The following is a 57,409-nucleotide window of genomic DNA, read 5'->3' on the forward strand; positions in this document are numbered from 1 at the left end:
GAAACAAATAGTATTAGGTAATATTAATAATGAGAAATCTACATTAAAGGATTGGGTAAAATGGAATCCACCAGAAGTAAATTAATTAAGCTATTATCATTACAAGATGATAATTATATATCTGGTCAAGAAATATCAGATAAACTAAAAATTTCACGAAGCGCCATTTGGAAGCATATGAAAGAGCTAGAAAAGGATGGTTATGAAATTGAAGCTAAGCGAAACAAGGGGTATCGTATTCTTGGTTCACCAAATAAAGTGAGCGAGAACACCATCCAATGGGGATTAGAAACCAACTGGCTAGGGAAAAAGGTTATCCATAAAGCTTCTACCCCCTCTACCCAGATTGTTGCTCATCAGCTTGCACAAGAAGGTGCAGGTCATGGCACAGTTGTTATAGCTGATGAACAAACAGCCGGAAAGGGTAGATTAAGTCGAGATTGGTATAGTGCTAAAAATAAGGGAATATGGATGAGCATTATTTTAAGACCAAATATTTTGCCGTATTTAGCTCCGCAACTTACATTACTGACTGCTACTGTATTAGCAGACGTCTTTCAAAAGAAATTACAGTTAGCTCCAAAGATTAAATGGCCAAATGATATTATTTTAAATGACAAGAAAGTATCTGGTATCTTAACCGAGATGCAAGCAGAGCAAGATAAAATAAATTATGTCATAATAGGATTTGGTATTAATGTAAATCATGAACAAAAGGAATTACCGAATACCATTATTAACCGAGCTACCTCTCTAAAAATTGAAACTGGTCAAGCATGGGAAATTATTGATCTAATTCAACGTATTCTTGCCACTTTTGAAGAGAAATATGAAGAATATATGTCTAAAGGCTTTCCTATCGTAAAACAAAACTGGGAACAAAATGGCTATCGAATAGGTGAGAAGACCAAAATTAAATCCTTTCAATCGGTTGATGAAGCGGTTATTATGGGAATTGCTGATGACGGAGCATTACTTGCAAAATATCAAGATGGCGAAGTAAAGAAGATTTATTCTGCAGAGATTGATTGGTTTAAGACTGAAAAGTTCTAACGATAGATAGAAACAAGGTGGTGATAGGATTGGATCGTTTTGTCGTAATAGATCTCGAAACAACGGGAAATGTCGCAGCAAAACAAGATAAAATCATAGAAGTAGGAATCGTTGTAGTTGAGGATGATCAAATTACAGAGGAATTCTCGACGATGGTCAATCCTGGGATAAATATACCACCCTTTATAACAAGATTAACTGGAATAACAGATGAAGATGTTAAGGATGCACCAACATTCTCTGATATAGCAGATACAATTACAGCAATGTTTGAAAATAGCTATCTCGTAGCCCATAACGTACCTTTTGATTTAGGGTTTTTGAATGCGGAGCTTGCTGCAATCGGTAAAAGAAGCTTAGGGAATCCAGTATTGGACACAGTAGAATTAACGAGGATATTATTCCCTCAGGCACCTGGTTTTAAACTGGGAATATTAGCCGATTATTTAGGCATAGAACACGATAATCCCCACCGTGCTCTGTCTGATGCGTATGTGACTGCAAAGCTTTTAATTAAATTAAAACATAAAGTATCCACATTGCCTTATGAAACATTAGAGCATCTATTAAAATTGGAGAAAGTGTTAAAGTCTGATTTATTTCAGCTATTTTCCAATCGTATGGAAGAATTAGCATATCAGGCTGTGGATGAAGGTGAGATAATTATACATAAGGGGCTCGCTTTTCGTAATGTTCTAGTTGATAAGAGGGAGGCCATTACGGTTTCTTCATCCTATGGGGATTATTTAGATTCCGTGTACGAAGAAGATGGTACAATGGCTCAAAACATGAAGAAATATGAGAAGCGAGTAGGACAGCGAGTAATGTCTGAACATATTTATGATGCCTTTCAAACGAAGAAGCATGCATTAATTGAAGCGGAAACGGGGACAGGTAAATCTTTAGCGTATTTATTGCCCACTGTTTATGAAGCTGTTAGAACCAATAAGCGAATTGTTATCAGTACCTATACAACGCAATTACAATCACAATTATTGGAGCATGAAATTCCATTAATTAAGAGGTTGGTCGATTTTCCTTTTAAAGTCACACTTCTAAAGGGTAAGCAACATTATATAAGTGTTGAAAAATTTGCTAATGAACTCCACAATCACCAGCAGGATAATTATGATATTGCATTAACAAAAGCAATGATTCTGGTGTGGTTATTAGAAACAGAAACAGGAGATATAGATGAACTACATCTACCATCTCATGGTAAGTTATTTTATAAGCGTATTTCAGCCGACTCTGAAGGAAGACCTGACCCAACTTCACCATGGTATAAGTATTCATTTTATCAGAAGGCACGGAGAAGAGCTCAAGCTGCTGACATTATAATTACCAACCATGCTTTATTATGCACGGATATGTTTAATGATTATCAATTTCTTCCTTCGTATGATAAGGCGATTATTGATGAAGCACATCATTTGGAGGAAACAGTATCAAAACATTATGGGCTAAAATTAGACTATGTTAATATGCAACATGCACTTAATCAAATAGGTAGTATCGGAGATGGAAATTGGCTTGATCAAATTCTTTTTAACAATCCTTCGATTGAGGAAAAATTGCCAAAGGATCGCTGGAATGACCTGTTGTCTTTAGCAAAGTATGAAATGGATGATTTCTTTCGGACCATTTTTCAATATGTACTTGACCAACCTGGAAATCAAAAGGTGTTAAGTGATGTTGGTCGTATACAGTATCGATTCGAAGAAGGAAAAGAGAAGGAAAGATATTGGAATATCATTAAAGAAATGGCGACTAGAATAATTTTCTATCTCCGTGATCTTATTCATTTTTTGACCATTACATCAAAAGCATTAACGGATAAAAATGCAATCGAGGAAACACAGCTTCGAATTGATATACTACAATCGTTTATTGATGGGCTGGAACATTTATTCCTAATGGATAATGATACTAAAGATGTTAGGTGGATTGAAATTGAGGCATATGGAGCGAAAAATGCTGTATATCTCTATAGTGAGCCTATACATGTGGCAACGATTTTAGCGGAGTGTTTTTTTGATGTGAAGGAAAGTGTTATTTTAACTAGTGCGACTTTAACAATGAAAAATTCGTTTCAATATATACAAAAGAGATTAGGTCTCTCCAGTGATCGTCTTGAGACTCAAAAAATTCCATCTCCTTTCTCTTATGTTGATCAGGTCAGAGTAATGGTTCCAAATGACTTTCCAGATGTAACCTACGGTAATACAGATGATTTCATTCATGCAACTTGTGAAACAATTCTATCCCTTGCAGAAATAACAGGTGGGAGGATGCTTGTCTTATTTACCTCTTATGATATGCTTAAGAAATCGTATTATTTGTTAAAAGAATCAATGGAGAGCGAGAAATATGTCTTAATTGCACAAGGTATTTCTAGTGGTAGTAGGGAGAGGCTTAAGAAGAACTTCCAAACCTTCGATCAATCCATATTACTTGGAACAAGCTCTTTTTGGGAAGGTGTAGATATTCCTGGAGATGATTTGTCATGTTTAATGATTGTTCGGTTACCATTCCAGCCACCGAATCACCCAGTTTATGAAGCAAAATCCATAGCAATGAAAAATATTGGAGAGAATGCTTTTTATGATCTTTCTTTACCGAATGCAGTAATTCGATTTAAGCAAGGATTTGGACGACTTATTCGATCGAATAATGATAGAGGAATCGTATTTATTTGTGACGCAAGAATAATAAAATCTCGCTATGGGAAGTATTTCACTGAATCTATACCACAAGTACCTATTGCTTTCAATTCAACTTCAGAGCTAATGAAAAAAGCGCTCGATTGGTTCTAAAAAAAATACTGATGCAAAGAGCATCAGTAAGCAGGATGGTATGGTGTTTAGAAATTTTTGGTTGAAATAAATAAAAACAAAACAAAAATCAAGAATTGCTTGGTATAATGTATGTGTTTCATCTTATTTAAGTTCAACTTTACTTATAGTATAGACGTATAGCTGGTATCTATGTTTAGTAATAATTGATAATTATAACAGTAAATTAAATGTATAGCTGAATTCGGAGGGTTTATGATGATGCTACAAGCAAAATTAAAACTATATAAATGGATATGGAGAGAATAGAAGTTGGCTCGAAAACAACTTTTTATGAATAAACGATCGTTTGAGTTACCCTCGGTAGTTAAATGGATATTACTTATTTTACTGATATTGTTTCTTGCTGTTATAATTTTTTTAATCGTCTTATATAACCAAATACAGGACGGCAAAACTGCAGGCTTCCAAGTGGCTGAACAGAGAGTCATTCAAGAAAGCTCTATTATTGATATTTTAAAAACGTCTAGGTTCTTTGGTGAGAGTGGTTATCATGTAATTTACGGTAAGACAGACGATAAGGTAACACAAATTGCATTTGTACCTGATGACAAGGAACAAAAAATTACGATAGTGAACGAAGATGAAACCATTTCGTCTGATGAGGTAATGCAAAACTGGCAGCAGGGCTGTAAAAACTGTAGTCTCATCAAAATAGTTCCTGCAATATTAAAGGATACCCCATTATGGGAAATAAGTTATCAGGATGAAGCAAATCGCTATGTATTAGAATATGTTTCCATTTATGATGGTTCTCAGTATGAGGAATTTCGTTTTAAGAAAATGTTCCAATAAGAGGTGATTTCGTAATGGATATTGCAAAACGAGTACAAACATTAACACCTTCAACTACTTTAGCTATAACAGCGAAAGCCAATGAGCTAAAGCAAAATGGTTTTGACGTAATCGGGCTAGGAGCGGGTGAACCAGATTTCAATACTCCCGATTACATCATAGATGCTGCTATAAAAGCAATGGAGGCGGGAAAAACAAAATACACTCCAACCGGCGGTATACAGGAGTTAAAGCTAGCTATTATTGAAAAACTAAAACGTGATAATAATCTTTCATATAAATCGGATGAAATTATAGTAACTTCCGGTGCAAAACATGCACTATATACACTATTTCAAGCGTTATTAAATGAAGGTGATGAGGTAATCGTTCCTGTCCCATATTGGGTTAGCTACCCAGAACAAATTAAGCTGGCAGGAGGTACGCCAATTTATGTGCCAGCTCTTGAAGAGAATGAATTTAAAATCTCTCCAAAACAATTAGAAGATGTTATCACACATAAAACAAAGGCTATTATTATTAATTCGCCAAGCAATCCAACAGGGATGATGTACACGAAGGACGAGTTAGAGGCATTGGGTGAAATCTGTATAAAGCACAATATCTTAATTGTTTCAGATGAAATATATGAAAAACTTATTTATTCAGAGGATAGACATATTTCAATCGCAGGATTATCATCGGATTTAAAGGAGATAACCATTGTTATTAATGGGGTCTCTAAGTCACATGCAATGACAGGGTGGAGAATAGGGTATGCAGCTGGTCCTTCGGCTATAATTAAGGCAATGACCAACCTAGCATCTCATTCAACTTCTAACCCTACCTCTATTGCTCAATACGCCGCATTAGCTGCATATCAAGCAGAAGTTGATCCAACCATGGAAATGAGGAAAGTATTTGCAGAAAGACTGGATGCGTTATATGATTTAATCATTAAGGTTCCAGGTATAACCTGTCAAAAGCCTAAAGGAGCATTTTATTTATTTCCGAACGTAGCTAATGCAGCAAAGATGAATGGATTTAAGAATGTGGATGATTGGGCGAGTGCTCTATTAGATGAGGAACGAGTTGCAGTTGTACCAGGATCAGGATTCGGAGCTCCAGATTTTATCCGACTTTCCTATGCTATTTCTAAGGAACAACTCGAAGAAGCGGCATCACGTATTCATCGTTTTGTTGAAAAACATCTTAAATAAACTGAGCAAATAATACCCTTAATACTAGCAAATTTTTGTCTATTGGAGGTAATTTTTTTGAAAACAACTATCGCACAAGTACCTGAATTTCAGGGGAAGGAAGTCACCATTGGTGCTTGGTTATCAAACAAGCGTTCTAGTGGTAAAATTGCATTTTTACAATTACGTGATGGGACTGGTTTTATTCAAGCAGTTGTTGCGAAAAATGATGTAAGTGAGGAGATATTCCAGCTTGCTAAGAACATGACGCAAGAATCTTCTATGTACATAACAGGAACAATTGTAGAAGATACTCGTTCAAAATTTGGCTATGAAATGCAAGTATCCAATATAGAACTAATTCACGAGTCAGTCGATTATCCAATTACACCTAAAGAACATGGTACAGAATTCTTAATGGATCATCGTCATTTATGGTTACGTTCCAAAAAACAGCATGCCATAATGAAAATTCGTAATGAAATTATTCGTTCCACTTATGAGTTCTTTAATGAAAATGGCTATGTAAAGATTGACCCACCAATTTTAACCGGTGCTTCGGCTGAAGGAACAACTGAGCTATTCCATACGAAATACTTTGATGAAGATGCTTATCTATCTCAAAGTGGACAGCTATATATGGAAGCGGCAGCGATGGCCTTTGGGAAAGTATTTTCTTTTGGTCCAACATTCCGTGCTGAAAAATCAAAAACACGCCGACATTTAATTGAATTCTGGATGATTGAACCGGAAATGGCATTTGTAGAACATGAAGAGAGCTTACAAATTCAAGAGAATTATGTTAGTTATGTTGTTCAATCTGTCCTTAAGAATTGCCAATTAGAGCTTGGCATTTTAGAGAGAGACATTACAAAGCTTGAAAAGGTAAAAGCGCCATTCCCACGTATCTCTTATGATGACGCCATTCAATTATTAAAAGATAAAGGATTCACAGATATTGAATGGGGAGAAGATTTCGGTGCCCCACATGAAACTGCAATAGCTGAGAGCTTTGATAAACCAGTATTTATTACGAATTATCCGGCAAAAATTAAAGCATTTTATATGAAGCCGGATCCTAATCGTGAAGAGGTTGTACTCTGTGCAGATTTAATTGCACCTGAGGGTTATGGAGAAATTATTGGTGGCTCCGAGAGAATTAATGATTTAGATCTTATGAAACAGCGATATGAGGAGCATGGTTTAACTGGTCCAGCATATGAATGGTATCTAGAATTAAGGAAATATGGAAGTGTTCCTCATTCTGGATTTGGTTTAGGACTAGAACGAACAGTTGCATGGATTTCTGGTGTTGAACATGTTCGTGAAACTATTCCATTCCCAAGATTATTAAATCGCTTATATCCTTAATAACTTTTCTAAAAACTGGCTGTCTCAGTAGTAACGAGACAGCCTTCTTTTTAAGCCAAGAATCCATTGGACATGCTATACTAGTATTGAGGTGCAATTACATGACAAATTCATTACCATTTCAACATATATTAACCAATCAGGTTGTCATTCCTAATTTATTACTACAAAAGTATAATAAATTAGGATTGGATGAGAAAGAATTAGTACTACTCATTCAGATACATCGATCTATCTCTAATGGGAATTATTTCCCAACTTTGCAAGAATTGACGAGCATGTTAACAATAGATGAACAAACGTGTTCGCGATTACTAAGAAAATTAATTCAGAAGGGCTTCTTAAAAATAGAGCGGCAGGAAAATAGTCAAGAACAATGGAGTGAGGCATATTCACTTGAACCATTATGGGAGAAGTTATTTGAACCTATGAAGGAAGAGAGGATTCAAAACGAAGACGGTTCTTTATTTATTCTGTTTGAACAGGAATTCGGAAGACCGTTATCACCCTTTGAGATCGAGACCGTTAACCTATGGCTAGATGAAGACAAACTTTCACCTGCATTAATAAAAGCAGCATTACGTGAATCTGTACTAATGGGAAAGCTGAATTTCAAATATATGGATCGAATTCTTAGGGAATGGAAAAAGAAGGGGATACATACAGTTGAACAGGCTAGAGAAGCCACGAAAAAGTTTCATGATCATCAAGCAACGAAATATACAAATACGACAACGAAGAAAAGGGACACTTCCTTTTATTACAATTGGCTAGAGGGAGAGGAATAATGTTAAACAAGAAGCAAATTAGATATTGTTTAGATGAAATAGCTAAGATGTTTCCTAACGCAGAATGTGAATTAGAGCATGCTAATCCATTTGAATTAGTGATAGCGGTAGTATTATCGGCACAATGCACCGATGCACTAGTCAATAAGGTAACTAAGGATTTGTTTAAAAAATATCAAACACCAGAAGATTACCTCAAAGTACCGCTAGAAGAATTACAAAATGATATTAAGTCAATCGGTTTATTTCGCAATAAAGCTAAAAACATTCAAAAGCTTTGTAAGTCTCTCATAGAGGAATACGGAGGCGAGGTTCCGCACTCAAAAGAAGAACTGATCAAATTAGCTGGGGTAGGAAGGAAGACTGCAAATGTAGTTGCTTCAGTTGCCTTTGGAGAACCAGCAATTGCAGTTGATACGCATGTCGAAAGAGTCTCAAAACGACTAGGTATATGTAAATGGAAAGACTCTGTATTAGAAGTGGAAGAGACCCTCATGAAGAAAGTACCTATGGAAGAGTGGAGTGTTACACATCACCGCTTAATTTTCTTCGGACGCTACCATTGTAAAGCAAAAAATCCCAACTGTCCAGAGTGTCCATTACTTGATATTTGTCGAGAAGGGCAAAAGAGAATGAAAGAAAGATAGATAAGAAAAAAGCTATCAACATTAGGAAAAACCTAATGTTGATAGCTTTTATTTATGATTCTTCATTTTCATCATCACTAGGAGGACTTGTATCAGTTTCATCTCCAGGATCTGGTTCGGTATTTTGGTTACCTGGTATTTGAAGTGTTACCTGACGTGTTTCACTACGACTACCTTGGTTTGCACCATTCTTACCTATAGCGGTAACATAGATCGTATAGCTTTGACCAGGTTCAAAGTTACCACTTATTTCAATACCCTTTGAATAAACCATCTGTGTACCACCTTGTGGGCCCTCTACTCTTACTTCATAGGAAGCAGGAGGTCCATTATAGCCCCATGATACATCAATGATGGACTTATTAGGATCGTATACAGCAGATAAATTATCTACTGGTTTAATTGGAGTTTCTGGTTCTTCCTCTTTAATATTAACGGTAACTGTTTGTGGTTCACTACGAACTTTATCATCATCCTTTAAGAATGCTATAACCTGAATCGTATAGTTTGAATCACCGCTTACCTCTGTGATATCAATCTTTTTATCATCGGTTGTGGATAGGACTTTCATCGCACCACCATCTACACTAGCAGCAACTTCGAACGAGACATCTTTATCAGAGTCATATTTCCATTCAACTTTTATTGCATTTTTTTCTTTTTGGTAATCTGCCTTCAAACCGGATACAGGGTCTAGCTTATCGTATTTCTCAGATGATTTTTTAGGTTCTGTTCCTTTTACAAACAGTTCTGTTACTATTTGAGAATCAGGCGTATATTCACTAGGTAAAGCAGCAGGATTAGATCCTTTTTCTACTTTAACCTTTACTACAGAATCTGGCATCTTATAGTCTGCAGTCTCAACACCCTTGGATAGTTCACTCATTGTTTGTTTGAATAGGGCATGTGCCACATATTTTTCACTATTCATAGTTCGTTTGTCTTTATCATATCCTACCCAAACGGCCATGGTGTAGTTGGTTGTATAACCGGCAATCCAAGAGTCTTTAACACCTTCGACATCCTTTAAGTTAGTTGTACCTGTTTTAGCTGCTACAGGTAGACCAGGTATTCTTGCAGGGCCACCTGATGAACCTTGAGATAAAGCGGTTTTTAACATATCCGTTATCATAAACGCAGTATAATCTGACATGGCAACCTTAGGCTCTGGTGTTAAATCCACCGTCTGATCGTTAGGGAAGACAACCTTAGAGACTGCATATGGCTCATTACGTATACCTTCATTGGCAAATGCTTGATATGCCCCCGCTAATTGAAGTGGGTTTACAGTAGTGTCTGCACCACCAATAGCATCAGTTAATTTTGGTTTCCCATCAACAAATTCAATACCAAGATTATTCGCGAATTGCTGTGATTTATCATAACCAACATCCACTAAGGTCTTTACAGCAGGTACGTTTAGTGATTCTTGAAGCGCATATCGCGCAGTCATCCAACCTTGGTAAGTACGGTTCCAGTTTCGAATTACTTGCCCATTACTTCCAGCAATTTCGTACGGCTTATCATCATTTATTTGCTGATAGGTGGACATTTTATTGTATTCAATAGCAGGACCATAAGCAACAATTGGTTTAAAGGTTGAACCTGCCTGGTTTCCACCTTGTATTGCGTAATTAAAGCCATTCTTATAATTCCTATCTCCACCAATAGCAAGAATTGCTCCTGTTTTTGAATCTAGGACTACCATACCAGCATGTAGGTCATCATTCGGGTATGCAACAGGATTATTAGCGTCATCAGAAAGTAAAAATTCTACATGATCTTGTGCATCCTTATCTAACGTAGTATAGATTTGCAGACCATCAGTATAAATATCGGCACCTTCAAGCTTTTGTTCAACCTCTCTCTGAACCTGTTGAATGAAGGCATCATACGGCTTAGGATCAGGTTTTTCTTTTACCAGAAGGGAAGGGATATCAGTCTTAAGTGCTTCATCCGCTTCAGCCTGTGTTATTTTGTTATGACGTACCATTAAAGTTAATACTGTTTTCATTCTTTCCTTTGTTAAATCAGGATTTTTAAATGGATCGTATGCCGATGGACGCTGTGGTAATCCAGCTAGGATAGCAGCCTCTGCTAATGTTAAATCATGTAAATCAGTTTTACCAAAATACGTTTCTGCAGCTTTAGCTACACCGTATGCACCAGCTCCGTAATAAATTTTATTAAGATACATTTCAAGGATTTGTTCTTTCGAATATTTCTTTTCTAATTTCAATGCGAGCCATTGTTCCTGTACTTTTAATTTGATTTTCTTTTCATTCGAAAGGAAGTATCCTTCTACCACCTGTTGTGTAATCGTACTAGCACCTTCTGATCCAAATCCATTTCGAACATTACCTATAATTGCTCCACCAATACGTCTGATATCAATACCAGGATGTTTAAAAAATCTCGCATCCTCTGTAGCAGTAACGGCATTAATTAATTTCTCAGGTAAGTCATCAAAGGTAATTTTTGTTCGTTTAATGTCTCCTAAGTCAGCAATCAATTCACCATCTTGATCATAAACTTTAGAAGAAAGTGGATCTGTTAATTTCGACGTATCAAGATCAGGAGCTGTGGCAATATAATAAGTAAATAACCCAGCTACTCCAAGTCCAATAATTAAACATATGATAAAGAATATTTTTATTATTTTTTTCCAAGTAGGTTTCTTTTTGGCCTTTTTTTGTTTTCGTCGTGCAGTGCGACTTTGGCTGTTTTCTGCCATTTCTCACTACCTCCAATCTAGAAATAAAGCTGATCAATTATTGTTAAGTAATCAACTCTTGTTTGATATTTAAAAGGTATTTCATGGCCTTTAAGCTTGATATCAATGTATGGTATTGATTTTCTACCATCTGCCTCTTTTTCATACCAATAGGGCAGTAATTCTTTTGCTTCTAGAAGATATGTTTCACTATAAAATGAAAACCGTATAATCATAAAGCAGATTCCACCATGCTTTACTACAGATTCCATATGGTTTATTTGATGGTCGTGAATATTAGCTAGTGGAAAAGATGTTTTGTTTTTTGTTTCTTTTGCTTCAAAATCGACGTATCGATTTCGATATATGCCATTATAATCCGTAGTTGATGCCTGTTTAAAATAAGCTTCAGTTATAACAGCAGCACTTCTTTTTGGATAATTTACTTTTACAATTTGTACAGGTGTTGGCTTTTTGTGTATCACTGCTAGATCCATATCTAAATAATACTGGTTGGTGCTATTAATATCCTCTTCCAGTGTCATTCCTCGATTTGAAAATGAGTGATTCATTGGGCTGCTTTTAACTGCTCGTTTTCCATTCGGATAATTCATGGTTATGCCTCCTAGCATAATACAGTATCATAACAGAAAAATGCCTGCATGGTAACTATAATCTCATAAATTCATAGAATAGGCAGGATTTATCAATGAATATGATTAGGAATACTGAGGATTACATCTATTATATAATAAATAAAACAAGGAAGCATAATATAGACAACATTTCTAGGACAAAAGCTTATCAGCGTTTTTATTTTAAGTACCCAGAAATAAAATGGGCACTTCTTGCAAGTATTGTCTCAAGAAATGCAGGTTGGAATATGACTGATTTATATTTAACCCCATACAAAGAGATACTGGGAGAACACCAGCGAATGCGTCTATTTATGACCTACGAGCGAGCAAATTGGCTTATATTTTCAGATGCATACCCACAGCTCATACTATATGAAATATCTCTTCGCCAGAACAGGCCATTATTTCATCTCCTAAGTGAAATACAGGTATCTAATTTTATGATTCAGGAATGGAATTATTTTTGGAAAAATAAAGATAGGAATCGATTAATGACTTCGCTGATTATTAATGAACAAAATGTTATTCAAAAGCCTGTTATCGCGCAACCCTTTTTTAAAAAGAAGGTCTTTTTATCGGTACCGTATCAATTACAAAATTATATCATGTTAAATGCAGTTCTTCTCCCTACTTTAAATGGGAAAATCTATGGTGGGTATGTTCGTGGATTTACCAATCTTACAAATCGTATCACATTAGGTAAAAGACTAGCATCCCAATTATTTCATCCGGGCATACATAAAGAAATCCTGGATTTTATCCGTTTTGTTGAACACACAGGAAGTAGATACGATTATGAAAAATACACCTATTATCATTTCCCTAAAAGCCCATTATTAAGGACAATTTATCCTATTATCGACCACCAAGATATTATACGTAACGACTGGCTGGAATTAAGGGGGATAAGAAATAAATGGCCTCTTTCCCTTACCGAAGAGCCTATTGAAATTGGAAAGTCATATTATCGGAAAAGGAATATGGTATTTGCTTATTATCACATGAAAAAGTTATTTTAATGAAAATAGGATTTGCTGAAAATGCAAATCCTTTAAGTAATACGTAACTTCTGAAACGGTAAGCTTTTGTATAAATACTTAAATTTTAGTTACAAGTGTTCTTGCTTTCTAACTTAAGTAGAAGGACGGTTAGGGCCATTGAGCTTTTTATCTCCAGATTTTAATGGTTTTCCATTAAGTACTTCTTTTTGTTTGTTTTTCTGTTTGTCTTTCATAATAAAACCTCCTTTTTTGCTTAGTTTGTCTTAAAAGTAAAAAAAAATGAGTTTATCCACTACTTTTGTATATTAGCAACTACTTTTGTCGAAGGGGCAGGAGATGGTGAGATAGCTATAGAATTAAGCTATTAAATGATAGTAGGAGTGATGATATGGGTCTTGCTTTGAGAAAAGATAATATTCAAAACGGAGTGGCGCGAAAGGATTTTGAAGCCGCATTACATGTTATTGGAGACAGAGCACGTTTGGCAGAACAAAAACTTACTTTAAAAATTGATGAGGAAGTGCAGCTTTCCTTTCTTAATCAGAAGAAAGCAATTGAACAAGCAACAGTATTCGTACGCGAGCTTCATGTTAAATGAAGCTTTTTTTATTTTTTCCTCAAGTTCATATTGATGCAAATATTAGAAAAGAAATGGTACATTATTACTATAGAATGAAAGAATTGAGGAATCATGATGGAATTAACCGAATATACCATACAGCTTAAAAAGTATCTTCAAGATTTAAAGCAGGTATTTGAAGAAAATAATCCACCAGAAGACCGTAGAGACAAAGAATTCTTTGTTATGGTAAAGAAAAAGACATCACCCATTTATGATTTGTTGGAGATTTGGCAAGAACTTGCTTTAAAATTCATAAAAGAGAATAAGATCAGTGTACATCCAAATCAAATTGTATCGACTAAAGAAAATATGGAGCTTTTATTAATGCATAGCTACTACATTGATGTTAGAAGAAGAAGATACATGGAATTAAATCAATCTGTTCTTTATGTTTTGGATCAACTTTTACGTGCAATAGAGTCTTAATACTCATCTATCTTTACATTTTTTGCAACTTTTACTATAATTAGCTTCCACACTTAATGAAGGGGATGAGGTTTTGTCTAAAAAAGTTCTTATAGATAAAGCTATAGAAATGAGAGAACAGGCTTACGTACCTTATTCAAATTTTCCTGTTGGAGCGGCTTTATTAACTAAATCTGGGAAAATTTATACAGGATGTAATATTGAAAATGCAGCTTTTCCTGTTTCTTTATGTGCTGAACGTGTAGCAATCTTTAAAGCTATATCAGAAGGGGAAACTGATTTTGTAGAGATGGCCGTTGTGGCAGATACAGAACGACCAGTACCACCTTGTGGTTCATGTCGACAAGTAATGAGTGAGTTTTTTGATCCTGATATGGTAATTCATCTGACAAATTTACGAATAAACACATTGTCGACTACAATGGATGAATTACTTCCATTCTCATTTAAAAAATCTGATATGGAAAAGTAATACATAGCAAACGAAAGAAAAGTAAGAGGACTGAGTGTTCAGCTTCTTACTTTTTTGCTATAATAAAAAAGGAGACTCGTACATATAGTTAAATAACATGAAATAATAATAACTAATGACATCAAGTACAGATGAAATAAATGAGGTGAAACTGAGTGAATGGAAATCAAATTAAACTTAGTGGCAAGGATATTTTAGAAAAAGATTTTAAAACCGCTATGAGAGGTTATAACCAAGAGGAAGTTGATGAATTTCTAGACATCGTTATTCAAGATTACGAAGCTTTTACACAAGAGATTGATCGATTGAAACAGGAAATTATTCGTTTGAAAAAATCGAGTGAAAATCAAGTGAAAACTAGATCAGCAAGTGGAGCACCACAGGTTAACTATGATGTTTTAAAGCGACTTTCAAATTTAGAAAAGGCAGTTTTTGGCAGTAAATATGCCAATGCAGATTCCTAGTTTCTAACTTTTTTTACCAATGAAAAACAAATAAGTTTATGTTAGAATATAGGATAGTTAATAATTAAATACTCATGTAATCGCTGCATGATTCATGTAGAGGAAAGTCCATGCTCACACAAACTGAGATGTTTGTAGTGTTCGTGCTTGATGAATTCATAAGTCAAGGTAACCTATTTTGGTTAACGGCAGGTGAAGTTCCTAAGTCATACGATATGGAATTATATCCTTGAAAGTGCCACAGTGACGTAGCTAAAGTGGAAACACTTTAGGTGGAACGCGGTAAACCCCACGAGTGAGCAACCCAAATAATGGTAGGGGCATCCTTTAGTAGGGAAATGAACCGAACGAGGGACAGGTTACTGCCTGTAGATAGATGATTACACCCTGTGTACGAGGCCGACCACCGTTAGTAGTACAAATGGGACAGAACATGGCTTATCGAGTATTTAATGGTCTTACAAGGATTGGAACATAACCTTTCTGTATTATATAATGCAGAAAGGTTATTTTATTTTTCTTGGTGTGGTAAACTATTGTTGTTTAAAAACCATTTGAAGGGAATTTATCGATGGCTCAGAAAATCAAATTGATTGCTACAGCTGCTATGGGGTTAGAGGCAGTTGTTGCAAACGAAGTACGTAATTTAGGTTATGAAGTACAAGTAGATAATGGTAAAGTAATTTTTGATGCCCCAATTTCAGCAATCCCTAGATGTAATCTTTGGCTAAGGACTGCAGATCGGATAAAATTGGTCGTAGGGGAATTTAAAGCAACAACATTTGATGAATTATTCGAAGGTACAAAAGCATTACCGTGGGAAAATTACATAAGTGAGGATGGACAGTTTCCTGTTTCCGGGAAATCAGTTAAATCAACTTTACATAGTGTTCCAGATTGCCAAAAGATTGTGAAGAAGTCTATCGCCGAACGTTTAAAAATTAAGTATGGAATGGCTTCAAAAATGCCAGAGACAGGTGACATGTATAAAGTAGAAGTATCTATACTTAAAGATATGGCATTGTTGACTATTGATACGTCAGGTGTTGGTTTACATAAAAGAGGTTATCGAGTTGGTCAAGGGGAGGCTCCACTTAAGGAAACCATGGCTGCAGCTTTAGTACTATTAACCAATTGGCAACCAGAATATACATTAATAGATCCATTTTGTGGTTCTGGAACCATTGCAATTGAAGCGGCATTAATCGGGCAAAATATTGCACCTGGATTTAACCGCGAATTCGATTCTGAAAATTGGAAGTTTATTCGCCCAAAATATTGGGAAGAGGCTTTCCTAGAAGCGGAGGATTTAGCGAAATACGATGAAAAGCTAGAGATTATTGGCAGCGATATCGACCATAAAATGATTACCGTCGCTAAAGAGAATAGTTTAGAAGCAGGACTAGGAGAGCTAATCACTTGGAAACAGATGCAAATTAGCGATTTGTCCATTAGAAATGACAATGGATATATTATCGGAAATCCACCATATGGACAACGATTGGGTGATCAAGAAACAGTTATACAGATCTATCAAGAATTCGGAAACATTATGAAGAAACATCCTTCATGGAGTGTTTATATACTAACAGCGTTTGAAGAGTTTGAAAAATATTATGGTCAAAAAGCAACTAAGAAGCGTAAGTTATTTAATGGTTTTATCAAGACTGATTATTATCAGTATTTCGGCAAGAAAATAGGGGAGTGAATAAGATGGCAACTATCAAAGAAACAGAAAAGGATTTTATGGATTTTTTAAAAGAACAAAATGCCTTACGTGAAGCTATTTCCTTAATTCAATGGGACTTACGGACAAAAATTCCCAAAAAAGGTGTAGAGCAACGATCTGAAGTAGTAGGATATCTTGCTCAAAAACTACATCAAATGCAAGTATCAGATAAAATGAAGAATTTCATTGATGAACTAAAGGAGCAAACAGCGGATCAATTAATTCAGAAATCTGTTCAGGAGTGCCTTGAAATTTATGAAAAGAACCAAAAAATACCTGAAAACGAATTTAAAGAATATGTGATGCTACAATCTAAACCAGAAGCTGTTTGGCAAGATGCAAGGGAGAATGCGAATTTTTCTGATTTCCAGCCTTACTTAGAAAAACTAGTAGATTTCAATAAAAAGTTTGCAAATTACTGGGGTTATGAGGAGAATATTTATGATGCATTACTTCAGAATTTCGAGCCAGGTGTAACGGTTAAAACATTAGATGAAGTCTTTCCTAAAGTTAGAAAGTCACTTACTGAGCTATTACAAAAAATTCAAGATAGTTCTGTAAAACCAGATACTTCTATTTTAACAACACATTTTCCAAAGAAGGACCAGAAGAATTTTTCAATTGAGATTTTAAATCGTATGGGCTATGATTTTGATGCTGGACGCTTGGATGATACGATTCATCCATTTGAAATTACACTTAATCTTAATGATGTCAGAATAACAACTCGTTATGATGAACAAGATTTTCGAATGGCAGTATTTGGTATCATTCATGAGGCAGGTCACGCCTTATATGAACAAAATATTGATAAGAAGTTAGAGGGAACTCCTTTAGCATCTGGTACTTCCATGGGAATTCATGAGTCCCAGTCTTTATTCTGGGAGAATTTCCTTGGCAGAAATAAAGTCTTCTGGGAATCCCATTATGATTTATTTAAGAACTATGCTCCAAGTGAATTTGATAAAGTTTCAGTAGTAGATTTTTATCAGGCTGTCAATGAGGTGAAACCTTCCTTTATTCGAATTGAAGCTGATGAATTAACGTATCCGCTTCATATCATGGTTCGCTATGAACTGGAAAAAGCATTGATCAATGGTGACATAGAAGTGAAAGAATTGCCACATCTATGGAATGAGAAGATGGTTGAATATCTTGGTATTAAGCCACCAACTGATCGAGAAGGAGTCTTGCAAGATATACACTGGGCTGGTGGAGATTTTGGTTATTTTCCATCCTATGCACTCGGGTATATGTATGCTGCTCAATTTCAGCATAAAATGAGTGAGACCTTGGATGTTGATGGTATCATTCGGTCAGGGGATTTTTCAAAGATACGCAACTGGTTAACAGAAAATATTCATCAGTATGGAAAGCTTAAAAAACCATTGGATATATTAAAAGATGTAACGGGTGAAGGCTTAAATCCGGATTATTTAGTGGATTATTTAACGACGAAATATCGTAATATTTATCAGTTTTAAGAACTATTAATAACCCTAAAAAGAAACTGCAATAAAGCAGTCCTTTTTAGGGTTAATTTTTACCTTCCGATTGGCCAATCGAATGGAGCAGATCCTACAGGAGAATGTTGGATAATGTCCATTACGGGAACTGAGTAAGCAGCTAAAATTAATACAAGAGTAATACCAATCCAGAGCTTCCAGTTCTCAAACCAAGCTGGGGTTGGTTCTGCATCTTCTTCCTCTGCTGCGATTGGGAATTCTTCTTCACCCTTTGGTGCAAAGAATGTTAGTTTAATAAAGATGTAAACCATTAAGATGATACCAATAAATAATATCGTTCCTCCAACAGCTTGAGCCATTTGATAGCCAATCCATGCATGAACCTGCTCTCCTCCACCATATTCAGAGAATGAAGAACGTCTAGGTCCACCTAATAGACCTTCAATATGCATTGCTCCAGACATTATTGTCATACCAACTGTCCAAATGATTGCTTGGATAATACCAAGGCGATTTAGATTTGGTGTGAGTTTTCTCCCTCTTAAATGAGGAATCAGCCAGTAGCTAATACCAAAGAAAGTCAACATAACAGTTGTTGCTACAGTTAAATGGAAATGTCCTGTAACCCAAATGGTATTGTGAACAACAGCATTCATTTGGTGTGAAGCGTTGATAATACCGCCAGCACCACCAGGGATGAAGGCAAGCATACCAATAAATGGAGCTAGGAAGCGTACATCCTTCCATGGTAACTTCTTAAACCATCCAAATAATCCTTTTCCACCTTTTCTACGACCAGTAGTTTCAAACGTTGCAAACAATGAAAATGCAGTCATTAAACTTGGGATTATTACCATAAATGTTAATACTACTTGAATGAATTTCCAGGTTGAATCAATACCAGGCTCTGTTAACTGGTGGTGAAATCCAACTGGAATGGAGAAGAATAAGAATAATACAAAGGACAATCTAGCTAAAGAATCACTAAAGATTTTTCCGCCGATAATTTTAGGGAGTATTGCATACCATGCCATATAAGCAGGTAACAACCAGAAATATACTAGCGGGTGTCCAAAGTACCAGAATAGTGTTCTACTTAATAGTACATTTATGGTTTCTGCATAGCCAAGAGACCATGGAATAAATTGTACTAAAACTGCAACTGCAACACCTAGAGAGGCAATAAACCATAATAGAGTATTGATTGTTACCATGAATGCAAGTAAAGGTGACTTCTCACCACGATGTGATTTTTTCCAAACGGCTAATTGACGCCAGTTTACAAAACCAGCTATCCAGCTACCTATAATAACAAGTGCAAGGCCAATATAAAATGCTGGATGTGCACGTAACGGTGCATAAAACGTATATAGAACACTTGCTTCCCCTAATAGAATAGTCGTCGCTGTCATAATGGTACCCATTACCATAATCCAAAATGCCACCCAAGCTACTCTACGTTGTTTAAGGGAAATACCAACAGTTTTACCCATCAATGAAAAATGAAAACCGATGATAAAGTATGTTGTTAAGACAAGACCTAAGATAACACCGTGCACGGTAAGTACTTGATAATAATCAATTCCAAAAGGTAGGGTGAATTTTCCAGATCGTACAAATACCTGAAGCAATCCCATTAATCCACCAATTAATAAGGCAATAAATGCTACAGAAATATAAGACATATAAAGCTTAGATTCCTGTTTTGAAATTGGTAATTCTTGAGTTAATTTTGTTTCCTTCATTTTCTTTGCCAGTTCCATTATTCATACACCTCCAAAGTGGCATACATCAAATGATGTCCAACTCCACAATATTCGTTACAAACAATTGTATACGTCCCTGGTTTATTCATAGCGACTTCTAAGCTACTAATGTATCCCGGTTCTACCATCATATTTACATTCGTTCCAGCGACATTAAATCCATGTATCACATCTTTTGACGTTGCCTGAAATAATACTTTGGAGCCTTTAGGAATTCGAATATGTTTAACTACATTTCCTTCCTCATCTTTTCCTAGATCATAATTAAAAGCACTAGCGGCAACATTGATGATGTACTTATCATCATCCACTTTTGTTAAACCAAGGTTCTCTGGTTTAAATGCTTCATTAGATTCGATGTTATTTTGATCAATAGTAACTCCGTGACTTTGTGGATGTGTCCCTTTGTAGAAGGCACCATAACCTAGAACAATTAAGAAAATAACTAAAGCGCCAATTCCAAATGTCAGCCAAATTTTTTCATACTTATGCAAATGCATCGTCCATTCACACTCCTTTTAATAAATCTACCTTGAGAGAAATAATGTAAAGGCACCAATCCAGCTAATAACTAAAAATACACCTAAAATCATGACAGAAACAAATGTGCCCTTTAAATCTGATTTCTCTTCGTTGTGGTTCGCTTTTTTCTTCTCATCATTACTCATGAGAATTAGCCTCCTTTTGCAATGAATTAGTTCTTGCACCTTCATCATACACAATTTTTTTCTCTTGAAAATATTGCAAATGCATCGTTCAAATAATGTTCAATAATGGCGATAAAGCTAGGTGTTTCTTGGTTTTTGTAAAATTCCGTGGTAAATATTGTGGCAGAAATATGTAAAAAAACGTAATAAATTATGAAAACAGCAACAAACTAACTCTAATATTGTTTCTGATTAAGGTGAGAAGATGGCGATAATACGTTCGGTTGGAACAGGAATTCCAAAATATGAAATATCACAGACAAGGGTAAAAGATTTAGTTCAGCATATATTCAGTTATTCGGAAAGAGTAATTGAAAGGCTGTTACCAGTATTTGATAATGCTGCTATTAAACACAGGCAGCTTGTTGTGCCAGAGGAATGGTTTTTATCGGAGCATAGCTTTGAAGAGCGGAATAGATTATATCATGAGCTTGCAATTCAATACTCCCTAGAGGCGATGGATCATTGCTTAGAACAAACTACAATAAATTACGATGAAATAGATATGCTAGTATTTGTCTCAAGTACGGGAGTATCAACACCCTCTATTGATACTTTCCTAATGAATAAACGGCCATTTCGCCGTAATGTAGAACGGATGCCGCTCTGGGGGTTAGGTTGTGCAGGTGGTGCCATTGGTCTATCACGAGTTCATAATTGGTTAAAAGCAAATCCAGAAAAAACAGCATTACTTGTGAACTGTGAGATTTGTAGCTTAACCTTCCAACGTGGCGACCATAAGAAAAGTAATATAATTGGAACTGCATTATTTGGGGATGGAATTAGTGCGGTATTACTTATAGGAGAGAAATCTAAGTATCGGGAAGAACAAAATAAATTATTACCAATGATTAAAAGCTACAGCTCCTATACCAAGAAAGACAGTACCGATGTGATGGGGTGGGGTGTTGTTAACTCAGGCTTTGAAGTCGTTTTTTCTAAAAGTATTCCTGCACTTGTTGAAACGATTTGGAAGGACCATATGCTGAGTTTTATGGAAGTTGAGCAAGTAGAAATAGAAGATATCAAAGGCTTCATTGCCCACCCTGGTGGTAAAAAAGTATTGGACGCGATGAAGCAATCACTACATATTCATCCGGAAAAGCTAAAGTATTCTGAGAAAGTATTAAATGATCACGGAAATATGTCATCTGCAACAGTTCAGTACGTACTGCAAAGATGGCTAAAAGAGGATATGAAAAGTGGGGACAAGGGTATTATATGTGCTTTAGGACCTGGCTTTAGTTCAGAAATAATACTGGTGGAGTGGGATAAATAATGCAAATATGGATGTGGATATTGATACTGTTGATTATTGGCCAGAGAATAATTGAGCTAGTTATCGCTAAAAACAATGAAAAATGGATGAAAGCAAGAGGTGGTATTGAAGCAGGAAGTGCGCATTATAAATGGTTTATCTATTTACATCTTCTATTTTTTATTAGTCTTTTTCTAGAAACAATTGCTAAGCTTGATAATCAAGAAATTTCCTTTAATTATATCTATTTTCTAGTGTTTTTCGCTGCTCAGCTTGCACGTATTTGGTGTATTTCTTCCTTAGGTCGTTTTTGGAATACCAAGATCATTGTATTACCCCGTGTTTCCTTAATAAGAAAGGGGCCATATAAATATGTAAAGCATCCAAACTACATTATCGTTGCCGTTGAGCTATTTGTTATCCCAATTTTATTTGGAGCGTATATCACTGCTATCGTATTTCCAATTCTTCATATTCTTTTATTACGGATTCGGATACCTGCAGAGGAAAAAGCACTTGCATCTTTGTCAAAGCTCTAACAATAAACATAGCCTCGCTACAGAAGCGGGGCTATGTTTATTGTTCAAAAAAACGGTAATCAAAAGGGATTACCGTTTTGTCTATATGGTTATTTTTTAACTACGTTTGCTGCTTGTGGACCACGTTCGCCTTCCACAATTTCAAATGATACTTCTTGACCTTCTTCTAATGTTTTAAAGCCTTCTCCTTGGATCGCTGAAAAGTGAACAAATACATCATTTCCACCTTCAACAGAAATAAATCCATAGCCTTTTTCTGCATTAAACCACTTTACTACTCCGTTTTCCATGTAAATAGACCTCCTAAAAACTTTCACGTAAAACGTGTTAATACAAATGAGAAAAATGAGTATCAAAAAAAGGCAACTAAGACGAAAGTTTGGATCATAAAGCATCCTACTTCTTTCATGTCGAAGTTACCAATTTTAATGATCCATAAATCCTCTTTGCTTGTGTCAACTATAGCTTATTTTACATTGCCAGTCAAGATTATTGGGTATATTGTACAGAATAATCCAATACTTTCTGTTGTTTTGTTGGCAATCGTTGTATAATCTTATTGTGTAATGTTAGGGTAAAAATATGTATCATTTTTTTAAAAAATGTTTGGGTAATGGGAGGAGGAATTGACATGGTGAAAACGGATATTGAAATAGCACAAGAAGCAAGATTAAAACCAATAAAAGAAATTGCTGAGGGTTTAAATCTTGCGGAAGCGGATTGGGAGCCATACGGTCATACAAAAGCAAAACTTTCCGACAAATTATTGGAGAAATTAGCTGATAATCCAAATGGAAAGGTTATTCTTGTTACAGCAATTAGTCCTACACCAGCGGGAGAAGGAAAGTCTACTGTAACGGTAGGACTTGGACAAGCCCTAAATAAAATAGGCAAAAAAGCGGTGATTGCACTTAGAGAGCCTTCGCTTGGCCCTGTTATGGGAATTAAAGGTGGTGCAGCCGGGGGAGGATACTCACAAGTTTTGCCAATGGAAGACATTAATCTCCATTTTACAGGGGATTTACATGCTATCACGAGTGCAAATAATGCATTGGCAGCCATGATAGACAACCATATTCATCAAGGTAATGAATTAGGTATTGATCCTAGAAGAATTGAATTTAAGCGCGTAATGGATATGAACGATCGAGCACTTAGACAAATTGTTATTGGTCTTGGTGGACCTTTACGTGGTGTCCCTAGAGAGGATGGTTTCAATATAACTGTTGCATCAGAAATCATGGCGATTCTCTGTTTAGCAACTGATTTACAGGATCTTAAAAAGCGGATTTCCAATATAATGATTGGCTATACCTATCAGGAAGAACCGGTTTATGTTCACGACTTAAAAGTAGAAGGTGCCTTGACGCTATTACTGAAAGATGCAATTAAGCCGAATCTTGTTCAAACAATTGAAAATACACCAGCCATTATCCATGGTGGACCATTTGCGAATATTGCTCATGGATGTAATAGTATTATTGCCACGAAAACAGCGGTAAAACTAGGTGAATACGTTGTAACCGAAGCAGGGTTTGGAGCAGATTTAGGTGCTGAAAAGTTTCTGGATATTAAGACTAGAGCTGGAAATATTGACACAGATGCAGTAGTCATTGTTGCAACAGTTCGAGCTTTAAAAATGCATGGTGGGGTTCCTAAGAACAACCTAACAGAAGAGAACTTAGAAGCATTGAGAGCTGGAATGGAAAATCTGCAAAAGCATATTGAAACAATTCAATATTTTGGACTACCTTTTGTTGTTGCGATAAATAAATTTCCTACAGATACAGTAAATGAAGTTAACGTCATTGAAGCTTGGTGTGAGCAAAGAGGCTACACAGTTGCAATGACAGATGTTTGGGCAAAAGGTGGAGAGGGCGGAATTGAACTTGCACAAAAAGTTGTTCAAACGATTGAAAAAGGGGAAAAGAGCTTTAAGCGAGTCTATGAATTAGAGGATCCATTAGAAATAAAAATGACTAAGATTGCTCGAACTGTATATGGTGCAGACGGAGTTGAGCTTTCTTCTAAAGCCAAAAAACAGCTAGCATTTTTTGAGAAACAAGGTTGGGGAGAGCTACCAGTTTGTATGGCGAAAACCCAATATTCGCTCTCTGATAATCCAGCGCTTTTAGGTCGTCCCAAAGGCTTTACCATAACAATTCGCGAGCTTCGTCCGTCAATAGGTGCTGGTTTCATTGTCGCTCTCACTGGTGATATCATGACAATGCCTGGTTTACCGAAAAGTCCTGCTGCGCTAAAAATGGATGTAACAGAAGACGGTAAGATTGTAGGGTTATTTTAAATGAGTCAAGTTCAGCAATTAGAAGCCATTCAAGCGTATTGTCAGGAGCTTTTTGGAAAGGATTCAAGCGGACATGACTTTTTCCATTTAAAGCGTGTGGCAAGACTTGCTGAGGATATTGCTAAAGAGGAGAAGGCGGATCAGTTTATCTGTATCGCTGGTGCATGGCTACATGATGTCGGTGATCATAAATTGTTCCAAGATCCGATGGCAGCTTTGGCAGAGATGGACGAATTTCTAAGGTCCATTCATTTATCAGAAGAACAGATTTTAGCAATTCATGAAGCGATAGTCAATGTATCGTTTAGTAAGGGGAAAATTCCTTCCAGTATCGAAGGTAAGATTATTCAAGATGCGGATCGAATAGATGCGATAGGCGCAATTGGTATTGCCAGAACGTTTGCATACGGTGGCTCCAAGGGTCGATTAATTTATCATGAAGAGAAGAAGGAAGGAACCTCTGTCCAGCATTTTTATGATAAAATCTTGACCTTAAAGGATACACTCCATACAGAAGCTGCGAAAAGGTTGGCAAGTAAGAGGCATGCATTTGTTGAATTGTATTTAGAACAGTTTTTCGAAGAGTGGAACTAAAGAACGAAAGCAAGTAATGTGTAAAAGAATTACTTGCTTTCGTTTCATTTCATATCTAATGAGTATTTAACCGCCAATTTTCTTTGCCCCTAAGTATCGCTGTTGCCAATATGCTTCACCCATATTACTAATCTCCACACCATTATTTCCTGCATGAATAAATTGGCCATTACCTAGGTAAATACCGGCATGAGAGGGACCTGGTTTATACGTTTGATAAAAGACGATATCTCCAACAGATAACGAGTTTACTGGTTGGGCATAGTTCCAGATGTCGCTAACAGTTCTCGGGATAGTGATACCATTCACACTATACACATAATTTAAAAATCCACTGCAATCAAAGCCTCCAGGTGATGTACCACCCCAAACATAAGGAGTACCAATGTATGCATATGCAGTTTGAATAATAGAGGAATAATTGCTTTTTACAGATACAGATTTTACATTAGATTGTTTGGTATTTGATATAGTAGAGGTTTGCTTCTGTGATTCATACATCGTAGACAAGGATTGTTTTGGTGCTTCATCTAAAAAATCTATGTTATGTCTTTCTTCAGCAATTTCGACTGCCTTTTTCGTTAATGGTCCGTAAATACCGTCAATTTCGCCTTCATAGTAACCGAAGTACTGAAGGGATTCTTGAACAATCTTTACATCCTCGCCCCGTAATCCAGGATATACTGATCCAGATAACCTTTCTAAACGTTTTAAATGATTATCAATGTCAACTTCAATTAAAGCGTAGATAGTTTCTTTGTCTGCTTGCCCAGAAATAGTTATGTTATGGTCTCGTTGAAACTTTTTTATCGCATGCTCTGTTAAAACACCTAGTTCACCATCAACCTTGTCATTGTAATAGGAAAGCTCATTTAATTTAAATTGCAAGATTCTAACTGCTTCACCGTGATCACCATAATTCAATTCTTTCGCTTCTAATAGTGTTTTATTTTCAAATATTGGATAGGCTCCTGCATATACGGCAAATGGTTGGCTTAATACGAAGCTATACAAAAGTGTGTTTTTTGCGATACTTTCCACCGTACCATTCAACATGCAAAAAATCCCCTTTCAAAGTTGGACTCTTGTTAACTAGTTTTATTGTTAAATTAATTGATTTATGAATTACGATTATGTTACAAGATTTATGTTACAATGAAATAAAATAATTTTACTATGGGGGAGAATATAGTGGTAAAAGGAGAACAAGCATACCTAGACCTTTGCAAAACAATTTTATCAAATGGTACAAAACGAGATGACCGAACGAATACTGGAACTTATTCCATTTTTGGCCACCAAATGCGTTTTGATTTATCGGAAGGATTTCCGTTATTGACAACGAAGAGAGTACCATTCCGATTAGTCGCAAGTGAGCTACTTTGGTTTATTAAAGGGGACACAAACATTCGTTATCTATTAGAAAATAATAATAATATATGGAATGAATGGGCATTTAAGAAATGGGTGGAAAGTGATGAGTACACTGGCCCAGATATGACTGACTTTGGTAATCGAAGTCAAACGGATGCAACATTTAATGAGCAATATGAAGAGCAAATGGAGATATTTAAGAAGTCGGTTTTAGCAGATGATGAGTTTGCTAATAAATACGGTGATCTTGGGTTTGTTTATGGCAAGCAATGGCGAGACTGGAAGACATCCCAACATGAAACAATTGATCAGCTAAAGGATGTAATCGATTCTATTCGTCAGAATCCGAACTCTCGAAGACATATCGTATCGGCATGGAACCCAGAGGATGTGCCAAACATGGCTTTACCACCTTGTCATACGCTGTTCCAGTTCTATGTTGCTGATGGTAAACTATCATGTCAGCTATATCAACGTAGTGCAGATGTTTTTTTAGGTGTGCCTTTTAATATTGCAAGCTATGCATTATTAACCCATTTAATTGCACACGAAACAGATCTTGATGTAGGTGAATTTGTTCATACACTAGGGGATGCACATATCTATCAAAACCATGTAGAACAAGTAAATATTCAATTAGAAAGAGATATTAGAGCTTTACCACAGCTTCGTTTAAATCAGAACAAAAAATCCATCTTTGACTTTGAGCTATCTGATTTTGAAATAGTTGGGTATGATCCACATCCTACTATTAAAGCTCCAATTGCAGTATAAGGAGGATTATATGATTTCATTATTATTTGCGATGGATCGTAATCGATTAATTGGTGCAAACAATGATTTACCCTGGCATTTACCGAATGACTTGAAGTTTTTTAAGGAAAAAACAACAGGCCACACAATTATTATGGGTAGAAAAACATTTGATTCTATTGGACGAGCACTACCTAATCGGAGAAATGTTGTTCTAAGTAAGAAGGAAATCAGCCTTCCAGAGGGTGTAGAACTAATTCATGATATGAATACCTTTCTCGAGTGGAGTACTGATCATCCAGAGGACGAGATATTTGTCATTGGTGGTGGCGGATTATTTGAACAGATATTACCATATGCTGATCGGATGTATGTGACTCTCATAGATGAGGAATTTGCAGGAGATATTTATTTTCCTGATTTTTCGTTGGAAGATTGGAATGAAGTTTCGCGGATCAAAGGTAAAAGAGATGATAAAAATCCGTACGATTATTATTTTATTCAATATGACCGAATAAAGTGATTTGCTTTGGAGTTGTATATCATGGCTAGAACTGATAAAATAAAGATGGTTTAAAAGGAACCATCTTTATTCTTTTTGAACTTTTTGTGATAGTTTTTACGGTTACATATCTTTTCAAATGCTTTTAAACTATAATTACTTTAATCGATTGAAGAAGGTGTAAGCATGGCAACCATTGGAATTCCAGGTTTAATATTAATACTTATCATTGCGTTAGTTATTTTTGGTCCGAAAAAGCTTCCTGAAATCGGGAAAGCAGCTGGACAAACACTACGTGAATTTAAAAAATCAACGAAAGATTTAACAGAAGATGTAACAGAAGAAATGAAAGAAACAAAAGACATCGTCAAAGGAAAAGACAACTAAAAATCTTTTGGAGTGAGTGAGAATGAGTAGTATTGGTATTCCAGGTTTAATTTTAATTCTTATTGTTGCGTTGGTAGTTTTTGGTCCTTCCAAACTCCCTGAAATAGGAAAAGCCTTTGGTAGTTCCTTACGAGAGTTTCGCAACGCTGCAAAAGAAATTGTTTCAGATGATGATACGGAAGCAAAACCTACGAAAGAAACGAATACAACGATAAAAAACGACTAAGAAAGGTGTAAGGTTTTAAACCTTGCATCTTCTTTTCTGTTTGTCATACATAAGTCTAGCAACACTTGAGGTGTAAAGTATGGTACGAAAAAACCCTGAAAAGGAAATGAATTTTACTGCTCATCTATCTGAATTGCGAAATAGGCTAGTAATATCAGCAGTATTTTTTGTTGCATTTTTTATCATCAGTTTTATTTATGTCGATGATATTTTGAAGTTTTTTCTAAATGATTTTGATTTTAAATTAACATTAATTGGTGTCGGAGAAATTGTTTGGATCTCTATTACAGTTGCTGGGATTGTCGCAATAGCAGGTACAATTCCAATCTTGGCGTTTCAATTATGGATGTTTATTAAACCAGGACTAACCCCTAAGGAACGAAGAGCATCCTTAGCTTTTATTCCTGCCATTTTTCTTTTATTTCTTGGCGGTTTAGTTGTTGGTTATTTTATGTTTATTAAGTTAATTTTGCCATTTTTATTATCGTTAAATAATGGCATGTTTAACGAAATGTTTACCGCGGAAAAATACTTTAAATTTTTATTCCGGGTTACGTTACCATTTGCTATTATCTTTGAAATACCGATAATAGCTATGTTCCTAACAAGTCTTGGTATTCTAACACCAAGATTCATGCGGAAAACTAGAAAATATGCTTACTTTGTTTTGGTAATTATAAGCACTATGGTAACACCACCAGACTTTTTCTTACCAATTGTCGTGTCGATCCCTTTCTTTTTGTTATATGAAATTAGTATTTTATTGTCTAGTTCTGTGTATCGTAAAAGAGAAGAAAAGCATCGAGAATTTATGGAGGCATAATTTTGTAAGCTTTTGAGGTGTATATATGCGATCTTTTTATCATTTTATGATGACTTATCGGGGAAAAAAGAAGCCAGATGATGAGAGTAAATTAGCTGATTGGATGTTTCAGGATCATAACTTTCCGAAGCATTCTACTGAGTATCACGAGATTAGTGATTATCTGGAATGGAATAGTCCTTTTACAAATGCGATTGCTGTTTTTGATGCCTTATGGGATCAGTATTTGTTGAAGGAAAAAGATTAATGCTCTGGAATTTCCAGAGCATTTTTATATGATAGAACAAATGGAAGTGAAAGGGATGTAATGTTTTTCTTTATTTAAATCTTGAAGTATTATAACTTGATTTAATTGATCTAATTTAGAAATAATGCCTTGTATCTCTATAATTTTTCCACTTTCAAAGTACGTAATACGAACCTCTTCATTGTTTTGATTTGCTTCGATTATACGTCTATTTATCGTTTCCAGCTCTTGTTCATCCAGCATTGGCTTAACGACTTTTTTATCCTCGTTCCATATCTTCTTAAGCAGTTCAACATGCTCTGGTAACATTAAAGAAGTCCATTTAATCGAGCCTCTGTCACTTATCAAGAGAATCACCTCATTATTATTATATACGAACGTTTGTTTGTTATTCAACATTTCTTTCTACTGAAGTTACTATAATCATGTTAAAATAAAGTAAAATCATGCATACACAAGGGGGAAACAAAGATGAAAATACTGCACACAGCTGATTGGCACTTAGGTAAGATTGTAAACAGTGTTCACATGACAGAGGAACAAGAATATATTCTAAACCAATTATTGGATATTATACGAAGTGAGAAACCAGATTGTGTTGTAATTGCAGGGGATCTATACGATCGTGCTGTCCCTCCTAAAGAAGCAGTTGATTTACTAAACCGAGTATTAACAACCCTTGTTACAGATATAAATGTACCCGTACTTGCAATTTCAGGAAATCATGATAGTCCGGAAAGATTAGAATTCGGTACAGAGATGTTTCGCGCGCAACAGCTTTACATTGAAACGAATCTTACTAGAAGTCTTAATCCAGTTGTCCTCTATGATGAACATGGACCAGTTTATTTTCATTTAGTTCCATATATTGAACCTGCTGAAGCAAGAGCTTTTTTCCAGGATAATACAATAAATTCGCATCAAAAAGCAATGGAAGCAATAACTAACTATATAAAGGAACATAACAACATGAATGATCGTCATATTTTTGTTGGACATGCATTTGTTGCAGGTGGAATGGAATCAGAATCAGAAGAACGACTTTCCATGATAGGTGGGACACCATATGTAGACGCTAGTCTTTTTGATGATTTTGTTTATGTGGCACTTGGACATTTACATCAGCCACAGCGTATTATGCGTGATGTCGTTCGATATAGTGGTTCTATCTTAAAATATTCCTTTTCCGAATCCACACACAAAAAATCGGTAACAATGGTTGAAATAGATAGAACGGGTCATTGTAAACTAGAGTCAATTCCGCTAATTCCAAAGCATGATATGCGAGTAGTAGAAGGATTCTTCGAAGAGTTATTGAATCAGCCACTTGAATCACCAGAGGATTATTTGCATATACGACTACTTGATAAAGGTCAGATTATGGATCCAATGTACAAACTAAGAAAAATCTACCCTAATATTTTACGATTGGAACGTGTTGGCTTTTCAACCACGAAGAGTTTGCTAGATTTACAGCATATTAGAAAAAAACAAACCCAATCACATATGGAACTCTTCGCTTCATTTTACAAGGAAATCACCGAGGAAGATATCGATGAGAAGCGAATGAACTATATTCAAAAAACGATTTCTAGTGTAATAGCAAAGGAAAGAGGGGAATAGCATGCGTGCACTTAAGCTTAGTATGACAGCATTCGGACCATATTTAGACAAGCAGGTAATCCATTTTGAAGAGCTAGGTGATGAATCGATTTTCCTCATTACAGGTCCGACTGGCGCAGGTAAGACTACTATTTTTGATGCGATCTGTTTTGCCTTATATGGAAAAGCAAGTGGAACTGATCGGGATCAGGATTCCTTGAGAAGTCATTTTGCTGCAACTGACGAACCAACGGAAGTAGAGTTCCGATTTGCATTAAATAATAAAGTGTATGAAATTGTTCGCAATCCAAAGCAATTAAAGAAAAAAGAGCGGGGAGAAGGGTATACGGAAGAACCTGCTAAAGCACAATTCTACGAAATAGTTGGTGAAGAGAGGCATTTATTATCCTCGCGAATTAAGGATGTTAATGAAGCGATTGAAGATAGATTAGGCTTTGATTATGAACAATTTCGAAAAATGGTTTTAATTCCTCAAGGTGAATTTCGCAAATTAATCTCAGAAAACAGTCGTGAAAGGGAAGCCATTCTGCAGAAAATTTTTCATACTCAATTTTATGAAAAAGTGACTGAAGAGCTTAAAGCTAAGTCTAAGGAATTAGAGGCAGAGTTAAGAAAACTAGAGAACGATATTCAATATGAGTTTTCCAAGGTGGACTGGCAGCTGGTTGAATGTGAGGAAAATACTACAAATGAAAATTATATAGAAATGTTGACAGTTGAAATCGAAGAGACAAAAAAACTTGAAGCGGTACAGGAGAAGCTTAAAAATAAACAACAAGAAAAAGTAATGATTGCTGAGGAAAAGCTAAGAAAAGCGAGTTTGGTTGAAGAGAAATTTAAAGAGCAGCAACTATTACAGGATCAATATGAACAGCTGGAAAAAATGAAGGATTCTATAGCAGAAAAGAAAGAAAAACTAAAGCTAGCTAAGCTTGCTGATCAAATTTTACCTCTAGAAGAACAGGCAAATGCTAGAAAAGAAGAATGGAAGAATCAAGTTAGTCTGTTGCAGAGACAAGCAGACAAAGTTAAACAATTAAAACATGACTTTGCAGAGGTACAATCTAAGTATCAGGACGCTCTAAGTAAAGAACATGAGCGAGAGAGCTTAAAGGAAGAAATTAATAAAGCAAAAAAACAGCTTGAACAAGTGAACGACTACCTGCAGTTATTAAAAAAAGTAGATAATCTTAGACAAGAGAAAGAAAAAGAGGATACTAATCTCCTAGCAATTGAAAGAGAGATGCAACAAAATGAAGTTAAACTATCTACGATGGATAAACAACTAGCTAGCGAAAGTGTGCTAACGAAGTCCTATTATGAAACAAAGGAAACACTTAAGAACCAAGAGAATTTGCAAAATAAATTACATGTTCTTCGAGCTGAAGAAGATCAGCTTAAGGCACTAAGAAGACAATATAAGCTAGCTCAAAATACGTATATTGAAAAACAAGAAAAAATGAAGCAGTTAAAAGAACAATATGCCGTCTTAGAATTGCAGCAAAAGGAACAATTTGCCAGCGTTCTAGCACACCAGCTTGTGACAGGTGAGCCATGTCCAGTGTGTGGATCGACCCATCATCCAAATAAAGCAGTACATGAGTCGATAGAAAATGATTTTGAGCAGATGGACCAATTGAAGCTCCAAATTCAGCAAGAGGAAATATTGTTTGAATCCATTCAACGTGAATTTGTTGACCATAAAACAAATGGTCAGACACAACGAAGTCTTGTAGACAAGCTTCAAGCTGAAATACAAGGAATCTATCCAGAATTTAAGATAGAGGATATAGATGTTTTACTTACAACTGTCGATCATGAAATCCAAAGTATTAAAAACAAGTTAGAAGCGATTGTAAAGAAACAAAAAGAAATAGAATTCATTCAATTCGAACGTAAGACAATACAGAGTAAGAATAGCGAATTAAAACAAACGTTTGATTTAAACGTAAATAATCTAAAAGCTGTTAACGAAGAACTCATTCGAACAGATACGATTAGGGAGCAATTACAAGAGCAGTTACCAGAACAATTAACAGATCCAGAAGCGTTCTCAAACACATTGACCGAGAAGGAGAAGCTTTATAAGAAGGTTATCCAAGAATGGGAGCAGCTAAAGTCGACTTATGAAAAAATAAGTGAGACACTGCAACGAGAAACAACCGTATTAGAACAACAAGAAAAATTCGAAAGAGAAACAAAGAAAAAATACGATATGCAGTATGAGAGGTTTCTAAATTCTCTAATAGACTATGGGTTTAACACAATTGAGGAATATTATCAATTTAAATTACCACTAGAGCTTCAGAGGGAAATCGAGTTGGAGATCGATGATTATAATAATAAGCTGAGTCAAATACGCTATCGCCTAACACAGCTCCAGGAACAATTAGCTTCTGCTGCACGCGAGAATTTGACGGACCTTGAAGCGGAGGTTTCAAACCATAAAAACGAGTTGAGCTCATATCACGAGAAACTGCTAACACTTCGTAACAAACTAAAGCATGATGAAGGTATTTTGCATAAAACACAGGATATTTTAGCTAAAATGAAGAATTTAGATGCAGATTATTATGTCGTTGGTAGCTTAGCAGATTTATCAAGTGGAAATAATTCTTTACGATTATCATTTGAACGATATGTATTGGCTTCCTTCTTGGATGAAATTTTACTACAGGCGAACATTCGACTTGATCGAATGACAGACCATCGCTATCAACTTATTCGAAGCGGCGCAGTTGCTAAAAGGGGCGCACAAAGTGGACTCGATCTAGAGGTAATGGATCACCATACAGGAATAACTAGATCGGTAAAAACACTTTCTGGTGGGGAAGGGTTTAAGGCTGCTTTAAGCTTGGCTTTAGGACTTGCTGATGTTGTACAAGCTCATGCGGGAGGAGTGCAGCTTGACACTTTATTTATTGACGAAGGTTTTGGAACACTGGATGACGTTTCTTTACAGCAAGCTATCGATTGCTTAAAGGACCTACAGGAAAGCAATCGACTACTTGGTATTATTTCACATGTTCCCGCCCTAAAGAATGAAATACATGCAAAATTAGCCATTACACCGTCCCATAGAGGGTCTAGTTTAGCCTTTAATTTTGGAAAATAGAAGAGAAATAAGTCAATAAATCTTAGGATATTTCTTATTTCGCTAAAAATCGCCCAATATCGCTAAATTTATGTTGATTTCTGCGGTTACCCGGGAAATATAACTAATTATTTCATATTGCTATTGTTTCGTTCGCCTACACCCTTCATGAATCAATACGTACAATAAACTAGATACTAATGAAATGAGGGACTGTATAATGATATTCCCACCACCAAGACAATCTCAAAATTTTCTTCGTCCAAGTGGCCGTAATTTTATGATGCCAAATAGAGGATTTCAAAATATGCCTTCACAAGGTAATATAGGCGGTATCCTTCAACGTTTTTTAGGATCGAATCAAAGTCAAAATATTGGACAGATGGCAAGTAAAGGATTTGGCGGAATATCCAAAACATTAAATAGCGTACAGCAAGTTCTACGAGTTGTAGATACCGCCGCCCCAATTGTCAAACAATACGGACCTATGGTTCGGAATCTACCAGCAATGTATCGAATGATGAAGGCATTTAAAAATATGGAAAGCACTAATACTGATTCTGATTCCGAAAATGATAATGATAATGAAACTAAGGAAGCGAGCAGTAATAAGGAGAGTATAGATATTGGTATAGAAAGCGACATACTAGATAGTTTCGAATCAAATTCTAGCAGTGAATCTAATACTTATAGGCAGCACGAACAGAAAACACCAAAGAGAAGTACAACGAATGGGGAATCAACTCCAAAATTGTTTATCTAATGAAGAGCACAGGACTTGATTTTTATCTTAATTAATTGAAGAATGAACTATACAAGTAATTTTTGGAGGTAATGAGCATGGCAAATAATTTAGAGAAAGCAACCTTTGCTGGTGGTTGCTTTTGGTGTATGGTCGAGCCTTTTGACACGAGACCGGGAGTCAACAGTGTGATATCAGGTTATACTGGTGGACATGTAGAAAATCCAACCTATGAAGAAGTATGTTCTGATACAACAGGACATGTTGAAGCAGTTCAAATTACCTTTGATCCCGAGATAATGCCATATGAGAAGCTTGTGGAAACATTTTGGCAACAAATTGATCCCACCGATCCAGGTGGACAATTTCATGATCGAGGAGAATCATATCAAACCGCTATTTTTTATCATACAGAGGAACAAAGACAGATAGCTGAAAAATCAAAACAGTTATTAGAGAATAGCGGAAAATTTTCAAAACCTATTGCGACCAAAATTCTTCCTGCCAAACCTTTCTATGAAGCGGAGGAGCGACATCAGGATTATTACAAAAAACAATCGTTTCATTATCGACTTTATAAAAAAGGTTCTGGTAGGGAGGACTTTATTAAAAATACTTGGAAAATTAATAAAGCCGATTTAAAGGAAAAATTAACTCCGCTTCAATATCATGTTACACAGGAAAAAGGAACGGAACACCCTTTCCAGAATGAATATTGGGATAACGAAGAAGAAGGTATTTATGTCGACATTGTATCTGGAAAACCACTTTTTTCTTCCAAAGACAAATATGATGCTGGGTGCGGGTGGCCAAGCTTTACAAAACCAATTGATGCATATGAAATTGTTGAGGAATTAGATACATCACACGGGATGATACGTACAGAAATTAGGAGTAAGACTGCCGATTCACATTTAGGTCATGTATTTAATGATGGTCCAAAGGATCAGGGAGGATTGCGCTATTGCATGAATTCAGCTGCTATGCGTTTTGTTCCTAAACATAAAATGGAAGAAGAAGGCTATGGAAATTTATTAAGATTATTTGACTAGGGAAATGAATTTACCATAATTTTAATATGTAAACTAGATAAAAAAGGAGATAATATCATATCATGATGCATTTAAAATGGGAAAGTAATCCAACCATAAAACAAATAAAATGTGTTCACGCAAATGCTAAAAAGTTTGTAGTTGATAATAAGCTAACACCAGGAAAAGTATACGATGTAAAAAACGAAACGGACGAGTTTTATTTCATTATTGACAATAGCAATCGTATTGCTGGATTTCGTAAAGATTATTTTGAAGAGATATAATAATATAAAGGTCGATTTTAATATCGACCTTTTTCTATGCGAAAAATCATTTTGAAGTTTCTAATTTATGTGGTAAAATGAAATTTATATTTCAAAAAGTAAATCTATTCCTTAACTTGCGAAAAGTATTCCTTCCTCTTAACTTCTAATGTTTATAAATATCCACAAAAACTATTATAAAAGATATTTCTACATTCATTCCATTAGTTTGTTTCTATAAATTATACGATATCGTCTTATTTTATGTTGAATTGGAGTTGATTACATATGTATGGTTTAGAACTAGAAAATGAGAATGTAAGGAACTATTTAAATCATCTATACGAAACAGTTATAGTACGTAATCCAAATGAAGTCGAATTTCACCAAGCCGTAAGAGAGGTTTTTGATTCATTAGTACCTGTTCTTGTGAAGCATCCAACCTATATTAAACATCGAGTACTTGATCGCTTAGTAGAACCAGAACGATTGATAACCTTTCGGGTTCCATGGGTCGATGACGAAGGTATTGTACAGGTCAACAGGGGATATCGCGTCCAGTTTAATAGTGCTATTGGTCCATATAAAGGAGGTCTTAGGTTCCACCCTTCCGTGAATACAAGTATTATAAAGTTTTTAGGATTTGAACAAATCTTTAAGAATTCTTTAACTGGTCAATCAATAGGCGCTGGAAAAGGTGGTTCCGATTTTGATCCAAAAGGTAAAACCAATATGGAAATAATGCGTTTTTGCCAAAGCTTTATGACTGAACTAAGTAGATTTATAGGCCCTGATTTAGATGTTCCAGCAGGGGATATTGGTGTAGGTGCTAGAGAAATAGGCTACTTGTTTGGCCAGTACAAAAAGATAAAAGGAGCCTATGAAGCTGGTGTATTAACAGGTAAAGGAATTAACTTCGGAGGAAGCTTAGGACGTAAAGAGGCGACTGGATACGGTACGGTTTATTTTGTAGCAGAAATGCTAAAGGAAAATGGTAAAAGCTTTGAAAATAAAACAGTTGTTGTATCTGGTACAGGTAATGTCTCCATTTATGCAATGGAAAAAGCTAAAGCCTTTGGCGCAAAAATTGTAGCATGTAGTGATTCCAATGGCTATATATATGATCCAGATGGAATCAATATAGAAACAGTAAAGCTTTTAAAGGAGATCGAGAATAAAAGGATAAAAGAATACATCCATATTCATCCTACGGCTAGCTATAAAGAAGGATGTGACGGAATATGGTCAATCCCTTGTGACATTGCTTTACCATGTGCGACTCAAAATGAACTAAACCAGCAGGCTGCTAAATTGTTAATTGCAAATGGTGTAATAGCAGTTGGAGAAGGAGCCAACATGCCGACAACACATGATGCGATGGCCGAGTTTTTAGAACATAATGTTTTGTTTGCTCCTGGGAAAGCTGCTAATGCAGGTGGGGTGGCAGTATCCTCATTAGAAATGGCACAGAACAGTTCTCGAACCACCTGGACGTTAGAAAAAGTTGATGCAAAATTACAGACGATTATGAAGAATATATTTAAGCAGTGCATGGAAGCTTCGGTCGAATACAATGTTAGGGGAAATCTTGTTGCAGGTGCTAATATTGTTGGGTTTGTTAAAGTGGCAGATGCAATGATTTCTCAAGGTGTTATATAGGAAAAAGAAAGACCCATATTACATAGATATGGGTCTTTCCTATTTTCTTCCTAGCGTTCTATTCTTTAATCCATATGAAACAAGGAATATTTCAACTTCCCTAAAAAAGGAAATTAATCCCTTCTCTCTCTCGAAGTGGTCACATCATCTTCTTCAGAGAATTCTGTTCCATAGGCCATTCGACCATTTTTTGTTGCCCGAGATGGCTCATAATCATTTTCTTGCAAATCCTTAAATAAAAGACCAATACACCATAAGCCACTTAGTCCTACAAGGGAATAAATAATTCTGGATATTGCAGAATCCTGACCACCAAATATTGCAGCAACTAAATCAAATTGGAATAAACCAATTAATCCCCAGTTTATTGCACCGATAATAACTAGTGCTAAAGCAATTCGACTTATAACACTCATTTTAAAACCTCCCTTCCTTTTATAGTGAAAAGTAAAGGTATCCCTTACAATAGGATTAAAAACTAGAACTGATTTACAAATACTTTAGGCATGAAAGACTTAATTTCTTAATACGTTTTGGTACGAACTCCAATATTGAAGTTCGAAATTCTTCTTAAGAAGATGTAATGTTATATTTTCCATTTTTACAAGTTTCATACAAAATTATTTAGACCAGTTTTTAAATAATTGTTCAAGTAAAGAAAATATTAAATATACCCCTATATATGCCCCTGTGATGAGAAATAGAGGATTAAGAAATATTCCATGGATTGTGGTCATAAAAACCTTATCATGCTTAATGACATCATAAATTGCAAATGTGAGGATATTTCCAGCAATAAGTCCAGAAATAATGGCTACACTTGTAAATAAAAGCTGAAACCAGTTCCATTTTCTATGAAGAACAAACATTATCATTGGCATGATAATACTTCCGATTATCAGGAATACAATCAACATGATCACCCTTAGTAAGTATTCTACCCACTAGTATCTCTGTAAAAAAACATAATAACCCTTTTTTAAATGGAACAATATCTAAACGATAAATCTTGTAATGTAATTGATAATCAATATAGTAAATAAAAAGGACAACCTGGTAATATTTGCTTACTACTATGCCGTGTTTTGTAGTATAATTACTATATTATGGAGTGAAACTTGCTTATACTATCAAAAGGAGGGTCTTACATGGCATTTGTTATAACCTCGCCTTGTAAAACAGAAAAAGCCGCAGAGTGTGTGGAAGTTTGCCCTGTGGATTGTATAGAAGAAGGGAAAGACATGTTTTATATAGATCCAGATATTTGTATTGATTGTGGTGCTTGTGAGGCTGTATGCCCTGTAGAAGCAATCTATATGGAGGATGAAGTTCCCGAAGAAGAAAACGAGTATATTTTATTAAATAGAAAATTTTTTGAGGATCGTTAGGTGGACCACCGCTAGCCCAATTCAGGGCTGCGGTGGTTCTTTTATTAGTAATTCTCCTGAGATTTATCAATGAAATGTCAATAAATACTAGAACTATTGGAAATACTGAAAATGACATTGGAAAGCAGCATAATGACATTCATGGATTAGGAGTGAAGAAAAATGGCTCAATCAAAAGAATTGCCACAATATCCAGAGCCTTATTGGCGTGACGGCATAGATTTTCCGCATTTTTCCAAGCTAGATGAAGATATTCAAGTTGATGTGGGGATAGTTGGAGGCGGTATTGTAGGCATAACCGCAGCGTATTTACTTTCTAAACAGAATAAAAAGGTAGCATTAATTGATGCTGGAGTTATTCTTAATGGTACTACGGGACATACTACTGCAAAAATAACGGCTCAACATGATTTAATCTATGATGAACTGATTCAGCATTTCGGAAAAGAAAAAGCGAAATTGTATTATGAAGCACAAATGGCAGCAAAGAGCTTTATAGAAAACACGATAAATGACCTTGAAATTGATTGTGATTATGAGAAACAGGATGCAATTGTTTTTACTAATTCGAATGATTACATAATGCAATTAGAAAATGAAAAAAAAGCCTATGATGAATTAGGGATTGAAGGAGAAATAACAGATAATATACCTTTAGAAGTTCCATACAAAAAGGCCTTAATTATGAAAGACCAGGCTCAATATCATCCACTCAAATATTTAACTACTTTAGTAGAGGAAAGCGTCAAGAACGGTGTGCAATTTTATGAAAATACAACGGCGGTGGATATTGAGTATAACAAACACCCTGCTATCATTACGAGAGATGGTAAACGAATTGTAAGTAAGTACGTTCTAGTTGCTTCACACTATCCTTTCTATGATGGATTAGGCTTTTATCCGACAAGAATGTATGCGGAGAGAGCCTATGTGTTAGCTATAAAGTCCAAGAAAAAATATCCAGGTGGAATGTACATTACTGCAGAGCAACCAACTCGTTCCATTCGTTCTGTAAAAATAAACGGTGAAGAGGTATGGTTAGTTATTGGTGATAACCATAAAACTGGTCAGGGAAAATCGACTATTGAGCACTATGAAGCATTACGTGATTATGCCGAAAACAATATAGGGATTGAAGAAATAGTATATCGCTGGTCAACCCAGGATTTAACAACTTTAGATAAGGTACCTTATATCGGAAGTATCACATCAGAACAAGATAATATTTATGTAGCAACAGGATTCCGTAAATGGGGGATGACAAACGGTACCATTGCTGCCAAAATGTTTTCTGAGAAAATAATGGGTCAAGATAATCCTTATGGAGAGCTTTTTACACCTGCACGTTTTCAACCAGATCCATCTCTGCGTAAATTTGCATCGATCAATGCAGATGTCGCAAAGCATTTAATTAAAGGTAAACTAGAATTTACCGAAAATAATATAAGAGATTTATCAGCAGATGAAGCAACCATTACACGTATCAATGGTAAACGAGCTGGTGTCTATAAGGATAAGGATAATAAAGTATATGCTCTAGATACGACCTGCACCCATATGGGCTGCGAGGTAGAATGGAATTCTGGTGAAAGAACTTGGGACTGCCCTTGTCATGGGTCAAGATTTTCGTATACTGGTGAAGTGGTAGAAGGACCGGCAAAGAGACCTCTCGAGCAAATTAATATAGACTAAGAAAAACGGAAGCATGCAGAGTTTTAATATTCTTATCGAACTCTGCATGTTATTTTTATGTAGTGAAAATAATTAGAATTATATGCTACAATAAGAAAACTACTGTAACGCTTCAATGGAAATGATGTTCTTATTTACTTACATACGAATCGTAGGTTTTGTTATTATATTTAACTATAATGGCATAACTGTTAAGTCGTTAATAGGTTAGGTAAAGGGATATCGAAGAAAATAATAAATGGTACAATGGAGGAATTTATGGAGAGGCTAATAAAAGAGATAGTAGATAAAGTGGATAATACTAGTCATAGAATCATGATTGGTATATCTGGTCATGGTGCATCCGGAAAAACAACCTTCGCAAAAAAGCTTATCGAAGTATTTGGGGAAAATAATGTAAATTACCTTAACACAGACCCATACATTATTGATTCAGCTGTTAGGAAAAATACCTTAATAGATTATGAATATAATAATCAAAGGTATCGCTATAAAATGACTGCATGTCATCCAGCTGCCCATCATTTACTGTCCTTAGAAAGGGATGTGATGATGTTGAAGGAAGGAATGGATTTATATACGATAGGAACTCATTGGAGCGCGAGTACGTTACTTACGTCTAAGAAAAAAGTAACTATTGTAGAAGGAATGAGTGTTGCTTTCATAAAACCTAGTATATTTGATATCACTATATATTTTTATACGGATAGTCATACGGAATATGAGCGAAGAAGTGTTCGCGATATAAAATACAGGGGAATGGATATAAATTATTTAAAACAATCTCATAATGAGCGCAGAAATCAATATGATGTATTTATGCATCCTTTCCACGAAAATTTCGATGTTGTTGTGAAGACAGCGAATGGTGAGGTAATTGTAGAAAAAATGATATTAGTGTAAAGAAATCACTGGAATAATATTGATACATAACGTTTCTTTATATTCTACAAGAGTTGTATACATAGAGTACTGTCTAATTTTTATTAAAATTATAAATTTTACTGGATATGCTATTGAATTATGAATTGTTTAAATGGTATAATATTCCTATAATTTGTGAAGGGAGTGAGATTAAGCAATGACTAATTTAATGAAGATAACCTTGGAAATTAATTGTATTGCCTCTCACTCATACGGAAGAATCTATTTTAATTTTTGATTTATAAATAATTAGTTTATGGCAATGGCAGCATCCGCTTTTTGCAACAGAACGTATCAGCCACAGGGTTATATTATTTACCCTGTGGCTTTTTTATTATTTAAATTCCTATGAGCAAGAGACTCTCATAAAAAAATTTCCAGTTATTCTTCTAAAATTTATAACTGGAGGGAAGTATGCTATTTCAGACAAAGTAAGTTAGTAGTTACAAAATTATTAGCTGGTAACAAAGATCACATCGAACGTTGATTATTAAAAAAGCAAATAGGGAGTTGTCTGTTTATGTTGAAATTAAAATATCTCTTTAATAATGTGGATTTAGCCGAAATGCTGTTAAGAAACTGGGAATATGATAATCAGTCTCTTGATATGTTTAAGTACTACAGAATATCGTCAAATGCTATTTATCCTTTTCAGGTCCATGGCAAGACGCAGCTTTTAAGATTTTCTCCAAAAACAGAGAAAAACGGAGATAATATTTTAGCAGAACTCGATTTTATTACTTATCTACGTTCCAAACAATATGGAGTTTTGGAAACGGTTGTATCCAAAAATGGGAAGGAGCTTGTCGAAACACGAACACCATGGGGCGAATATTATGCCTCTGTATTTAAACGTGTAGCAGGGAAGCAACTCAATTTAACGGACTTAAGCGAGGATATTATTTTCTGCTATGGAAAAGCTTTAGGGAAGCTTCATCAATTATCTAGTGAGTATAATCCCAGTAAATACAAACGATGGTCATACAATGATGTGTTAAATTGGATTTATACTATTCTAGTTGATTTTCCAAATGAAGAATCGGCTTTGAGGGAAACTAAGCTATTACAAGATTATTTTGCTGATATTCCAATGACAAAAAAGACCTTTGGATTGATTCATTATGACTTTGAATATGACAATGTATTCTATGATGAGAATACTAAATCTTGTAATATTATTGATTTTGATGATTCGATGTATCACTGGTATGTAATGGATATTGAGCAATCACTTACTAGTTTACAAGATTGTGTACATCCAGAAATGTATCAGCAGAAAAAACAATACTTTTTGGATGGATATCGTACTGAGTTCGAGATCTCTGATGATATGATGTCACTAATACCTGCTTGCAGACGATTTGCTAATTTGTACGGATATGCTCGAGTAAAAATATCCGTACAAGATCAGTGGGACAATGAGCCAGAATGGTTAAAAGACTTACGAAAGAATTTATCAGAGGCGATGAAAGAGGATGCGTTGTGCTTTGGAATGGCAATGTAGTATTGAGGGATCTTTTGTCGTGTAGTAGTTATACTACAATTAATGCTTAAATAGCTATTAATGAAACATTGAAAAAAGCCTTATTTCCTGGTTTAAATGGAAAATTAAGGCTTTTTTTCTATTTTTGGAGAATAAGTCCATCAACCGACTTATATTCTATTGGAATCTCTTAGAAGGAACAGATAATGACATGATAAGCGAAAGTGCCGTTTATTAAATTCTTATCAGGTAAGTATCCATCTGAAGCACTAGCGGTCTTAGTTAAAAGAACAAAAAATATTGTTACATGAAAAAATGAAAAGTCTGTTTTGAGATAGAATTAATTAATATTTTATGCCTTACTTACAATTGTTCCATCTTCTTTGGTCAGGTAATGAACCACGGCGAAATCGTTAACTGTTGCACCAAAATGAGAATACATTACAGTATGTTTAGGGTTTAGATATGCCTCTTTTCGCTCTTCAAAGAAGTCTTTATCATACCATTCAACGCCAAATCGAACAGTATTGCCCTTGTACGATGCTATCGACCAGTCCCATGGATTTCTACTATTCAATTCAAATCGACGATCTGACTCCTTCAAGTGGGCAATGCATACGTCTAGGTCCTCCTTTGAATGGAGTTGAACCTCAACCTGTGACCAGGCATAAACTTTCTTGCCTTGTGCTTGTCGACGTCCTGACTCTGCACCGGGTGTAACTACGGTCCAACCATCTTCTGTAACATAAGGTTGGAAAACGTCTTGTTGACCGATTCCCATGATATCCTCAGATTGGTTTATGTCTCTCATAATATTCCTCCCTAATTGACTCCATAAAATTTCATTATAATTTATTTCTATAAACGAAAAAATATTCCAGTAAAATGCGATTACTAAAATAAAACTATTTGAATAATATGAAACCAATTGTACCAGCACCCTCTATAACTAATTCAGTGAGGCTATAATGAATTGCCTCACTGGCCGTTAATGAAACATTGTAAAAAGCCTTATTTCCCAGTTTCTATGGAAAATAAGGCTATTTTCTTCTATTTTTGAGAAATAGTTCATTAGCAGACTTAATTTCTATTGGAATTGCCTAGAACGAACAAATAATAGCATGACGAACGATATTACCATAATTGATATTACCCAAGCCCAAGCAAGATTTGTATTACCTGAATCCATTGCAATATAAATTGCTGTCGGAACAGTCTGTGTCTTACCAGGGATATTGCCAGCAAACATTAACGTTGCTCCGAATTCTCCTAAAGCACGAGCAAAGCTTAAGATACATCCCGAAATTAGTACCCTGGAAGCAAGAGGAATAGATATAAAGAGAAACACTCTCCATTCATTTGCTCCATCCAGCCTTGCAGCAGCTTCAATATCATTATTTACGCTTTGGAATGCTGCCTTTGCAGACTGATACATCAATGGAAACGCAACTATTGCAGAAGCAATGACTGCAGCCCACCATGTAAAGATTACCGGTTGATTAAAAATCCATTCTATTATTCTACCCATCAAACTGTTTCTACCAAAGACTACAACAAGTAAAAATCCGACAACAGTAGGGGGGAGAACAATAGGGAGCATAATGATAGTTTCTAAAATGGACATTCCCTTAATTTTTTTTCGACTAAAATATTTCCCTATCAATGTACCTAACACTATAACGATAATGCCAGAAACAGTTGAAATTTTTAATGACTGCCAGATAGGACTCCAAAATTCATCGGTTAACAAGCTACTGTGTAATAAATCCATATTCCTCAAAGACCTCAATTGCTTCTATACTTTGTAAATAGTTTAAAAATTGTTTGGCAGCTTCATAGTTTTGGGAATGCTTAACAATTCCTACAGGATACTCAATAGGAATGTGGGTAGTTGAATCAATTGTATCAATGATTGCAATTTTGTCAGAAATAAGTGCATCTGTTTTATAGACTATACCTGCTTCCACATTAGCTGTCTCTACATATGATAATACTTGGCGGACATCTTTAGCAAATACTAGTTTAGGCTCTAAATCGTTCCACAAGCCACTTTTTTCAAGGGCTTCCTTAGCATATTTCCCAGCTGGAACCGTCTCTGGAGTACCGATAGAAATATGATCAATTTCCTTATGTACTAAATCAGTTAAGCTTTTAATCGGATATGCATTTTCTTTTGGCGTGATTACTACAAGTTCGTTGAATAAGAGAGTAGTACCGTCATCCGGTGCAATTATGCCTTCGGTGATGAGTTTTTGAAACTTATCGTTAGCTGCCGAGAAAAATAGATCAACGGGAGCACCTTGCGATATTTGCTGTTGAAGGGAACCTGAACTTCCATAATTAAATTTTAATTTAACGTGTGGGTTGTCTGCTTCATACTTCTTCTGGATAATTTCTAAGGACTCCCTAAGACTAACAGCCGCTGAAATAGTTAATTCAATAGATGTGTCATTGGCTAGAGAGATGTTAGATTGTTTATTTGAAGTACAGCCAGCTATGATGAAAAGCATTAAAACTATACCTATATAACGAGAATATTTTTGCATGAACACACCTCATCTGAAATCTATCATTTTAGTTATTTTTAGTTTACTATAATTGTGAAAATTTATCTTGATTGTACAAGATAACTAGCTAAAGTGGAAGGAAGCGATAAAATTCATTAGCTCCGGATCAAATTGATGGTTGTTTTTATATAAAAAATACATGCCAGCTCGAGGCGTTTCAATAAAGTGAACAGGTATTTCTAATAATCTACCTTCAATTATCTCCTTATTAATACTTGATAGAGGGAGAAAGCTAACCCCCATACCTTCCAGTACAAATCGTTTTGTAACGTACGTTTGATTGACTTTCATCATTCGAAGGGAGGGAATCTTTATAAGGAGTTGTTCTTTTAGCTTTCCCCAGTAGTAAGGATGGTTATCGGTAAACAATATATGTTCTTCTAATATTCCCAAGCCATCTAAAATAGGGCCAGATTCAGCATCGTACCCGTCATGACGCATTACTAAAACAACATTTTCCTCATGAAATTGAATTGTTTTAATAAGACTAGACCCTGGTAGGCTTGATAGCCCTACATCAACATCACCATTTTCTATTTGCTGTGAAATTAGCCTTGATTCCATCACTTGAATAGTAAATTCAACATTCGGGTGTGTGGCCATATATTTATGCAAAATAGTAGGTAAAATTGTATCGGCAAGTAATGGTGAAATAGCAATTCGAAGTAGCTTATGATACCCTTGTTTAAATTGATTCATTCTGTGAAGACTTTTTTCAAATTGCGAGATAATCTCTGAAGCCTCGTGATAAAACATTCTACCAAACTCCGTTAAAACAATATTTCTACCATCTTTATGAAATAATTGTCCACCCAATTCTTTCTCTAACTGCTTTATTTGGAAGGTAATTGCTGGCTGTGTTAAATATAATTTTTCAGCCACCTGACGATAATTTTCATATTCTGCTGCAAGGATAAATGTTTTTAGATTCTTAATATCCATCTAGCACCTCAATTAATAAGAATTATTTATTATTATATTAAAAAATATTAAATTTTAATAATGTTTTTACTTTATTATAATGTAAGCAAAGGGAAGAGGGAGTGGTCAAAATGTTTCAACCAGGACTAAAAAATGTTACAGCAGTACAAACAAAGCTGAGTAACATTGATGGAGACCAAGGTCGATTAAGCTATCGTGGTAAGGAAGTTCAACAATTAGTAGAAGGTTACTCTTTTGAGGAAGTTGCATATTTTCTTTTATACGAGGAATTTCCTGACCCAATTACAAAAGAGGAGTTTGAATCAAAATTAAAGGATTATCGCTCTCTTCCAGATTATATGGAGAGAATCCTTCTTGAACTACCGATTGATATGGAAATCATGGATGTACTGAGAACACTTATTTCGTCTCATCACATAAAGCATGATGTTGAAATAGAAGAATCTGCGTTAAGGCTAATTGCAGTTATTCCTACAATTATATCCTACCAGTATCGTAGAATGAACCATCTACCATTTTTGAAACCTGATAAATCATTAAATCATGTGGAGAATTTTATTTATATGCTAAATGAAGAGACAAACCATATTCACGCAAAAATACTAGAAACTTACCTAATATTGACAATGGAACACGGTTTAAATGCATCTACATTTGCAGCAAGGGTGACAATTTCAACAGAAAGTGATTTAGTATCCGCAATTACTAGTGCAATTGGAACCATGAAAGGCCCATTACATGGCGGCGCACCATCTGGAGTGATTGAACTATTGGAAGAAATTGAAACAAAAGATAATATATGTGAAATAATTCACAAAAAATTAAGAAACAAAGAGCGAATTATGGGATTTGGTCACAGAGTATATAAAACAATCGATCCACGAGCTGAAGCATTAAATATTAATCCAATGTTATTTACAGCGATTTTTAGCTCAAGTAGAATAGTTGGTTGGTGTGCACATGCAATCGAACAAATGAGTAATAATACTATTTTTAGACCAAATGCTATGTATATAGGAAAATAATAATTTCAGCGCTATAAAATTAAAAATATTTTATAGCGTTTTTTGTTTCCGTCTCAATATCAGGAGTAAACTTTAATTATGAGATTAATAATATTGATTCCATTGTAAGTTCCTATAAGATATATTATGTAAACTAGTGAAAAGAAATAAAAATAATGCGTTTACTATACTCCCCAACTATTACTGCCAAAAAATATAATGACTAACAACAAAGTGATCTCTTGTTATTAGTCATTACATAATTACACAGTACACAGTATTCCGTTATTTATTACTTACTCTTATCGATACAAGCTATTAATCTATTCTCAATATCGGTGGCAACATCCTGTAAAGACTCATCCTCTATCATTAGAATGAGGCTACTTGGTTTTGGCATTCCAATTTTTGTTTTTCCTTGTTTATCTTCATATACTACGATTTTGCAAGGAAGAAAATATCCAATAAGTTGGTTTGCTGATAAAACATTTTGTGCTTCTTGAGGATTACATACCTCAAGTACAGTAAAAGGACTTTCTAAATTAAACCCCTTATTCTTCAATGTTTCTTGCACATTAAACTGCCATTGCACACCAAACTTCTCTTCTTTTAAATTCTTTTCCGGTGATTGGATTGCTTCATCAATTGATTTTGCTGTTTCAACAGTATAATGAAACATACTATTCATCTCCTTAGTCTTCGCTGTTCATTCGGTTTTACCACTCCAGCTATTCATTCCGCCAACCATGTCCTCTACCTTGTATCCTAATGCTTCAAGAATTCCACAAGCTGCCTTACTACGGTTACCAGATTGGCAAGTAATAATATATGTTTTATCCTTATCTAATTCATTCTTACGTAGGGCAAGTTGTCCTAATGGAATATGCTTAGCACCAGGGATTTTACCTGTAGCAACCTCCAAATCTTCTCTAACGTCTATAATATTTAGTTTTTCACCTGATGTTAATTTTTGTTCTAATTCTTTTGCTGTAATTTCTTTCATTATGATTTCCTCCAATAAAGCTTTTTAAATTACCCATAGGGGTATAATTTCAATCAAAAAGAAAAGTTCATCAACTCTTCCTTTGCAACTGAATTGCTGAACTTATCTACTTTTCACTAATAAATCTACTGCTTCTTTTACTAATGCCTGCGTGTTTTCACCATTTTCTATATTTTTTCGAACACATTCTTCTAAATTCATACTTACAATTAAACCAATGGTACGATCAATTGCACTTCGTGATGCAGATAACTGAGTAACGACATCTTTACAGTCTTGGTTTTTCTCAATCATACTTAAAACGCCTTTGATTTGACCTTCAATTCGTTTTAATCGATTGACTACCGCTATATCATATTCCATTCTTTATCACTCCTTTTCTGCACGGACAGTTACTTATATAATAACTAGCAACTTGATATCCCTTGCTCCTTAAATATCTTAATCCTAAATTAAGCTCTAGGCGATCATTTGCAATCACATTGATTTTGATTAGAGTCATTATTATAGTCTCTTATATCTAAAAGAACCGTGCATATCTTATCATGACCGGACATTTTACAAGGAATACCTAGTATAGGAAAATATCTTCTATATAACATTATACATAAAAGTGAGCCAGCAATTAAAATAAAATAGGTAGCCCTGTGTTCCACCTATTATTTAAGAATATACTCATTATATACCCTTGTGGGTATGTTGGTCAAGAATGTAATAGGTATAAATCCCCTTCTTCCAGTTACTAAATCAGTAACTATTCATAAAGATTAATACAAAGATAAGATCCAGAGATACTAATTATATTGGTACTACCTTAGGTTTTTAAGTGCTATAACCATATTATAGATTCGTTGTCCAGAACGACTATGAATCATAACTCTTAACGAATCCACTTAAATGGTACGGTAAGGAACAGTTAGAAAGCGACAAGGGATCCTTTTCAAACAAAATAACTATAACATTTTCATCAAGTCTCCCAATTCTTGTAATAACAGATGCTCTACCTACTACACCATCAATCACTAAAAACACTTCGTGATCTGTTGAATTCCTTATTTATAAATACTGTTTCTATTCAACTACATTAAAATATTTAACCATATCTTCACTGCAGTTCCAGCAATCATAAGAGCTAAAATAATTTGTAAGATTCGAGTATTCATTTTCTTACCAGTTTTTGCTCCAAGTGGTGCTGCTAGTAAACTTGCTACAATCATAATTAGTGCTGGCCAGTAATCTACTTGACCGGTAACGAGTTTACCAATACTACCCCCGATAGACGATATAAATGTTACTGCTAAGCTTGTAGCAATCGTCATTCGTGTTGGTATGTGTAGAACAGTTAACATGATTGGCGTAAGTAAGAATCCACCTGCGGCTCCTACTATTCCAGATGTCATTCCAACAATTAATGCTAAAATAACTGCAAGTGGCTTATTAAAAGTCACCTCATCAAGTGTCACCTCATCTACTTGCTTTTTGGGGACAAACATCATCACTGTAGCAACTGCAGCAAGAATACCATATACGACATTCACTGATTGTTCGGATAAGTAGCTAGATCCGTAACTACCAATTAAGCTACCTATTAGGATAGATCCTCCCATATAGATGATGAGTTGTTTGTTTAGGTATCCACTTTTACGATAAGTCAATACTCCGGCAAAGGAAGCAAATAGTACTTGTACAGCAGTTATTCCTGAAACTTCATGTGCTGTAAATGCCACTAGACCGAATAATGGTGGAATATATAATAGTATTGGATAATTAATAATCGACCCGCCAATACCTAGGATGCCAGATAAAAAAGAACCAATAAATCCAATTGCAAATATGACGATGATAAATGTTATATCCATGAACATTCCTTCTTTCTAATTTATAAAAGCGAGTAGTGATTGCTACTCGCTATTTGGTTTTCATTATGCTTTTTGTATATAGAAATATAAAACATCATCTTCTACTTTTTGTTCTAATACTGTGTGACCACCTGATTTTGCCCATGCAGGGATATCGTTAAGTGCTCCTTTGTCTGTTGCAACAACTTCAAGCACTTCACCAGAATTTAACGTATCAATCTCTTTTTTAGTTTTAACAATAGGCATCGGACATGCTAGTCCTTTCGCATCTAATGTTTTTGAAATGTTCATATGAAAAACTCCTTTGTATGTTGTTTTTGTAGGTTGATGTGTAGATCTTTAGATTATTGGCGGATCTTTAAACTACAACCGAATACTCAAGCTTATCGTTCGTTTTTTTTTGAAAGTTTCAATCGAAAATCTAGGATTTTCATTCGTTTTTTTAAACTTAACGGTATTCTTACAACTTAATAAAATATTAACGTACCGCACAGCGGTTTGGACCAATTTCCATTTCTGTTTGTTCGTCATTATCAAGTATGATTTTACCCATGTTTACTTGGCGAATTTGTTGATAAGCATTTGGTTGTGGTGGTAGGTTATCTGTAACCGTACGTCGGAATTCAGCTTCGTTTTCGATGTTTAGACCATGGTTTTCTTTAAATAAATCACCTAGTCTTCGTGCCACAGTTCCATCTTCATTTAATTCATCGATAATCATGAAGTGAGCAGGTAAAACTACTAAATCCTCTGCTAGTTCTCGGTAACGTATATATAATGTTTCACGTAAATCGCCTACCCAGTCTTCAGCAAGTCCTGCCAAGTCTGGACGACCGATAGAGTCAATAAATAGAATATCTCCTGTTAAAAGATAGTGATTGTTAATAACAAATGATGTTGAACCAATCGTATGACCTGGTGAGTATAGTGCATTTACATTAATTTGAGATGCGCCAATTTTCACGTTAAATCCATTTGTTAGCGGTGCATAATCAAACACTACTTCTGTTGCATCCTTTGGTGGAAGATAGTAAGTTGCGCCTGTTTCATTTGCAATGTGACGTCCACCTGAAATATGATCAGCGTGTAAGTGTGTATCAAATACATGCTTGATTTCTACACCTTTTGCTTTTGCAAAGTTTGTGAATACATCGGTGAAACGTACTGCGTCAATAATTGCAGCTTCCCCTTTAGAGATTACCATATAAGATAGGCATCCTTTACCTAGACGAACGAATTGGTAAAGCTCCCCACCATTTTCTAAATCAGCTACTTTAATTGGTTCTAGATAGCTGCTCCATGATTTCATCCCACCTTCAAGGTAGGCTACCTCACGTCCAGCTTCTGAAAGCATTTCCGCTACCATGACAGAAGATCCCTCTTTTGCACATACTACTAGTACATCTTTATCAGTTGGAAGCCTAGTTAGAATATCTTCCACCCCATCTAACAAATCAAAGTAAGGAATATTTAAATACTCAAATTTGTGTCCATCAATTTTCCAATCTTCAAATGCATCAGTATTTCGTACGTCTAAAATAAATAGTTCTTCATTATCGATAACTTTTCGAGCAACTTGTACTGCTGTCCACTTGTTTACTGCCATTTTTAAAATTACCCCCCAAGGTATATGTGAGTCGGTTTTTATGCAGTGGAGAACTCTCCACTGCATAAAGTTTTTCATAAATTAGAAAGTTAATGTTGGAGTTGCGTCTTTGGCGAATTCTAGGAATGTAACAGCTCCACCAACTCCGATTCCATCAACGAAGTCTTCCTTTGTAAGACCCATAACATCCATGGTCATTTGACAAGCAATAAATTTAACTCCAAGTTCTTGAGCCATTTCCACTAGTTGTGGAATGGAAGGAATGTTTGCTTTCTCAAATCCTTCAGCGAAATTTTCTTTTCCAGCAGGCATTTCTAAATTGTGCATAGCTTGCTTGTGAATTAAGTTAAGTCCTTCAAACGTGAAGAAGATTTGTACCTCTTTTTCTGAAGCTGCCGCAGCAGTTGCGATATTAAATACTTTGTATGCATCAAACAATCCACCATTTGCTGCAATAATAGCTACCTTCTCTGACATAAAAAATTCCTCCTATGTATCTTTTGTTATTTTACCGTTCCATTCATTCATACCTGGTAGAACATTATAAACTTTTGTAAAGTCATTATTAGCTAATAGTTGTGCTGCCAAGTCAGAGCGTTTCCCTGTTCGGCAAATTACATAAATTTCTTGTTCTTTATCCAATTCACCTAGGCGAGTTTCTAGTTCTCCCATTGGAATAGATTTGGCACCTTCAATATGACCAAATACATATTCTGCTGCTTCACGTACGTCTAAAATTAATCCGTTCCGTGATTCAATCTCATGAAGTGAAACAGTGTGCTCGAATGTTTTTTCTACTTCAGGTTCATTAGAACCTTTGCGAATATAGTGGTAAAGCACATCACCTTCTTCCACTGTTCCTAAATATTGATGTCCGACAGAACTTGCCCAAGCTGCTAAATCTGCCTTAGATCCTTTATCAGTTGCCTGAACTTCTAATACTTGACCTTCTTCAAGATCGGTAATTGCTTTTTTAGTTTTCACAATTGGCATAGGACATGCTAAGCCTTTGGCATCTAACTGCATATTAGCTTGAATCATTCCGTTCACTCCTTGTTTATTAGTTTCTTTTAAATATCTATACATATACTGGTATGGGTATAGATATTTGTAATAAAATAGTCGTCTCTCTATAACGACTTTTCTTTGATGCCTTTTCAGATTTCCACTAATTTTGCAAATGAAAATCAATTACAGGACTTATAATATACCCCGCGGGGTAAAATGTCAACTCATTAATCTTTTATTTTAGTTAGACGCATTTTCCTTAAGTTCGGTCGCACTTTAAACTTGTTTCAATAGGTATCAGAAATTCACGCAATCCACTCTCGGTAGTTCTTCCCCTCTGGCAATTTAAGCCAAAACGTATGAATATTTATTTCCATCTAAACTAACACCTAGCTTACCATGATGACGTTCAATAATTTCTTTTGATATTGCTACCCTAACCCTGAGCAACCTAAATCTCATGACCTTAAATGATCAAATCGATAAAAACGATCAAGTATCCTTTCTTGTTCTGGTTTTCCAGGTCTTGTTATAGACAGGTTATATGTGGATTTTTTCCAGCTTTCCTTTTATAGTAATTGAGTCTACCCCTATATAATAATGGATAGCAGTATCTAATAAATTACGAATCAGTTCTGTTATAGCACCACTATTTATCATTTCTATACTAGAAGATACATCAACAGATACTTTCATATTTGTTTTAAGGTCCAACGATACATTTCTACATTTTGGTTCACCAATATTTTCATATCATTAGGAGCTTTTTGTGTAAAGCTTTGATTGGATTTATATTCCCATTCTTTTAATTGCTCCTTTTGTTCTACCAAATAAATAAGTCAGTTCAATTCCTCATACAAGGATTGATACAGAGCCCTATCTCCTTGCAAAAACTCCATTTTGTAATGCTCGTAAGTACCCGTATAGGAGCTACCGGAGTTCGAAATTCATGGGGTTTGACTCACCAAATCATTAAAGTGACATATTAGTAACCCAGTCTATACTAGCCTGCCCTGTTAACACAAGATTTTTATTATAAAATTTTAACTTAGTTTTCCGAACTTACTCTTAAAAATATATAGATCATTAATTGATAATCCCTATTCTAAACTATTGCATTCGTTTAGACCAATAAAATTCAAATGATATGTACTTCAAAGTATTGTTATAACAATTTGGAAAAAGTGGGTTCATCGAAGGTCATTGTATTGTCTTCTGAAAACCCAAATTTCAAATAAAATAATCTTCCTGCTTCATTTTCAGGATGAACGGTTAAATTCAGACGGTTACAAGAAGGATTGCTATTTTTAATATGTCTAATTAATTCATTTAATGCCTTTCTGCCCAATCCTCTTCTTTGAAATCTTTTATCTATGAAAAAGTGAAACAGCCAATAATCATCTTTACTATCTGGTGTATAATGCAGATTGAAAAAGCCTACCATCTTATTTTGATTGTATATTCCATATGGCTCTACCATCTTTCCTCCTGGTTTTATATATGCTTTAGCAAGAGCAATAGCAACAGGAGGATTAACAGATGCAACAAACCTTTGTTGTTCATCGTGTACGGATAGTTCAAGTGCTTCTCTCCAATTATCTGAAGTTATTAATCTAATACATATTTCCGACATAGTACACCTCATTTTAAAAAACTGTTGTCTTCACATACCCTGTTTTTATAAGTTCTTCTAATCTATCTTGATTACTTATCCATAGAAAAACCTATTATTATCCCTAAAGGAATGGAAATCCAAGTAATTATAAGTGAAATAACAAAATAGGGTATTATATCCTTAAAAAACTGAATCAAAACGAATATTGCACCAATCCCCCAGATAACAAGAATTATGAAAAACTCTGGTGCAACATATGTTTTGTCTGTGTAATTTTCAGAAATGGCTCCGCCCGCAAAAAACATAGATATCATAAGAGCAATAGAACCACTTATTAACAGGTTACCCAGTGCTATTATCTTTCGTTTACTCATGATTTTCCCTCCCTTCGCTTCGCAAGGATACTGCTCTTTGATTCAACAAGTCATTGCCCTTTTCATACTAAAGTTCTCATTCGTAAAAAATAAGGGGTATAATAATCTTTCATGTAAGTTTAACTCTACTTACTAATAATCTTTATTTCTTTAAGAGGATAATAGACAATATTTGTTGTTCCTATTACCTTTTCCATTGGAATAGCCCCCAGGTGACGACTATCTGTACTATCTCTTCTATTATCACCCATAACGAACAAATGACCTTCTGGAACTACATCATCGCCAATTGGAGTTTCGCGTAATGTAAATGAACCGGTTAGAGGTCCATCCTCTACTTTTCGTTTGAGTTCGTCTAAATACGGTTCATCGTAAGGTGTTCCATTTATATACAATGTATCATCTTTATACTCAATGCGGTCTCCTGGTAATCCAATCACACGTTTTATGTAATCTTCACTTTCTGATTTATGGAATACGACGATATCAAATCTTTCAGGTTCACCTATTTTTGTTACAATCATTCGTTCTTTATCTTGCAAAGTAGGTTCCATTGAATAGCCTTGAACTACAACAGGAGTAAATAAAAAGGTACGGATTATCAAGGCTATAATAATTGCTATAAACAGTGCCTTAATCCATTCCCATAGCACATCTTTGCCTTTTGTATTCTCCATTCCCACTCAACCTCTCTTTATCCAATTTTCATCTGTAACCCTTCAATAGTAGTAATCTAAAATGTTTAAATTTTATATGGTGTCAAATAAATAATATAGTTAAATTAGAAATCAACTTATAGGAGGGAATTCATTTTAAAAACCATTGTTTTACTTTCACTATCCTGCCCAGATCGTATTATAAGGGTAACCAGAATTTACTGGTTGAACATACTTTAATTGAAGAACCCCTAATCCCATAATACCATAATATTCAAAAAACTTTAACAAAGAAAAAGACGACCCTCTTTACAGTTGGATCTTTTAAACAGTTATCCAAAGTAATTATGAAACCACCAAACAATAAGAATCATACTCACTATTCCCCAAGCTGTAGTACTCACCATCCACCAAATAATGGATTTAGCTTTTGCTGAACTTTCCTCGTCTTCCATACTTGCTGTTATAAAAGCGAGCTTATTTTCCATTCCTTTTTTCATTGAAGTGAAAAAAATAAATCCGATTATTATGAAACCAATGGTAATCCAAAGTAATAAGTCCACCTGCTATACCTCCCTTTTTTGTTAACAAATTTCATTTCAATCTTCTTTATACAATTATCTAGTCGTTAGTTAAAGTACTTTTCTTCAAATTCTATCTATACCTTATCATAAAATTTAATTTATTCAGAGTAATCTTGGGGAATTTATTATCAATTGGTGTAATAAATGTTTCTCCACATTCCATTTATCTCAATAACTGTTATACTACAGGTGTGAAGAACTGCTTTTTTAGCATCTACTCCTGAAAAACTTCATGTGCTCTTTTATTTCATTGTTTGCGTATTCTTTGCAATTAACCTCTTTTAAATCACTATTTGATTTAGCAGGATCCTTCTCTGTACTAATTCATTAATTTAGTCGTTTTATATTCCGAATAAGTACAATTCAAAATTAAAAATCCCTATTTTTATTGTTTGCAGTATAGTTCTCTGGCAAAATCTTAAACACAAAAACATAAATAATTGCACTAATCAAAGCACATACCATAATAAATCCAAATATTAAAACTGGCGATAAAGAAGCAGATAGAACGACGGTTAAAGGGGCAATTAATCGACCTAGAGAATACTGAAGATCAGCTGCTCCCATATACTGTCCTCTTGCATTTTTAG

The 57,409-nt window shown here is 35.1% G+C and carries 63 protein-coding genes and 1 other RNA gene (2 of these 64 cut by a window edge); 37 read left to right on the forward strand and 27 right to left on the reverse strand.

From position 1 onward, the window contains the following. The 8 genes from HNR27_RS11030 to nth all read left to right on the forward strand — a co-directional run. Positions 1–85, forward strand: the 3' end of a protein-coding gene (locus HNR27_RS11030) for a CCA tRNA nucleotidyltransferase (RefSeq protein WP_429339760.1). The gene continues 1,118 nt to the left of window position 1, outside the view; only the last 85 of its 1,203 coding nucleotides appear in the window; its start codon lies beyond the left edge, outside the window; the stop codon is at positions 83–85. After that, complete coding sequence (locus HNR27_RS11035; RefSeq protein WP_429339761.1) at positions 61–1,053, forward strand: biotin--[acetyl-CoA-carboxylase] ligase; 993 nt, start codon at positions 61–63, stop codon at positions 1,051–1,053. Before HNR27_RS11030 ends, HNR27_RS11035 begins: the two co-directional genes overlap by 25 nt. Before the next feature lie 20 nt (positions 1,054–1,073). Continuing rightward, positions 1,074–3,869: an ATP-dependent DNA helicase DinG gene (gene dinG, locus HNR27_RS11040; RefSeq protein ID WP_429339818.1), complete on the forward strand. Its 2,796-nt coding sequence runs from the start codon at positions 1,074–1,076 to the stop codon at positions 3,867–3,869. Positions 3,870–4,160: 291 nt separating this feature from the next. After that, entirely contained in the window at positions 4,161–4,703 is a 543-nt protein-coding gene (locus HNR27_RS11045; protein WP_429339762.1) for a cell wall elongation regulator TseB-like domain-containing protein, read from the forward strand. 14 nt (positions 4,704–4,717) lie between these two features. Further along, positions 4,718–5,902 carry a pyridoxal phosphate-dependent aminotransferase gene (locus HNR27_RS11050; protein ID WP_429339763.1) on the forward strand — a complete coding sequence of 395 codons (1,185 nt, stop codon included), beginning with the start codon at positions 4,718–4,720 and terminating at the stop codon, positions 5,900–5,902. 57 nt (positions 5,903–5,959) lie between these two features. Beyond that, complete coding sequence (gene asnS, locus HNR27_RS11055) at positions 5,960–7,252, forward strand: asparagine--tRNA ligase (RefSeq protein WP_429339764.1); 1,293 nt, start codon at positions 5,960–5,962, stop codon at positions 7,250–7,252. 101 nt (positions 7,253–7,353) lie between these two features. Then, positions 7,354–8,040 carry a DnaD domain protein gene (locus tag HNR27_RS11060; RefSeq protein ID WP_429339765.1) on the forward strand — a complete coding sequence of 229 codons (687 nt, stop codon included), beginning with the start codon at positions 7,354–7,356 and terminating at the stop codon, positions 8,038–8,040. Next, positions 8,040–8,687 (forward strand): endonuclease III, encoded by a 648-nt coding sequence (gene nth, locus HNR27_RS11065; RefSeq protein WP_429339766.1) that lies wholly within the window; start codon positions 8,040–8,042, stop codon positions 8,685–8,687. Before HNR27_RS11060 ends, nth begins: the two co-directional genes overlap by 1 nt. Before the next feature lie 52 nt (positions 8,688–8,739). Here the strand turns inward: nth and HNR27_RS11070 are convergent, their stop codons facing one another. Together HNR27_RS11070 and recU are read right to left on the reverse strand one after the other, a co-directional pair. Then, positions 8,740–11,421, reverse strand: coding sequence for a transglycosylase domain-containing protein (locus HNR27_RS11070; protein ID WP_429339767.1), 2,682 nt, complete (start codon positions 11,419–11,421; stop codon positions 8,740–8,742). A gap of 17 nt (positions 11,422–11,438) precedes the next feature. Continuing rightward, positions 11,439–12,014 carry a Holliday junction resolvase RecU gene (gene recU / locus HNR27_RS11075; protein ID WP_429339768.1) on the reverse strand — a complete coding sequence of 192 codons (576 nt, stop codon included), beginning with the start codon at positions 12,012–12,014 and terminating at the stop codon, positions 11,439–11,441. Between the two features lie 95 nt (positions 12,015–12,109). On the opposite strand from recU, the gene HNR27_RS11080 reads away from it, so the two are divergent. The 8 genes from HNR27_RS11080 to HNR27_RS11115 all read left to right on the forward strand — a co-directional run bounded on the left by HNR27_RS11080 (position 12,110) and on the right by HNR27_RS11115 (position 18,236). Then, entirely contained in the window at positions 12,110–13,057 is a 948-nt protein-coding gene (locus tag HNR27_RS11080) for a DUF2515 family protein (RefSeq protein ID WP_429339769.1), read from the forward strand. A 370-nt stretch (positions 13,058–13,427) separates the two neighbouring features. Next, complete coding sequence (locus HNR27_RS11085; RefSeq protein WP_212921891.1) at positions 13,428–13,637, forward strand: hypothetical protein; 210 nt, start codon at positions 13,428–13,430, stop codon at positions 13,635–13,637. A gap of 93 nt (positions 13,638–13,730) precedes the next feature. Further along, positions 13,731–14,087 carry a DUF1798 family protein gene (locus HNR27_RS11090; RefSeq protein WP_429339770.1) on the forward strand — a complete coding sequence of 119 codons (357 nt, stop codon included), beginning with the start codon at positions 13,731–13,733 and terminating at the stop codon, positions 14,085–14,087. Between the two features lie 73 nt (positions 14,088–14,160). After that, positions 14,161–14,559 (forward strand): cytidine deaminase, encoded by a 399-nt coding sequence (locus HNR27_RS11095; RefSeq protein ID WP_429339771.1) that lies wholly within the window; start codon positions 14,161–14,163, stop codon positions 14,557–14,559. A gap of 155 nt (positions 14,560–14,714) precedes the next feature. After that, the gene (gene gpsB, locus HNR27_RS11100) at positions 14,715–15,023 is read left to right on the forward strand and encodes a cell division regulator GpsB (protein WP_212921889.1); all 309 of its coding nucleotides are present in this window, start codon (positions 14,715–14,717) and stop codon (positions 15,021–15,023) included. Between the two features lie 68 nt (positions 15,024–15,091). After that, positions 15,092–15,469, forward strand: an RNA gene (rnpB, locus tag HNR27_RS11105) — RNase P RNA component class B. A gap of 125 nt (positions 15,470–15,594) precedes the next feature. Further along, the gene (locus HNR27_RS11110) at positions 15,595–16,731 is read left to right on the forward strand and encodes a THUMP domain-containing class I SAM-dependent RNA methyltransferase (protein ID WP_429339772.1); all 1,137 of its coding nucleotides are present in this window, start codon (positions 15,595–15,597) and stop codon (positions 16,729–16,731) included. Positions 16,732–16,736: 5 nt separating this feature from the next. Further along, positions 16,737–18,236, forward strand: a complete 1,500-nt coding sequence (locus tag HNR27_RS11115; protein ID WP_429339773.1) for a carboxypeptidase M32 — start codon at positions 16,737–16,739, stop codon at positions 18,234–18,236. Positions 18,237–18,295: 59 nt separating this feature from the next. Here HNR27_RS11115 and HNR27_RS11120 read toward each other — a convergent pair whose 3' ends face one another. From HNR27_RS11120 to HNR27_RS11130, 3 genes are read right to left on the reverse strand one after another with little or no spacing between them, the layout of a single operon-like run. Further along, positions 18,296–19,981 (reverse strand): b(o/a)3-type cytochrome-c oxidase subunit 1, encoded by a 1,686-nt coding sequence (locus tag HNR27_RS11120; protein ID WP_429339774.1) that lies wholly within the window; start codon positions 19,979–19,981, stop codon positions 18,296–18,298. Continuing rightward, complete coding sequence (locus HNR27_RS11125; RefSeq protein ID WP_429339775.1) at positions 19,981–20,484, reverse strand: cytochrome c oxidase subunit II; 504 nt, start codon at positions 20,482–20,484, stop codon at positions 19,981–19,983. The genes HNR27_RS11120 and HNR27_RS11125 overlap by 1 nt, the downstream gene beginning before the upstream one ends. Positions 20,485–20,511: 27 nt before the next feature. Further along, a complete protein-coding gene (locus tag HNR27_RS11130; protein ID WP_212921884.1) occupies positions 20,512–20,652 on the reverse strand; it encodes a cytochrome c oxidase subunit 2A in 141 nt (46 codons plus the stop codon). A gap of 244 nt (positions 20,653–20,896) precedes the next feature. On the opposite strand from HNR27_RS11130, the gene HNR27_RS11135 reads away from it, so the two are divergent. Then, on the forward strand, positions 20,897–21,970 hold the full coding sequence (locus HNR27_RS11135; protein ID WP_429339776.1) for a type III polyketide synthase: 1,074 nt from the start codon (positions 20,897–20,899) through the stop codon (positions 21,968–21,970). Continuing rightward, a complete protein-coding gene (locus tag HNR27_RS11140) occupies positions 21,970–22,488 on the forward strand; it encodes an isoprenylcysteine carboxyl methyltransferase family protein (protein WP_429339777.1) in 519 nt (172 codons plus the stop codon). Before HNR27_RS11135 ends, HNR27_RS11140 begins: the two co-directional genes overlap by 1 nt. A gap of 89 nt (positions 22,489–22,577) precedes the next feature. Here the strand turns inward: HNR27_RS11140 and cspD are convergent, their stop codons facing one another. Then, positions 22,578–22,778 (reverse strand): cold-shock protein CspD, encoded by a 201-nt coding sequence (cspD, locus tag HNR27_RS11145; protein ID WP_212921881.1) that lies wholly within the window; start codon positions 22,776–22,778, stop codon positions 22,578–22,580. Positions 22,779–23,119: 341 nt separating this feature from the next. Between cspD and HNR27_RS11150 the strand changes: the two genes are divergently transcribed. Both HNR27_RS11150 and HNR27_RS11155 read left to right on the forward strand, forming a co-directional pair. Then, the gene (locus HNR27_RS11150; RefSeq protein ID WP_429339778.1) at positions 23,120–24,793 is read left to right on the forward strand and encodes a formate--tetrahydrofolate ligase; all 1,674 of its coding nucleotides are present in this window, start codon (positions 23,120–23,122) and stop codon (positions 24,791–24,793) included. Then, positions 24,794–25,387: an HD domain-containing protein gene (locus tag HNR27_RS11155; RefSeq protein ID WP_429339779.1), complete on the forward strand. Its 594-nt coding sequence runs from the start codon at positions 24,794–24,796 to the stop codon at positions 25,385–25,387. A gap of 66 nt (positions 25,388–25,453) precedes the next feature. On the opposite strand, the gene HNR27_RS11160 is transcribed toward HNR27_RS11155, so the two are convergent. Next, positions 25,454–26,443, reverse strand: a complete 990-nt coding sequence (locus tag HNR27_RS11160) for a C40 family peptidase (protein ID WP_429339780.1) — start codon at positions 26,441–26,443, stop codon at positions 25,454–25,456. 120 nt (positions 26,444–26,563) lie between these two features. Here HNR27_RS11160 and HNR27_RS11165 point away from each other — a divergent pair, with 120 nt between their 5' ends. The 6 genes from HNR27_RS11165 (at position 26,564) to HNR27_RS11190 (ending at position 29,699) form a co-directional block, all read left to right on the forward strand. Then, complete coding sequence (locus HNR27_RS11165; RefSeq protein ID WP_429339781.1) at positions 26,564–27,535, forward strand: thymidylate synthase; 972 nt, start codon at positions 26,564–26,566, stop codon at positions 27,533–27,535. Positions 27,536–27,545: 10 nt separating this feature from the next. Continuing rightward, positions 27,546–28,037, forward strand: a complete 492-nt coding sequence (locus tag HNR27_RS11170; protein WP_429339782.1) for a dihydrofolate reductase — start codon at positions 27,546–27,548, stop codon at positions 28,035–28,037. A 165-nt stretch (positions 28,038–28,202) separates the two neighbouring features. Beyond that, positions 28,203–28,403, forward strand: coding sequence for a twin-arginine translocase TatA/TatE family subunit (tatA, locus tag HNR27_RS11175; RefSeq protein ID WP_212921876.1), 201 nt, complete (start codon positions 28,203–28,205; stop codon positions 28,401–28,403). A 22-nt stretch (positions 28,404–28,425) separates the two neighbouring features. Beyond that, the gene (locus HNR27_RS11180; RefSeq protein WP_212921875.1) at positions 28,426–28,629 is read left to right on the forward strand and encodes a twin-arginine translocase TatA/TatE family subunit; all 204 of its coding nucleotides are present in this window, start codon (positions 28,426–28,428) and stop codon (positions 28,627–28,629) included. Between the two features lie 79 nt (positions 28,630–28,708). Then, positions 28,709–29,452: a twin-arginine translocase subunit TatC gene (tatC, locus tag HNR27_RS11185; protein ID WP_429339783.1), complete on the forward strand. Its 744-nt coding sequence runs from the start codon at positions 28,709–28,711 to the stop codon at positions 29,450–29,452. A 25-nt stretch (positions 29,453–29,477) separates the two neighbouring features. Further along, complete coding sequence (locus tag HNR27_RS11190) at positions 29,478–29,699, forward strand: YozE family protein (RefSeq protein ID WP_212921873.1); 222 nt, start codon at positions 29,478–29,480, stop codon at positions 29,697–29,699. Positions 29,700–29,723: 24 nt separating this feature from the next. Here the strand turns inward: HNR27_RS11190 and HNR27_RS11195 are convergent, their stop codons facing one another. Continuing rightward, entirely contained in the window at positions 29,724–30,047 is a 324-nt protein-coding gene (locus tag HNR27_RS11195; protein WP_429339784.1) for a YolD-like family protein, read from the reverse strand. Positions 30,048–30,170: 123 nt separating this feature from the next. Between HNR27_RS11195 and HNR27_RS11200 the strand changes: the two genes are divergently transcribed. The 6 genes from HNR27_RS11200 to gdhA all read left to right on the forward strand — a co-directional run bounded on the left by HNR27_RS11200 (position 30,171) and on the right by gdhA (position 38,114). Next, positions 30,171–31,322: an exonuclease SbcCD subunit D gene (locus HNR27_RS11200; protein WP_429339785.1), complete on the forward strand. Its 1,152-nt coding sequence runs from the start codon at positions 30,171–30,173 to the stop codon at positions 31,320–31,322. 1 nt (position 31,323) lies between these two features. Then, entirely contained in the window at positions 31,324–34,437 is a 3,114-nt protein-coding gene (locus HNR27_RS11205) for an AAA family ATPase (protein ID WP_429339786.1), read from the forward strand. 199 nt (positions 34,438–34,636) lie between these two features. Then, the gene (vrrA, locus tag HNR27_RS11210) at positions 34,637–35,179 is read left to right on the forward strand and encodes a VrrA/YqfQ family protein (RefSeq protein ID WP_212921869.1); all 543 of its coding nucleotides are present in this window, start codon (positions 34,637–34,639) and stop codon (positions 35,177–35,179) included. Positions 35,180–35,256: 77 nt separating this feature from the next. Continuing rightward, positions 35,257–36,210 carry a peptide-methionine (R)-S-oxide reductase MsrB gene (msrB, locus tag HNR27_RS11215; protein WP_429339787.1) on the forward strand — a complete coding sequence of 318 codons (954 nt, stop codon included), beginning with the start codon at positions 35,257–35,259 and terminating at the stop codon, positions 36,208–36,210. A 62-nt stretch (positions 36,211–36,272) separates the two neighbouring features. Continuing rightward, positions 36,273–36,476, forward strand: coding sequence for a DUF6501 family protein (locus HNR27_RS11220; RefSeq protein WP_212921867.1), 204 nt, complete (start codon positions 36,273–36,275; stop codon positions 36,474–36,476). A 267-nt stretch (positions 36,477–36,743) separates the two neighbouring features. Continuing rightward, positions 36,744–38,114 (forward strand): NADP-specific glutamate dehydrogenase, encoded by a 1,371-nt coding sequence (gene gdhA / locus HNR27_RS11225; protein WP_429339788.1) that lies wholly within the window; start codon positions 36,744–36,746, stop codon positions 38,112–38,114. Positions 38,115–38,227: 113 nt separating this feature from the next. On the opposite strand, the gene HNR27_RS11230 is transcribed toward gdhA, so the two are convergent. Both HNR27_RS11230 and HNR27_RS11235 read right to left on the reverse strand, forming a co-directional pair. Then, entirely contained in the window at positions 38,228–38,530 is a 303-nt protein-coding gene (locus HNR27_RS11230) for a DUF378 domain-containing protein (protein ID WP_212921865.1), read from the reverse strand. A gap of 204 nt (positions 38,531–38,734) precedes the next feature. Beyond that, a complete protein-coding gene (locus HNR27_RS11235) occupies positions 38,735–38,995 on the reverse strand; it encodes a transposase (protein WP_429339789.1) in 261 nt (86 codons plus the stop codon). Between the two features lie 267 nt (positions 38,996–39,262). Here HNR27_RS11235 and HNR27_RS11240 point away from each other — a divergent pair, with 267 nt between their 5' ends. The 4 genes from HNR27_RS11240 (at position 39,263) to HNR27_RS11255 (ending at position 43,622) form a co-directional block, all read left to right on the forward strand. Further along, positions 39,263–39,502, forward strand: coding sequence for a ferredoxin family protein (locus HNR27_RS11240; RefSeq protein ID WP_212921864.1), 240 nt, complete (start codon positions 39,263–39,265; stop codon positions 39,500–39,502). A 162-nt stretch (positions 39,503–39,664) separates the two neighbouring features. Then, a complete protein-coding gene (locus HNR27_RS11245) occupies positions 39,665–41,194 on the forward strand; it encodes an FAD-dependent oxidoreductase (protein ID WP_429339790.1) in 1,530 nt (509 codons plus the stop codon). 258 nt (positions 41,195–41,452) lie between these two features. Then, positions 41,453–42,097, forward strand: coding sequence for a uridine kinase family protein (locus tag HNR27_RS11250; protein WP_212919799.1), 645 nt, complete (start codon positions 41,453–41,455; stop codon positions 42,095–42,097). A gap of 541 nt (positions 42,098–42,638) precedes the next feature. Then, complete coding sequence (locus HNR27_RS11255) at positions 42,639–43,622, forward strand: phosphotransferase enzyme family protein (protein ID WP_212919798.1); 984 nt, start codon at positions 42,639–42,641, stop codon at positions 43,620–43,622. A gap of 331 nt (positions 43,623–43,953) precedes the next feature. Here the strand turns inward: HNR27_RS11255 and HNR27_RS11260 are convergent, their stop codons facing one another. The 4 genes from HNR27_RS11260 to HNR27_RS11275 form a co-directional block, all read right to left on the reverse strand. After that, on the reverse strand, positions 43,954–44,412 hold the full coding sequence (locus HNR27_RS11260) for a hypothetical protein (protein WP_429339791.1): 459 nt from the start codon (positions 44,410–44,412) through the stop codon (positions 43,954–43,956). A gap of 276 nt (positions 44,413–44,688) precedes the next feature. Continuing rightward, positions 44,689–45,372, reverse strand: coding sequence for a molybdate ABC transporter permease subunit (gene modB / locus HNR27_RS11265; RefSeq protein ID WP_429339792.1), 684 nt, complete (start codon positions 45,370–45,372; stop codon positions 44,689–44,691). Then, complete coding sequence (gene modA / locus HNR27_RS11270) at positions 45,353–46,147, reverse strand: molybdate ABC transporter substrate-binding protein (RefSeq protein ID WP_429339793.1); 795 nt, start codon at positions 46,145–46,147, stop codon at positions 45,353–45,355. Before modA ends, modB begins: the two co-directional genes overlap by 20 nt. An 84-nt stretch (positions 46,148–46,231) precedes the next feature. After that, positions 46,232–47,110 (reverse strand): LysR family transcriptional regulator, encoded by an 879-nt coding sequence (locus HNR27_RS11275; protein ID WP_429339794.1) that lies wholly within the window; start codon positions 47,108–47,110, stop codon positions 46,232–46,234. 110 nt (positions 47,111–47,220) lie between these two features. On the opposite strand from HNR27_RS11275, the gene HNR27_RS11280 reads away from it, so the two are divergent. Next, positions 47,221–48,135, forward strand: coding sequence for a citrate/2-methylcitrate synthase (locus tag HNR27_RS11280; protein WP_429339795.1), 915 nt, complete (start codon positions 47,221–47,223; stop codon positions 48,133–48,135). A 271-nt stretch (positions 48,136–48,406) separates the two neighbouring features. On the opposite strand, the gene HNR27_RS11285 is transcribed toward HNR27_RS11280, so the two are convergent. The 13 genes from HNR27_RS11285 to HNR27_RS11345 form a co-directional block, all read right to left on the reverse strand. Then, on the reverse strand, positions 48,407–48,793 hold the full coding sequence (locus HNR27_RS11285) for a DUF302 domain-containing protein (RefSeq protein ID WP_429339796.1): 387 nt from the start codon (positions 48,791–48,793) through the stop codon (positions 48,407–48,409). 27 nt (positions 48,794–48,820) lie between these two features. Continuing rightward, complete coding sequence (locus HNR27_RS11290) at positions 48,821–49,117, reverse strand: rhodanese-like domain-containing protein (RefSeq protein ID WP_429339797.1); 297 nt, start codon at positions 49,115–49,117, stop codon at positions 48,821–48,823. 102 nt (positions 49,118–49,219) lie between these two features. Continuing rightward, positions 49,220–49,480, reverse strand: coding sequence for a metal-sensitive transcriptional regulator (locus HNR27_RS11295; protein ID WP_429339798.1), 261 nt, complete (start codon positions 49,478–49,480; stop codon positions 49,220–49,222). A gap of 716 nt (positions 49,481–50,196) precedes the next feature. After that, positions 50,197–50,976 carry a sulfite exporter TauE/SafE family protein gene (locus HNR27_RS11300; protein ID WP_429339799.1) on the reverse strand — a complete coding sequence of 260 codons (780 nt, stop codon included), beginning with the start codon at positions 50,974–50,976 and terminating at the stop codon, positions 50,197–50,199. Between the two features lie 63 nt (positions 50,977–51,039). Beyond that, a complete protein-coding gene (locus HNR27_RS11305; protein WP_429339800.1) occupies positions 51,040–51,267 on the reverse strand; it encodes a sulfurtransferase TusA family protein in 228 nt (75 codons plus the stop codon). A 187-nt stretch (positions 51,268–51,454) separates the two neighbouring features. After that, positions 51,455–52,582 (reverse strand): MBL fold metallo-hydrolase, encoded by a 1,128-nt coding sequence (locus HNR27_RS11310; protein ID WP_429339801.1) that lies wholly within the window; start codon positions 52,580–52,582, stop codon positions 51,455–51,457. 81 nt (positions 52,583–52,663) lie between these two features. Continuing rightward, positions 52,664–53,059: a DsrE/DsrF/DrsH-like family protein gene (locus HNR27_RS11315; protein WP_429339802.1), complete on the reverse strand. Its 396-nt coding sequence runs from the start codon at positions 53,057–53,059 to the stop codon at positions 52,664–52,666. Positions 53,060–53,071: 12 nt separating this feature from the next. Further along, on the reverse strand, positions 53,072–53,623 hold the full coding sequence (locus HNR27_RS11320) for a sulfurtransferase TusA family protein (protein ID WP_429339803.1): 552 nt from the start codon (positions 53,621–53,623) through the stop codon (positions 53,072–53,074). A 1,132-nt stretch (positions 53,624–54,755) separates the two neighbouring features. Then, entirely contained in the window at positions 54,756–55,223 is a 468-nt protein-coding gene (locus tag HNR27_RS11325; RefSeq protein ID WP_429339804.1) for a GNAT family N-acetyltransferase, read from the reverse strand. Between the two features lie 71 nt (positions 55,224–55,294). After that, positions 55,295–55,579 carry a hypothetical protein gene (locus HNR27_RS11330; RefSeq protein ID WP_429339805.1) on the reverse strand — a complete coding sequence of 95 codons (285 nt, stop codon included), beginning with the start codon at positions 55,577–55,579 and terminating at the stop codon, positions 55,295–55,297. 125 nt (positions 55,580–55,704) lie between these two features. Then, on the reverse strand, positions 55,705–56,256 hold the full coding sequence (gene lepB / locus HNR27_RS11335; RefSeq protein WP_429339806.1) for a signal peptidase I: 552 nt from the start codon (positions 56,254–56,256) through the stop codon (positions 55,705–55,707). Positions 56,257–56,567: 311 nt separating this feature from the next. Beyond that, on the reverse strand, positions 56,568–56,798 hold the full coding sequence (locus HNR27_RS11340; RefSeq protein ID WP_429339807.1) for a hypothetical protein: 231 nt from the start codon (positions 56,796–56,798) through the stop codon (positions 56,568–56,570). A 390-nt stretch (positions 56,799–57,188) separates the two neighbouring features. After that, a protein-coding gene (locus HNR27_RS11345; RefSeq protein WP_429339808.1) for an MDR family MFS transporter crosses the window boundary here: on the reverse strand, positions 57,189–57,409 show its end. Its footprint extends 1,045 nt past the window's final position; 221 of the gene's 1,266 nt are visible here — the last part of the coding sequence; the start codon falls outside the window, past its right edge; the stop codon is at positions 57,189–57,191.

Source organism: Ornithinibacillus bavariensis, assembly GCF_050433565.1.
Lineage (GTDB): Bacteria > Bacillota > Bacilli > Bacillales > Amphibacillaceae > Ornithinibacillus > Ornithinibacillus bavariensis.

What these genes read in the sequence shown, in the direction of transcription:
- HNR27_RS11240 (WP_212921864.1), top strand. Translation starts at nt 39,263, where the DNA reads ATGGCATTTGTTATAACCTCGCCTTGTAAAACAGAAAAAGCCGCAGAG.
- cspD (WP_212921881.1), bottom strand. Translation starts at nt 22,778, where the DNA reads ATGGAAAACGGAGTAGTAAAGTGGTTTAATGCAGAAAAAGGCTATGGA.
- HNR27_RS11315 (WP_429339802.1), bottom strand. Translation starts at nt 53,059, where the DNA reads ATGTCAGAGAAGGTAGCTATTATTGCAGCAAATGGTGGATTGTTTGAT.
- HNR27_RS11275 (WP_429339794.1), bottom strand. Translation starts at nt 47,110, where the DNA reads ATGGATATTAAGAATCTAAAAACATTTATCCTTGCAGCAGAATATGAA.
- HNR27_RS11125 (WP_429339775.1), bottom strand. Translation starts at nt 20,484, where the DNA reads ATGCATTTGCATAAGTATGAAAAAATTTGGCTGACATTTGGAATTGGC.
- tatA (WP_212921876.1), top strand. Translation starts at nt 28,203, where the DNA reads ATGGCAACCATTGGAATTCCAGGTTTAATATTAATACTTATCATTGCG.
- gdhA (WP_429339788.1), top strand. Translation starts at nt 36,744, where the DNA reads ATGTATGGTTTAGAACTAGAAAATGAGAATGTAAGGAACTATTTAAAT.
- HNR27_RS11060 (WP_429339765.1), top strand. Translation starts at nt 7,354, where the DNA reads ATGACAAATTCATTACCATTTCAACATATATTAACCAATCAGGTTGTC.
- HNR27_RS11300 (WP_429339799.1), bottom strand. Translation starts at nt 50,976, where the DNA reads ATGGATATAACATTTATCATCGTCATATTTGCAATTGGATTTATTGGT.
- HNR27_RS11250 (WP_212919799.1), top strand. Translation starts at nt 41,453, where the DNA reads ATGGAGAGGCTAATAAAAGAGATAGTAGATAAAGTGGATAATACTAGT.
- recU (WP_429339768.1), bottom strand. Translation starts at nt 12,014, where the DNA reads ATGAATTATCCGAATGGAAAACGAGCAGTTAAAAGCAGCCCAATGAAT.
- nth (WP_429339766.1), top strand. Translation starts at nt 8,040, where the DNA reads ATGTTAAACAAGAAGCAAATTAGATATTGTTTAGATGAAATAGCTAAG.
- HNR27_RS11050 (WP_429339763.1), top strand. Translation starts at nt 4,718, where the DNA reads ATGGATATTGCAAAACGAGTACAAACATTAACACCTTCAACTACTTTA.
- HNR27_RS11140 (WP_429339777.1), top strand. Translation starts at nt 21,970, where the DNA reads ATGCAAATATGGATGTGGATATTGATACTGTTGATTATTGGCCAGAGA.
- HNR27_RS11135 (WP_429339776.1), top strand. Translation starts at nt 20,897, where the DNA reads ATGGCGATAATACGTTCGGTTGGAACAGGAATTCCAAAATATGAAATA.
- HNR27_RS11200 (WP_429339785.1), top strand. Translation starts at nt 30,171, where the DNA reads ATGAAAATACTGCACACAGCTGATTGGCACTTAGGTAAGATTGTAAAC.
- HNR27_RS11035 (WP_429339761.1), top strand. Translation starts at nt 61, where the DNA reads ATGGAATCCACCAGAAGTAAATTAATTAAGCTATTATCATTACAAGAT.
- HNR27_RS11070 (WP_429339767.1), bottom strand. Translation starts at nt 11,421, where the DNA reads ATGGCAGAAAACAGCCAAAGTCGCACTGCACGACGAAAACAAAAAAAG.
- HNR27_RS11290 (WP_429339797.1), bottom strand. Translation starts at nt 49,117, where the DNA reads ATGAAAGAAATTACAGCAAAAGAATTAGAACAAAAATTAACATCAGGT.
- HNR27_RS11320 (WP_429339803.1), bottom strand. Translation starts at nt 53,623, where the DNA reads ATGATTCAAGCTAATATGCAGTTAGATGCCAAAGGCTTAGCATGTCCT.
- HNR27_RS11150 (WP_429339778.1), top strand. Translation starts at nt 23,120, where the DNA reads ATGGTGAAAACGGATATTGAAATAGCACAAGAAGCAAGATTAAAACCA.
- lepB (WP_429339806.1), bottom strand. Translation starts at nt 56,256, where the DNA reads ATGGAGAATACAAAAGGCAAAGATGTGCTATGGGAATGGATTAAGGCA.
- HNR27_RS11080 (WP_429339769.1), top strand. Translation starts at nt 12,110, where the DNA reads ATGAATATGATTAGGAATACTGAGGATTACATCTATTATATAATAAAT.
- HNR27_RS11330 (WP_429339805.1), bottom strand. Translation starts at nt 55,579, where the DNA reads ATGAGTAAACGAAAGATAATAGCACTGGGTAACCTGTTAATAAGTGGT.
- HNR27_RS11205 (WP_429339786.1), top strand. Translation starts at nt 31,324, where the DNA reads ATGCGTGCACTTAAGCTTAGTATGACAGCATTCGGACCATATTTAGAC.
- HNR27_RS11170 (WP_429339782.1), top strand. Translation starts at nt 27,546, where the DNA reads ATGATTTCATTATTATTTGCGATGGATCGTAATCGATTAATTGGTGCA.
- HNR27_RS11115 (WP_429339773.1), top strand. Translation starts at nt 16,737, where the DNA reads ATGGCAACTATCAAAGAAACAGAAAAGGATTTTATGGATTTTTTAAAA.
- HNR27_RS11220 (WP_212921867.1), top strand. Translation starts at nt 36,273, where the DNA reads ATGATGCATTTAAAATGGGAAAGTAATCCAACCATAAAACAAATAAAA.
- msrB (WP_429339787.1), top strand. Translation starts at nt 35,257, where the DNA reads ATGGCAAATAATTTAGAGAAAGCAACCTTTGCTGGTGGTTGCTTTTGG.
- HNR27_RS11180 (WP_212921875.1), top strand. Translation starts at nt 28,426, where the DNA reads ATGAGTAGTATTGGTATTCCAGGTTTAATTTTAATTCTTATTGTTGCG.
- vrrA (WP_212921869.1), top strand. Translation starts at nt 34,637, where the DNA reads ATGATATTCCCACCACCAAGACAATCTCAAAATTTTCTTCGTCCAAGT.
- HNR27_RS11235 (WP_429339789.1), bottom strand. Translation starts at nt 38,995, where the DNA reads ATGCCAATGATAATGTTTGTTCTTCATAGAAAATGGAACTGGTTTCAG.
- HNR27_RS11285 (WP_429339796.1), bottom strand. Translation starts at nt 48,793, where the DNA reads ATGTTTCATTATACTGTTGAAACAGCAAAATCAATTGATGAAGCAATC.
- HNR27_RS11295 (WP_429339798.1), bottom strand. Translation starts at nt 49,480, where the DNA reads ATGGAATATGATATAGCGGTAGTCAATCGATTAAAACGAATTGAAGGT.
- HNR27_RS11160 (WP_429339780.1), bottom strand. Translation starts at nt 26,443, where the DNA reads ATGTTGAATGGTACGGTGGAAAGTATCGCAAAAAACACACTTTTGTAT.
- HNR27_RS11305 (WP_429339800.1), bottom strand. Translation starts at nt 51,267, where the DNA reads ATGAACATTTCAAAAACATTAGATGCGAAAGGACTAGCATGTCCGATG.
- HNR27_RS11325 (WP_429339804.1), bottom strand. Translation starts at nt 55,223, where the DNA reads ATGTCGGAAATATGTATTAGATTAATAACTTCAGATAATTGGAGAGAA.
- HNR27_RS11230 (WP_212921865.1), bottom strand. Translation starts at nt 38,530, where the DNA reads ATGAGTGTTATAAGTCGAATTGCTTTAGCACTAGTTATTATCGGTGCA.
- HNR27_RS11085 (WP_212921891.1), top strand. Translation starts at nt 13,428, where the DNA reads ATGGGTCTTGCTTTGAGAAAAGATAATATTCAAAACGGAGTGGCGCGA.
- HNR27_RS11310 (WP_429339801.1), bottom strand. Translation starts at nt 52,582, where the DNA reads ATGGCAGTAAACAAGTGGACAGCAGTACAAGTTGCTCGAAAAGTTATC.
- modB (WP_429339792.1), bottom strand. Translation starts at nt 45,372, where the DNA reads ATGGATTTATTACACAGTAGCTTGTTAACCGATGAATTTTGGAGTCCT.
- HNR27_RS11110 (WP_429339772.1), top strand. Translation starts at nt 15,595, where the DNA reads ATGGCTCAGAAAATCAAATTGATTGCTACAGCTGCTATGGGGTTAGAG.
- HNR27_RS11130 (WP_212921884.1), bottom strand. Translation starts at nt 20,652, where the DNA reads ATGAGTAATGATGAGAAGAAAAAAGCGAACCACAACGAAGAGAAATCA.
- tatC (WP_429339783.1), top strand. Translation starts at nt 28,709, where the DNA reads ATGGTACGAAAAAACCCTGAAAAGGAAATGAATTTTACTGCTCATCTA.
- HNR27_RS11120 (WP_429339774.1), bottom strand. Translation starts at nt 19,981, where the DNA reads ATGGAACTGGCAAAGAAAATGAAGGAAACAAAATTAACTCAAGAATTA.
- HNR27_RS11155 (WP_429339779.1), top strand. Translation starts at nt 24,794, where the DNA reads ATGAGTCAAGTTCAGCAATTAGAAGCCATTCAAGCGTATTGTCAGGAG.
- HNR27_RS11090 (WP_429339770.1), top strand. Translation starts at nt 13,731, where the DNA reads ATGATGGAATTAACCGAATATACCATACAGCTTAAAAAGTATCTTCAA.
- HNR27_RS11255 (WP_212919798.1), top strand. Translation starts at nt 42,639, where the DNA reads ATGTTGAAATTAAAATATCTCTTTAATAATGTGGATTTAGCCGAAATG.
- HNR27_RS11260 (WP_429339791.1), bottom strand. Translation starts at nt 44,412, where the DNA reads ATGAGAGACATAAACCAATCTGAGGATATCATGGGAATCGGTCAACAA.
- modA (WP_429339793.1), bottom strand. Translation starts at nt 46,147, where the DNA reads ATGCAAAAATATTCTCGTTATATAGGTATAGTTTTAATGCTTTTCATC.
- HNR27_RS11280 (WP_429339795.1), top strand. Translation starts at nt 47,221, where the DNA reads ATGTTTCAACCAGGACTAAAAAATGTTACAGCAGTACAAACAAAGCTG.
- HNR27_RS11245 (WP_429339790.1), top strand. Translation starts at nt 39,665, where the DNA reads ATGGCTCAATCAAAAGAATTGCCACAATATCCAGAGCCTTATTGGCGT.
- HNR27_RS11165 (WP_429339781.1), top strand. Translation starts at nt 26,564, where the DNA reads ATGGGGGAGAATATAGTGGTAAAAGGAGAACAAGCATACCTAGACCTT.
- HNR27_RS11190 (WP_212921873.1), top strand. Translation starts at nt 29,478, where the DNA reads ATGCGATCTTTTTATCATTTTATGATGACTTATCGGGGAAAAAAGAAG.